The following is a 48073-nucleotide window of genomic DNA, read 5'->3' on the forward strand; positions in this document are numbered from 1 at the left end:
TGCGTCAGGTAGATCGCGCTCATCAGCCCGAGCGGTACCGCGACCGCCATGGCGATGATCGCACCGATGAAGAACGTCCCCCAGAACAAGGGCACCGCGCCGAGTGCTGCGCCGGGATCGCGCGCGTCGATCACCTGCGGGCTCCAGTGCGTGCCGAACAGGAATTGCGTGACCGGGACGATATGGAAGAAGCGCGCGCTCTCGACCAGTAGCGAGGCGACGATTCCGATCGTGGTGAGGATCGCGATCAGCGAGGCGACGAGCAGTAATCCCATTACCACGCGCTCTACCTGCGAGCGCGCCGAAAAGGCGGGCTGGATGCGCAGGAATGTGACTGCGCCGCCAGCGAAGGCGAGCAGCAAGGCGACCGCGGTAGCGATCCAGTCGTAGCGAGACTGTGCGGTGGCGTAGGCGGGGGCAAGCCGTTCGGACATCGGGTGGAACGCGCCCCATGCGTCACCGTTCGCAAGGTTGCGCGCCTCCGCCAGGATCGCGGCCCGGTCGAGCCCTGGCGGGGGGAGCGCCGCGGCGGCCGGGGTGGCGAGAACTGCATCGGTGACCAGCGCGGGGGCGACCGAATGCCAGACCGCGAGGAACATCAGCGCAGGCAGCAGGGTCCAGATCGCGACATACCAGCCGTAATGCTGGGGCAGCGAGCTGAACCGCCGCGCGGTCGCGCTGCGGAACCGCGCGGCGCGCGCACGCGCGACGACCCAGCCGATCAGCCCGAACGCCGCGATCAGAAACAGGAGCGCAAGTACCGACATCAGCGCAGCTCGCGCGGGTCGAGCGCGGTCTCGTTCCCGACGATCGCGGCGGCGCGGCGCTGGATCGCGGGCGGCGCGGCGATCAGCCCGCGCTTCACCAACGGCCCGCCAGCGCCCCACAAGGCGGCATATTGGCGGAGGAAGGCGCGAAGACCGGGGATCGCGCGCAGATGCGCTTTCTTGACGTAGACGAACAACGGGCGCGCACCGGGGTAGGCGCCACTGGCGATCGTCGCATAGGTGGGCGCGACGCCGTTCAACGGCACGCCGCGGACCACACCGGCATTCTGCTCCAGATAGCCATAGCCGAAGATGCCGAGCGCATTCGGGTTTGACCGCAGCTTCTGAACGATCAGATTGTCATTCTCACCCGCGTCGACATAGGCGCCGTCCTCGCGCAGCCGCTGGCAGCGGGTGGCGAAGGCGTTGGGATCGCGTTCGTGCATCCCGATCGTGTCGGGCTCGACCGCTTCGCACCCTTTGGCGAGGATCAGCTCGGCGAGCGCATCGCGTGTGCCGCTGGTCGCGGGCGGGCCATAGACCTGGATCGGGATCGCGGGCAGCGCCGGGTTCACCTCGCGCCACAGCCGCGCGGTGTTGCGCCGGCCGAGCGGCGCCGCGGCGAGCGCGCGATAGATGTCGGCGGGGGTGAGCGCCATGCCAGGGCCTTGCAGCGCCTCGGCGAAGGCGATGCCATCGATGCCGATCTGCACCTCGAGGATCCGGTCGACGCCGTGACGCGCGCATTCGGCATATTCGCTGCGGCGCAGCCGGCGCGAGGCGTCGACGAGGTCAGGATGCGCGGCACCGATCCCAGCGCAGAACAGGCGGATGCCGGCGCCGGTACCGGTCGATTCGATCACCGGCGGGCGGGCGTGCGGCACGATCGCGAGGAAGCGCTCGGCGACGATGGTGGTGAACGGGTAGACGGTCGAGGAGCCCACCGCGCGGATCTGATCCCGCGCGCCCGCGCCGCTGTCGGCCGCCTGATCGACGCACGCCACCAGCCCGCACGCCAAAACGAGCGGCAGCATGGCTGCAAGCGCCTGAACGAAGCGCGACATGGGTCCCCCGCACGGGCGTTCGCCGACACGGCAGCCCTCATTCAGCGCGCCGTGTGACATCGAGGTTACGCCTTCATGACAGCGGCTTCGGCGCGGGTGTCGGAAGCGTGACCGTCACCCGCGTGCCGACACCGATGGTGCTGGCGATGTCGAGCCGCCCGCGGTGGCGCTCGACGATATGCTTGACGATCGCGAGCCCCAGCCCGGTGCCGCCGACCGAGCGGCTGCGGCCCGGATCGACGCGGTAGAAACGCTCGGTGAGTCGCGGCAAATGTTCGGGGGGTATGCCTTCGCCATGATCGGCGACGCGCAGGCAGACATTCTGCGCCTGTGTCCACAGCGTGACCTCGACGGGGGTGCCCGCGCGGCCGTACTTCATGGCGTTGCCGATCAGGTTGTGGATCAGCTGCGACAACTGGATCGGGTCGCCGGTAACCGGCGGCAGTTCGTCGGCGATGTCGAGGTGGATGTCCTCGCCGCGATCGCCATGCGTGGTGATCAGCGCGTCGCACGCCTCTTGCGTGAGGTCGGCAAGATCGACCGCAGCGCGCAGCTCGCGAAACTTTTCGGCCTCGATCCGCGAGAGGCTCATGAGATCCTCGACCAAGCGCTCCATCCGCCGCGCCTCGTCGAAGACGATCCCAAGGAAGCGCTTGCGCAAACCCGGATCGTCGCCCGCCTCGTCGGCCAGCGTCTCGACATAGCCGAGGATCGAGGCCAGCGGGGTGCGCAGTTCGTGGCTGGCGTTGGCGACGAAATCGACACGCATTTTCTCGGCGGCGTGCTGCCCGGTGCGGTCGACGAGCTGGACGAGGCGTGCATCGTCGCCGATCGGTGCGGCGCGCATCTCCCAGCGCTGGTCGAGCGTGCCGATCCCGACGAGATCGACCGGCTGAGTCACGCCTTCGGCGAGATGCGCGGCGGCGCCGGGATGGCGGATCGCGACGCGCGCATCCTCGCCGACGATGTGCGCGCCGAGCAACGTCCGTGCTGCGACATTGGCGAGCGCTACCCGGCCGCCGCGCAGCACCAGCACCGGCTCGGCAACTGCCTCGACGATCGCGGCGGCGGGCAGCTCATGTGGTCGGGTGGGTGCCTCGTCCTGCGCTGCGGCCTGCTCCTCCGGAATGGTGGCGATGATGACGACCAGCGCCGCCCCGCCTGCCACCGCGGCCAATGCTGCCTGACCGTCGTGCGACAGCAGCCAGACTACCGCCGCGGTGGCGAGTGCGATCGCCGCCGCCAGCCAGGTGCGCAAGGGAAGCTCGTCGATCACAGACCAGGCGATAGCGCAGCCGCGGGACGAAGGGCAGGGCGTTTTAGCGCCGCTGTGCGCCGCGCCCGATCCGCACCACGACCAGCACCGCGACGATGATCGTCGTGTCCGCCATCCAGTCCATGATGTCGCAGTCGCGGTGCAGCGCCGGGATCGACTGCAGCACCTCGATCATCGCGCCGAGGAACGACAGGCGCTCCCCGATTCTGAGCAGCGATCCGGTCGGGAAGGCGAGCACCGACAGCAGGGTCAGCGTGCCGAAAGCGGCCATATGCTGCCATTTGTCGCCGACCTCGATGATTGGCACCGGATGCGGCATCAGCGCCATGCCGACCGCGAACGCCGTCGCGACGACCAGCGCGAAGAACCAGGGCACGCGTACCTGCGTCATGCCAGTCGCTCCAGCGCGGGGATCAGCTCGGCGAAGCTGTCGATCACCAGCTCGGCGCCGAGTTCCTCGACCGGCTGCATCAGGAAGCCGAACGAGCAGGCGATCGCGGGCAGCCCGGCGGCGTGCGCGGCGGTGATGTCGTAGATCGAATCGCCGACGAACGCCGCGCGGCCGCCGCCGCAACGCTCGACCATCGCATCGATCGGCGGCCGTGACGGCTTGCCGTTGCCCGGCCCCATCGTGTCGCCGCCGATGATCGTCGCGAAGCGATCGGTGAGTTCGAGATCGGCGAGGATCTGGCGGGCGAGCGCCTCGAGCTTGTTGGTGACGATCGCGAGCGTCACGCCACGGGCGGCGAGCTGGTCGAGCGCGTCGAGCGCGTGCGGGAAGGGGCGCGTGAGGACGGCAATGTTCGCCTGATAATGGTCGAGCAGCTGGCGCTGCAGCACGTCGAGTTCGGCATCGGTGCAGCCGCCGGTCGCCGCCATGCCCTGTGCGAGCATGTGGCGCGCGCCGCCGCCGATCATCGGCTTGACCTGATCGACCGACAGTGTCGGGCGGCCGGCGCTGGCAAGCGCGTGGTTGAGCGCCGCGGCGAGATCGCCCGACGTGTCGAGCAGGGTACCGTCGAGATCGAACCCGACGATGCGGAAGGGGAAGTCAGCCATCGGCTGCGCGCGTTGCCGTGCGATACTGGAATTGGCAAGCAAAGGGTGGCAGGGCGGGGCCATGTCGAGCCGCAACATCGCCGTCGTCGTCCTCGCCGCGGGCAAGGGCACCCGCATGAAATCCGATCTGCACAAGGTGCTGCATCCGATCGCGGGGCGGCCGATGCTGTTGCACCTGCTCGCCTCCGCTGCGACGCTGTCGCCCGAGCGGACCGTGGTGGTGACGGGCGCGGGCCGCGAGCAGGTCGAGGCGGCGGTGACGCCACTCGGCGCGAAGATCGCGGTGCAGCGCGAACAACTCGGCACCGGGCATGCGGTGATGCAGGCACGCGAGGTGCTCGCCGGGTTCACCGGCGACGTGCTGATCCTGTACGGCGACGTGCCGCTGGTGCGCGCGGAGACGATGCGCGCGATGATCGAACGGCTCGATGCCGACGATGCGCCCGCGGTTGTGGTATTGGGGTTCCGGCCGGCGGATGCGGGGGCCTATGGGCGGCTGATCGTCGCTCAGGGCGGTGATCGGCTCGAGAAGATCGTCGAGTTCAAGGACGCCGATGCTGCGGAGCGCGCGGTGACCTTGTGCAATTCCGGGCTGATGGCGGCGCGTGGCGAATTGCTGTTCGACCTGCTCGCGCGGCTCGGCAACGACAATGCGGCGGGCGAATATTATCTGACCGACGTGGTCGAGCTGTCGGGCGCGGCGGTGGTGGTCGAGGCGAGCGCCGGGGAGGTGACCGGCGTCAACAGCCGTGGCGAACTCGCCGCCGTCGAGGCAATGTGGCAGCAGACGCGTCGTGCGCAGGCGATGGCGGACGGCGTGACGCTGATCGCGCCCGAAACGGTGTGGTTTGCGCATGATACCGTGTTAGGGCGCGATGTGACGATCGAGCCGAACGTCGTGTTCGGTCCCGGCGTGTCGGTCGCTGACGGCGCGACGATCCGCGCGTTCAGCCATCTGGAGGGGGCCATGGTGGGAGCGCGGGCGGATGTCGGCCCGTACGCACGGTTGCGGCCCGGCGCGGTGCTGGCCGAGAGCGCCAAGGTCGGCAATTTCGTCGAGATCAAGAAGGCGACCGTCGGCGTCGGCGCGAAGGTGAACCATCTGTCGTATATCGGCGATGCCGAGGTCGGCGCGCGCGCGAACATCGGCGCGGGGACGATCACCTGCAATTACGACGGCTTCTTCAAATATCGCACCGTGATCGGCGAAGGCGCGTTCGTCGGATCGAACAGCGCGTTGGTCGCGCCGGTGACGGTCGGCGCGGGTGCGATCGTCGGGGCAGGTTCCGTTGTTGTCCGGGATGTTACCGCGGATTCACTTGTCTTGGCACGCGGCCGGCAGGAAGAGCGCGGCGGTTGGGCGAAGCGCTTTCGCGATGCGATGACGGCGAAGAAGAAGGGCCAGTAAGATGTGCGGTATCGTCGGAATCCTCGGCCATGACGATGTGGCCGATCGCCTGCTCGACGGGCTGAAGCGGCTCGAATATCGCGGCTACGACTCGGCCGGGATCGCGACAATCGTGGATGGCGCGATCGAGCGGCGGCGCGCGTCGGGCAAGCTCGTCAATCTCGGGAAGGAACTCGCCGCGCATCCGCTGCCGGGCACGACCGGGATCGCGCACACGCGCTGGGCGACCCACGGCGGCCCCACCACCAACAATGCGCACCCGCACGCGACAGACGAGGTCGCGGTTGTTCACAATGGGATCATCGAGAATTTCAAGACGCTGCGTGAGGAGTTGCAGGCGCGCGGGCGTGTCTTCACCAGCGAGACCGACACCGAAGTCGTCGCGCACCTGATCAGCGAGCAGGTCGAGGGCGGCAAGTCGCCAGTCGAGGCGGTGCGCGAGGTGCTGCCGCGGCTGCATGGCGCGTTCGCGCTAGCGATCCTGTTCCGCAGCCACCCGGAACTGCTGATCGGCGCGCGCCTCGGCTCGCCGCTGGTGGTCGGATATGGCGATGACGAGACGTACCTCGGCTCGGACGCGCTGGCGTTGGCGCCGCTGACGCAGCGGATTGCCTATCTGGACGAGGGCGACTGGGTGGTTTGCGCGCGTGAAGGCACGCAGGTGTATGATCGCGACAATCAGCCGGTCGAGCGGCCGGTGACGATCTCGGGCGTTACCGGCGCGTTGATCGACAAGGGCAATCACCGCCACTTCATGCAGAAGGAAATCTACGAACAGCCGATCGTAGTCGCGCAGACGCTGCGCAGCTATCTTCAGCGGTTCGAGGGCAAGATCGTGCTGCCGATCCCCGACTTCGACCTCTCGGGCATCAAGCGTGTGACGATCGTCGCATGCGGGACGAGCTTCTACGCCGGGATGGTCGCCAAATACTGGTTCGAGCAATTCGCGCGCGTGCCGGTCGATCTCGATGTCGCCAGCGAGTTCCGCTACCGCGCGCCGGTGATGGACGATGGCGGTTTGGCGTTGTTTATCAGTCAGTCCGGCGAGACTGCTGATACACTGGCTGCATTGCGCCATGCTCGTGCCGAAGGGCAGACGATCGCGGTCGTCGTCAATGTGCCGACCAGCACGATGGCGCGCGAGGCGGATCTGCTGCTGCCCACCCACGCCGGGCCGGAGATCGGCGTCGCTTCGACCAAGGCCTTCTCATGCCAGCTGGCGGTGCTCGCCGCGCTCGCCGCGAACCTTGCCAAGGCGAAGGGGCGGCTGAGCGAGAGCGAGGAGCGTAATATCGTCCGTCAGCTCGCCGAGGCGCCGGCCGCGATCAACGGCGCGCTCGCCTATGACGAGTCGATCGAGGCGATTGCCGGGGTGATCGCCGGGGCGCGCGACGTGCTTTATCTGGGGCGCGGGACCGATTATCCGCTCGCACTGGAAGGCGCGTTGAAGCTCAAGGAAATCAGTTACATCCATGCCGAAGGTTATGCGGCGGGCGAGATGAAGCACGGACCGATCGCGTTGATCGACGAGAATGTTCCTGTCGTGGTGATCGCCCCTTCCGGGCCGTTGTTCGACAAGACCGTCAGCAACATGCAGGAAGTGCAGGCGCGCGGCGGGAAAGTCCTGCTCATCAGCGATTACGACGGGGTCGAGGCGGCGGGTGAGGGCTGCGTCGCTACCATCACCATGCCGAAGGTCCACCCGCTGATCGCGCCGATCGTCTATGCGGTGCCGGTGCAGTTGCTCGCGTATCATGTCGCGGTCGCCAAGGGCACCGACGTCGACCAGCCGCGCAACCTCGCGAAGAGCGTAACCGTCGAATAGGGTTAGCGAAAACGTAGCACGCCGTCGTCGAGGCGGCCGCGCATCGTCAGTGCGTCGCGGACGTAATTCTGCTGCACCCGCCACGGCACGCGCTTGCCCTGACGGGGCAGCCACTCGGCAACGCGTTGAATATAGCCGGAATTGAGATCGAGGAGTGGGGTGGTGGCTTGCTCCCCGGCGTCCGGGACGGGGGTGGCGACGGTGGCGCCGGTCGCGTCCTTGTGGTCGAGCAGGCGGGCGACGAAGCGGGCGCTGAGGTCGCTGCGCAGCGTCCAGGAAGCGTTGGTATAACCCGTTGAAAAGGCCATGTTCGGCACGTCGCTGAGCATCGCGCCCTTGTAGACGAGGTGGCGGTGCGGTTCGATCAGGCGGCCGTCGATCGAGAGGGTGGTGCCGCCCATGAGCTTCAGGCGGAGGCCAGTGGCGGTGACGATCACGTCGGCGGGGAGAATATCGCCGGATGTCAGATGGATACCGTCGGGGGTAAACCGATCGATCGTGTCGGTGACGATCGTGGCGCGGCCATCGCGGAGAACGGCGAACAGGTCGCCGTCGGGAACGAGACAGAGCCGTTGATCCCACGGATTGTAGTTTGGCGTCAGGTGGTTGGCGAGGTCGTACCCTTCGCCGAGTGCGGCGCGCTGTTGTTTGGCGATCTGGCGCTTCACCAGCGCGGGGCGGCGGCGGGCGAGGGTGTAGCTGCCGATCCCGTAAGCGATGCTTTTCCAGCGGGTTAGCGTGTCGGCCAGCCGCGTCGGGAGAACCCGGTGCAGGGCCGCGCCGAGCCGGTCGCGGGCTGGCATCGCGACGATAAACGTCGGAGAACGCTGGAGCATCGTGACGTGGGCAGCGCCTTGGGCGACCAGTGCGGGGACGAGGGTGACGGCGGTGGCGCCGGAGCCGATCACCACCACCCGCCGTCCGGTGACGGACAAATCACCGGGCCACGCCTGCGGGTGCACGATCCTGCCAGAAAATACCCCCATGTCCGGCCATTCGGGCGCATGGCCGTGCGCATAATCGTAATAGCCGGCGCACAAAAACAGGAAACGGCACGTCAATTGCGCGGAAACGCCGTCGACCTCGTAGCGGACGGTCCAGCGCGCGTCGGCGCTCGACCAGTCGGCGGCGACGACGCGGTGGCGTAAGCGAATGTGGCGGTCGATGCCGAAGGTGCGCGCGGTGTCGCGGAGGTAGGCGAGGATGTCGGCGCCGTCCGCGATCGTCTTCTCGCCGCGCCACGGATGAAACGGGAAGCCGAGCGTGGTCATGTCCGAATCCGAGCGGATGCCGGGATAGCGGAACAGGTCCCACGTCCCGCCGATCGAGTCGCGCGCCTCGAAGATCGCCCAGCGGCGGTCGGGGCGGTCATGGCCGATGCGATAGGCCGCGCCGATCCCGGACAGGCCGGCGCCGACGATCAGCACATCGAGATGCTCGTTCATGCCGCCCCCTTACGGGCGCGGGCTGGGCCTTGTCATCAGGAGCGGAGACGGACGCCGATCCACAGGGTGCGCGGGGTAGCGCGCTCGACCACGCCCGCGCCGCTGATGCCTGCCTCGACGCGGGCGTCGAAGACATTCTCGGCGCGGGCCTCGATCGCGATCCGGCGGGTGAGCGGGAGCGCGGCATAGCCGTCGAGCGTCGTCGCGGCAGCGAGGGTGCGGCTGTTCTGATCGTCCTCGAACTGCGCGGCGCTGTGGCGGAGCGTCGCGGAGAGCGCGGCATCCTGTTGTCGCCAGCCGAGCGCGGTCGAGACGAGATCGCGCGGGGTCTGCGCGGGGCGCAGGTCGTCGAGCGGGGCGGCGCTGCCCGAGGCGCGGACGTGCGGGTTCACGTGGCTCCAAGATGCGCTGGCGAACCACGGTCCGTGATCCCAGCGCGCGTCCAGCTCGACCCCGGTCGATTCGATCGCGTCGAGGTTCTGGCGCACGCGGTAGGTGCCGCCGGCCGCGACGAAGCCGACGCCCGGGAAGGTGCCGGGGCCGCGCCCGGCGGTGACGTTGCTGATCGCGTCGGTGAGCCGGTTCCAGAACAAGGTGCCGGTGAGGCTGACCCCGCCGACCGGCACCAGGGTCACGCCACCGTCGACGCCGGTGAGGCGCTCGGGCGACAGCAGCGCATTGGCGGCGACCGCATCGGTGCCGACGCGGAACGGGCGATAGAGTTCGTTGAGCGTTGGCAAACGCCAGCCGCGATAGGCCGAGGTGCGCAGCGTCAGCGGCGACGCAATCGTCCATGCCGCGCCGGCGCGCCCGGTCCATTCGGTGCCGCTGCGGTCGGCGAAGTCGCTGGTGGTCAGCGCCGCGCCGTTGGTGAGCGCGACTTCGCGCAGGCTGCCGTCGGTGAGCTGCCAGCGATCGACGCGCCCGCCGAGCGTCAGCGTCAGCGCGCCGGCGGTCAGCGTGCCGTCGCCGAACACGCCCCAGTTGAGCGCCGCGCCGCCCGCGACGCGGCGGCGGGTCGGAAGCCCGGCGACATAGGTGTAGAGTTCCTGCGTTCGTCCCTCGACGCGGCGGATGTCGGCGCCGAAGCGCAGGTCGCGGCCGTTGCCGAGCCGTGGTGCCAGCTCGATGCGGCCGCCGACGCCCGTGGCGGGGGTGTTGTACTGGTCGAGCGTCTGGGTCGCGGTCCGGCGCACGGCATCGACGCTGGCGAATTGCGACGCGAAGGCGCGGGTCTGGAGATAGGCGAGCGCCGACCAGCCGAGCGCGCCGCGCCCGACGAGGCGCAGGCTGGCGTCGGCGCCCTCGCTGCGGTTGGCGGTGAAGGCCGTGCCGCGTTCGCGCGTGTCGGTGAAGCCGGAGACGTTCGCCTGCAACTCGGTGGAGGGTGCGACGGTGACGACGGTGCGCGCCGCGGCGGAGAATTGCTCGTAGGGCGCAGGGCGGTCGGCAGGGCCGCGTTGACCGGCGACGGTGGGGATGAAGCCGTCACCGCGCGCATAGGCGGCGGAGAGCGTCGCGAAGCCGGGACCGCGTTCGAGCAGTGCCGAGGCGGTCGCGTCGACCGAGTTGCGGCTGCCATAGGCGAGGTCGGCGGCGAGGGGCGGCTGGTCGCGCGGGCCGGTGCTGTCGATCTCGACCGTGCCCGCCAGCGCACCGGGACCGAAATAGCCGCTGCCGCCGCCGCGCGTGACGCGGATCGCGCCGATCCGGTCGGTGGCATAGGCGGGGAACGGCACCCACCCGCCGAACGGATCGGTCTGCGGTACGCCGTCGAGGATCAGCAACGCGCGGCTGGAGGCGTTGCCGCCGATCCCGCGCAGCGAGATGCCCTGACTGGTCGGATTGGCCGAGCGCGAGTCGGCGCGGCGGAATTGCTGGAGCCCGGCGACGTCGGCAAGGACGCTTTCGAGCCGGTTGCTGGCGTTCTCACGGATCCGCGCGGCGTCGAGCGTCACGACCGAAGCGGCCTTGTCGCCCGGTCGCGGCGCGAGCCCGCGGCCGCGCACGACCACCTCGTCGCCGTCCTGCGCGAGGGCCGGCGTGATGAGCGTGCCGGCGAGCAGCAAGGCGATGGTCAGGCGTTTCATGGATGATCTCCGGGCGGCGCGGCCGCGGTCAGGTTGCTGGTGGTGGAGGCAGGAGGCCGAGCCGCGCGGCGAAGGCGGCGAAGAGCATCGGCCACGCCGCGGCGGGCGTGTCAGCGGCAAGGCGCACGCCAAAGCCGTGACCGCCCTTGTCGAACGCGTGCAACTCGGCCGGACGCTGCGCGGCGAGCAGCGCCTGATACATTGCGAGGCTGTTGGCGATCGGCACGGTCCCGTCGTCGCTGGCATGGACGAGGAAGACCGGCGCGGTCTGCGCATCGACATGGCGCTCGACCGAAGCAGCGCGCCGCGCAGCCTCGTCGGACGGGGTGCCAAGCAGATTGTCGCGCGAGCCGACATGCGTGAACGGCTCGGACATCGAGACGACCGGGTAGATCAGCCCGGCGAGATCAGGGCGGGCCGACAGGCAGTCGCTGGCGTCGACCGGCGCGTAGGTGCGCTCGGCATGGCGGGTGGCGAGGCTGCCGGCGAGATGCCCGCCCGCCGAGAAGCCGATGACCGCGACACGCTTCGTATCCACGCCGTAATGCGCGGCGTTGGCGCGGATCAGCCGCAGCCCGCGCTGCGCGTCCTGCAGCGGTACCAGCGCGCGGTCGCGCCAGCCCTCGCCCGGCAGGCGATAGGTGAGGATGAAGCAGGTGACGCCGCGCGCAGTGAGCCAGCGCGCCTGTTCCTCGCCTTCGTTGTCCCAGGCGAGAAAGCCATAGCCACCGCCGGGGATCAGCATCACCGCCGCGCCATTGGGCTGCGCCGGGCGGCGGACGGTGAGCGTCGGCATCGCGATGCCGGTCAGCCAGCGATCGTTGAAGCCCGCGGTCTTCGAGCGTTGCTCGACCTTGCGGGTCGGCAGCGTCGCAGGCGCGCCGGGCGGCGATCCCGGCCAGAGCGGCAGCGTCCCGTCTCCGGCCTGTGCCGCGACGACGCCGGGCAGGAGCGGTGCGGCGGCGATCGCGGCGAGCAACGCGCGGCGGGTGGGAGCGTCGATCGTCGCGGCCATGCAATCTCTCCAATGGGTTATCGCGCAGGGCTTAGGGTTTGTCTTGAACCGCAACAAGGCCGCGGATTGGCGGATCTCGACCCCGGGCCGGGCCGTCATCCCGGACTTGATCCGGGAACCCGCTTCTCGGCGTGGGCGGCACCAAGAAGCGGCGCCGCGGATCAAGTCCGGGGCGACGAAGAAGGAAGGCACGCGAACCGATCACGATTCGAGGCGAACCCCTGAATGTCGATCCTGCCCATGCCGGGAACGTTATCATCAAAATTCACGGGAATGACTTACCTGCGGCAAGGTTGATGCTAAGCAGGGCGAATGACGGGGGAGAGACGCAAGCGACGGTCGGGCGTACCGACGATCGCCGATGTGGCACAGCTGGCCGGCGTGTCGCAGATGACGGTATCGCGCGTCATCAATGCCGAGGGCAACGTTCGGGCCGGAACCCGTGATACCGTCAATGCGGCGATCCGGCAGCTGGATTACTCGCCCAACCCGGCGGCGCGGCGGCTGGCCGGCGCCGCGCAGCTGCGGATCGGGCTGTTGTTCAGCAATCCCAGTGAATCCTATCTGAGCGCCTTTCTGCTCGGCAGCCTCGATCAGGCGGGGCGCTCCGACATTCAGTTGATCGTGCAGAAATGCGAGCTGGACGATCACGAGGGCGATGTCGCCGCACGGTTGATCGAGGGGGGCATCGACGGCGTGATCCTGCCGCCGCCACTGTGCGATTCGCCGGTCGTGCTCGACGTCCTGCTGGCGGCGGGCATCCCGACAGTCGCGGTGGCGACCAGCGCGCCGCCGCCGCTGGTGGGGGCGGTGGCGATCGACGATCGCGGCGCGGCGCAGGCGATGACCGCGCACCTGCTCGCGCTGGGGCACCGGCGGATCGGCTTCATCACGGGCAACGACAATATCCATGCCAGTGCCGAGCGGCTGGCGGGGTACCGTGCCGCACTGGTCGTCGCGGGGCTGCCGCCCGACGACGCGCTGGTGGCAAACGGCTTGTTCGATTATCGCTCCGGGCTGGTCGCCGCCGAGCGCCTGCTCGACATGGCCGCTGCGCCGACCGCCATCTTCGCGAGCAACGACGATATGGCGGCCGCCTCGGTCGCGGTGGCGCACCGCCGCGGACTGGACGTGCCGCGCGACCTGACGGTGTGCGGCTTCGACGACAGTGCGCTGGCGACCACGATCTGGCCCGAACTGACCACGATCCGGCAGCCGATCGCCGACATGAGCCGGGCCGCGATCGAATTGCTCGCGGGGATGCTGGCGGAACGACGCGAGACGGGACGTGGCGCTGCGAAGCAGGTGACGCTGGATTACACGCTGGTACGGCGCGGCTCCGACGCGCCGCCGCGTGCTACGGTCGCCGAACGGGGTCGCTGAACCGCACGGCGCGTGATAGCGCGCGCGGCGGTGATGACGCGTGGAGATGTGACGGTGAGTGACGGCGTGGCAGCGGGGCGCGGCTGAAATGGGCGCGATCGCCGGGCTGTTCCATCCCGCCACCCCCAAGCCGGTCGATCCGGCACGCATCCGTGCGATGGCGACGGCGATGGCGCATCGGGGGCCCGACGGCGCGGGCGAATGGACCGCGCCGGGGGTCGGCTTCGCGCACCGCTGGCTGGCGACCATCGGTGGCGCGGCGGCCGCCCAGCCGGTCGCGACCCCCGACCTGCGTTATGCGGCGATGCTCGACGGGACGATCCTGAACCACGCGGCGCTGGGCGCGGACCTGCGCGCGCTGGGGCATCGCTTCACGGGCGGCGGCGATGCCGAAGTGGTGCTGCACGGCTTTGCGGCATGGGGGCCGGCACTGCTCGACCGGCTGGAGGGCTCGTTCGCGATCGTCGTGCACGACGCCGCGACGCAGACGCTGTTTCTGGCCCGCGACCGGCTGGGGGCCAAGCCATTGCATCTGGCGATGCTGCCGGACGGCGCGCTGATCTTCGCGTCGGAGCTGAGGGGGCTGCTCGCGCATCCGTTGCTGCGGCGCGTGCCCGACGCGACCGCGGTCGCGGACTATCTGACGCTGGGCTATGTGCCCGACGATACGTGCATGATCGCGGGCGTCGAGAAGTTGCCGGCAGCGCATTTCCTGCTGGTCGAGCGCGGACGACCGCTGCGCGCCGCGCGCCGCTGGTGGAGCCTGCCCGAGGGTGGAGAGACGCCCGTGGAAGCCTTGCTGGCCGAGCTGCGCGGGGCGGTGGCGCGGGCGGCGGGGGAGGAGCGGCCGGCGGCGCTGCTGCTCGGCGGGCTGGGCGATGCGGCGGTGGTCGCGCTCGCGGCCGAGGCGAGCGGCAAGGCGGTCGCGACCGTCGGTGTCGGGGATGATGGCAGCGTGGCGGCGCGGTTCGCGACCGCGCACCGTCGTGCAGGACCCGGCGACCCGCCGGCGCTGCTGACCGGGCTGGTCGCGACCTTCGACGAGCCGTGCGGTGATCCGGCCGCGCTGGCGGCGATCGTCGCGGCGCGGCAGAGCGGGCCGGTGGTGATGTCCGGGGCCGGGGCGGCGCTGCTGCTGGACAGCGGGCGCTGGCGACGGTTCGCGCGTCACGAGCGCTGGCGGCGCTGGCGATGGAAGGTGCCGGGGCTGGGTGAGGCGGGCGCCGATTACGCGCTGGCGCTCGGCGCGGCGGATGCCGGCGGTGTGTGGAGCGCCGAGGGGCGGCGCGCGCTGGCAGGCCATGATGTCCTGCGGCGGTTCGCGGCGGCGTCGCGCGGCGGCGATCCGCTGGATGGCGCGCTGCGCGTCGATCTGGCGACGCGGTTGCCGGGTCAGGTGCTGGCGATGGTGGATCGCGCCGGCATGGCGGCAGGCGCGGAGTGGCGAACGCCGTTTGCCGACCCGCGGCTGGTGGCGTTCGTGCTCTCGCTTTCCGTCGGGGTACGGCAGGCACGAACCTCGCCGCTGGTCGGAGCGATGGCGCGGCACTTGCCCGCGATGCCGGTAGCCGCGCCGCCGCCGCCGGTGTCGCAATGGCTGCGGGGGCCGCTGGGCGCGGAGGTGGCGCGGCTGGAGCGCTCGCGGCCGTTCGCCGAGACGGGGTGGTTCGACATGGCGCGGATCGCGCAGCTGATCGAGCGACACCGCGGCGGGGACGACGAGCACGCTGCGCTGCTGTGGCGGTTGCTGGTGCTCGAGCGGAGTCTCGGCCGGCTGTTCGCCTGACGGGCGGCCGCTTGACGGACGCATGCGGGCAGTGCGCTCCGGCGCGTTCGGACGTGTTTAACGCCGCGGCCAAGCGGCCCGCAACATCATCGGATCAGAAGACCGCGATCGCTGCGTGGAGTGTCAGGGCAACGAGCAGCAGGCTAGAAAGCGGGAACAAGGCGAAACGCGGGGCGACGCGATTGGCGGTCGCTTGCACCACGCTGTGCACGACGCGAACGAGGACATAGCCCCAGGCGAGCCACGCATTGACGCCGTTGCCGGCACTGCTGATCGCGATGACGGTGCAGGCGGCGTAGAAGAGCGTCGGCTGCTCCATCAGATGATTGTAGTTGTGCGCCTTCCACTGCGCGGTCGCAGGCAGTGCGCGGTCGGCGTCAGTGCCTTTGCTGCCGACCAGCGTGCGCAGATCGATGCCGGCAGCCGTCATGGCGGGCATTCGCGTGGCGATCATCCAGCAGAGCATCACGAGCGTCCAGGCGATCAGCGCCACCATCGGCCGCAGGATCTCGCTGTGCATGAAAAAGCCTTCCCCGGTTGGTCCCGAGGAAGGCTGCCTCAGCGCGCCTGTTGGCGCAATGTCACTTGTCGAACAGCGTCGCCCACTTGCGGGTCGGGCGGTCCTTCCACAGCCCGCGATGGTAGGCGTCCGAGGCGAGGAGCGGCATCACCGAGCCGGCCTCGGCGAACACCATCTGCTCGATGCCGGTGTTGACCTTGCCCCAGCTCGCCGCTTCCTGCAGCGTCGAGGACGAGCACGCGCCGTCGCGGACGTCGGCGACGGTGATCTGCACCGCGTACTTGTGCACCTCGACATCGTCGTGGCCGAGGATTTCGGCGCAGACGACGGTGTCCTGGATGAAATTTTTCGGCACGCCGCCGCCGATCATCAGCAGGCCGGTGGTGCCCGCCTTGATCTTGATCTCGGTCAGCTCGCGGAAGTCCGCGACCGCGTCGATCATCAGATACGGCTTGCCTTCCTTCGCACGGTCGACCTGATGCTTGACGAGGCCGAAGCCCGCCGAGCTGTCGACGAACGCCGGGCAGAAGATCGGCACGTCATGCTCATAGGCGAGCTTGACGAGGCTGTTCTCCTTCTTGCCGTGCTCGACGAGATACTTGCCCATCTCGCGGATGAACGCGCGGGACGAATAGGCCTTCGGCTCGACCTGATTGCAGATCTCGTAGATCGTGTGGTCGCAGTCCTGCAGCTGCTCCTCGTCGATGTACGTGTCGTAGATGCGATCGATGTAGAGCGAGCGTAGCGTGTCGTCGTCGGGCACCTCGAGCGCTTGGTAATGCTTGTGGCCCAGACCCTCGAAAAAATCCATGTCGACGATCGTCGCGCCGGTGGCGACGATCACGTCGACCATGTTGTTGCGCACCAGCTCGGCATAGAGATCCATGCAGCCGCCGGCCGAGGTCGACCCGGCGATGACCAGCACGACGGTGCAGTCCTTGTCGTCCAGCATCTGGTTGTAGATCTTCGTCGCGCGGCCGAGGTCGCGGCTGGTGAAGCTCATGTCGCTCATCGCGTCGACGATCGGGCGCGCGTCGAAGCTCTTGATGTCGATGTGCTTGACCTGCTTCGACAGCAGCTCGGCCTTGCGATGGTCGTTGATCTTGGTGTCGGTCATGGGAGCTCCCACAGGGAAATACACGTCGTTCAAAGGGGACGCGAAAACCCGAACGATGACGGCGCGCGGAACATCCGCACGCCGTCACCGGATCACTGAAGTCGTAACGTTACAGCTTCACGACGTTGCCGGTAATCTGTCGCGGCAGTTCGATGTAGAGCGACTCCATCGGCTCGTCGGTGGCAACCACCGTCTCGTCCGAGGTGAAGCCGTTGAAGGCGGTTCGCATCGCAGCGCCGTACGCCCCCAGCATCCCGATCTCGACATAGTCGCCGACGGTCACATCCGCAGGCAGCGGGAACGGACCGGGCATATAGTCCATGTCGTCGCAGGTCGGACCCCACAGGCTGAACGCATGATCGCGGACGGTCGACTCCGGCTCGCGCAGCAGCGCGACCGGATAGCGCCAGCCGATGTGCGCCGCGTCGAACAGCGCGCCATAGGCGCCGTCGTTGATGTACAGTTCCTCGCCGCGGCGACGCTCGACGCGCACCACGACCGAGCTGTACTCGGCGCTGAGCGCGCGGCCCGGCTCCGCCCAGAGTTCGGCCGAATAGCTGATCGGCAGGCTCTCGAACGCGCGGTGGATCGTCTCGAAGTAACGCTCCAGCGGCGGCGGGGTCATGCCCGGGTAGACCGAGGGGAAACCGCCGCCGACGTCGATGACGTCGACCGTGACCGCCGCACCCACGATCGCCTGACGCACGCGCTCCATCGCCTGCGCATAGGCATCGGGAGTCATCGCCTGCGAGCCGACGTGGAAGCAGATGCCGAGCGCGTCGGCGACCTGACGGGTGGCGAGCAGCAGTTCCTGCGCCTCATCGGGAGCGACCCCGAACTTGGCGCCGAGGCTGAGCTTCGAATGCTCCGACGACACGCGCAGCCGCACGCAGAGCGTGAGGTCTGCCGCGCTGCGGGTGGCACGCACGATCTTCGCCAGCTCTTCCATGCTGTCGAGCGAAAAGGTGCGGACACCGTGCGTGAAATACGCCTCGGCAATCGCTTCCTCGGCCTTGACCGGGTGCATGAAGCACATTGTCGCGTCCGGCAACGTGCGGGCGACCAGACGAACCTCGGCGATCGAGGCGACGTCGTAGGTCGTCACACCATTGTCATAGAGCGTGCGTAGCAGCTCCGGGCTCGGGTTCGCCTTGACCGCATACATGGTCCGGCCCGGAAACTTCTCCGTAAAGAAGCGGGCGGCCCGAGCCGCGGCGTGCGGACGAACGATCGTCACCGGCTGAACCGGCTGACGAATAGCGATGTCGATGGCCCCGGCGACAGAATCGGCGGGAACGGTCGAGAGGGGCGCTAACCCCAGCGCGCGATGATGCTGGTGCAACTCAAGGGACCTCCAATTGCCTTTCGGCATACGGTGACAAAAAGCTGCCTTGCGGTTGGAAGTCCCATGGGGCAGCGGAGGCGCGAAATATGATCGCTGGACCCTAATGTAAAGTGTCCAATGCGACGAAAGGTTCAATCGTGACGATTATGCGACAACCGACCCGCGCAGGGGTGCGCGACGCCGCCGCGAAGGTGGCGGCGGTGCTTCCGCCCGCCCCAATTTTCTATCGCGAAATCAATGGTATGGATGTTGCACTCAAGGCGGAGTGTCTCCAGCCGGTCGGGGCGTTCAAGGTCCGCGGCGCGTGGCATCGGCTGACCGCTTTGAGCGATGAATCGAGGCAGCGCGGCGTTGTGGCGTTTTCGTCGGGCAATCATGCGCAGGGCATCGCCTGGGCGGCGAAGCGGCTGGGGATTGCGGCGACGGTGGTGATGCCGAGCGATGCGCCCGCCGCGAAGCGCGAGTCGACGCTTGCGCTCGGTGCTGAGGTGGTGCCGTATGACCGCGCCACGGAGTCGCGCGAGGCGATCGCGGCGCGGCTGGCCGAGGCGCGGGGCGCGACGCTGGTGCCGAGCTTCGACGATCCGTGGGTGATCGAGGGACAGGGCAGCGCGGGCGTCGAGGCGCAGGTACAGATGATCGCGGCTGGATTCGGCGCGCCGCGGCATGTCGTCGTGCCATGCGGCGGCGGGGGGCTGGCGGCCGGACTCGCGCTGGCGCTGCCCGAGGCGCGGGTGACGGTGGTCGAGCCGGAGGGCTGGGACGATATGCGCCGCAGCCTGGAGGCGAGCTGGATCGAGCCGGTCGGTGACGCGCCGCCGCCGACCGCATGCGATGCGTTGCAGACGACACGGGTCTCGCCGCTCACCTTCGACGTGCTGTCGCGGCGCGACGCGACCGGGGTGGCGGTGAGCGAGGCGGAGGTTCGGGGTGCGCAGCGCTGGGCGGCGGCGCAGTTGCGGCTGGTGGTCGAGCCCGGCGGGGCGGTGGCGCTCGCCGCATTGCTGGCCGGGCGGGTCGCCGTGGAGCCGGGCATGCTGGTGATTTTGTCGGGCGGGAACGTCGACATGGCGGACTATGCGCGGGTGCTGGCGGGAGAGGGGGCGTGAACGGCGCGCTGGGCGGAGTCGCCGCGGCCGCGCCGGCGGTGGCGATGCTCGCGGCGTTCGCGTGCGCGATCGGTGGCGGGTATCTGCTGGTAAAGCGGCGGCAGCGGTTGAAGGGCACGCTGATGCTGGTGATGGCAGCGGTGCTGGTGGGGAATGTGCTGATCTGGACGCTGTGATTACGTCCTGCTCCCCTCCTTTGCAGGGAGGGGCTGGGGGTGGGTGGACACTTCTGCGGCGGTTGGTAGCGTATCGTTACGATGCAGCGCATACCTCCCGAACTCACCGCGAACGCGCGACAGTTGCGGGGTGACGCCACGCCGGCGGAGCGGGTGTTGTGGAGCGCCCTACGTTCCCATCGGCCGCGATTTACGCGGCAGCTGGTGGTGGGACATTACATCATCGACCTTGCTTGCCGGAGCGTGAAGCTCGGCATCGAACTCGACGGAGGGCATCATGCGCTTCAGGTCGAGGCTGACGAGGCGCGTAGTCGTTATCTCGCCTCGCAGGGCTGGACGATCCTGCGGTTCTGGAACAACGATGTGCTGGAAAATACGGAAGGGGTGGCGGAGGTGATCCTCGCGGCTGTGGCGCAAGCGGCCACCCACCCCCGGCCCCTCCCTTGCAGGGAGGGGAGCAGGTTGCCGCCTATTTAATTGGCGAGTTCGGGTCCAGCCGCATGTCGAGGTAATTGTCGACCGACCGCATCAGGTCGTCCATCTCATGCTCGAAGAAATGGTTGGCGCGCGGGATCACGTCGTGGTGGATCGTGATGTGCTTCTGCGTCCGCAGCTTGTCGACCAGCTTCTGCGAGGCGAGCGGGGTGGCGACCTCGTCCTCCGCGCCCTGGATGATGATCCCCGACGACGGGCACGGCGCGAGGAACGAGAAATCGAACAGGTTCGCCGGCGGCGCGATCGAGATGAAGCCGCGGATCTCCGGGCGGCGCATCAGCAATTGCATCGCGATCCATGCGCCGAAGCCGAAGCCGGCGACCCAGGTGGTCTGCGCCTCCTGGTGGAAGCTCTGCACCCAGTCGAGCGCGGAGGCGGCGTCGGACAGCTCGCCGATGCCGTTGTCGAACGTGCCCTGGCTCTTGCCGACGCCGCGGAAGTTGAACCGCAGCGTCGCGAAACCGCGACGCTGGAAGGTCTTGTACAGCTCCTGCACGATCTTGTTGTTCATCGTGCCGCCCGCATTCGGGTGCGGGTGGAGGATCATCGCGACGGGCGCGCGCGGGCGCGGGGCGGGGGCGAAGCGCCCCTCGATGCGGCCTTCGGGTCCGGGAAAGATGACTTCTGGCATGATGACCTTGTGCTTGGGCAGGCAGCCGTTGGGGCCGGCGGGAAGCGCGCTATATAGGCCCGAACGCCGAAAATGGAATGTGTCTTGACCGAGCCGCTATACCTCGACCACGCCGCGACGACTCCGATGACCCCCGCGGCCGTGCAGGCGGTGCGGGACGGGATGGCGATGTGGGCCAATCCGTCCTCGCCGCACGCCGCCGGGCGCGCGGCACGCGCGGCGCTGGAGGCGGCGCGGGGGCGGATCGGGGCCGCTTATGGCTGGACCGGCGAGGTGTTGCTGACGAGCGGGGCGAGCGAGTCGCTGGCGATCGCGCTGGGGCGGTGCGTGCCGGGGCGGCGGATCGTGTCGGCGGTGGAGCATGACGCGGTGCTGCGCGCGGGCGGGCGTGCCGATGTGCTGCCGGTGGATGCGCTGGGGCGGGTCGATCCGGGCGCGCTGGGCGACGTGTCGGGCGCGCTGGTGGCGGTGCAATGGTGCAACAGCGAGACCGGGGTGCTTCAGCCGATCGCCGGGATCGCGGCGGCCGTGCATGACGGGGGCGGGTTGTTGCTGGTCGATGCCGCGCAGATGCCGGCGTCGGATGAACTGGCGGCAGTGGCGGATTTCGTCGCGGTGTCGGCGCACAAGCGCGGCGGGCCGCCGGGGACGGGTGCGCTGCTGGTGCGTGACGTGGCGACCTTGCACCCGAGCGGCGGGCAGGAGCGTGGCTATCGGCCGGGGACCGAGAATCTGCCGGGCGTGCTGGGGCATGCCGCGGCGCTGGACGAGGCGGAGCCGGATCATATTGCCCGTCGTGCGCGGCTCGATGACGCGATCCGGCGGTCGGGGGGGATCGTCGTGGCGGAGAACACCGCGCGGCATCCGGCGATCGGGGCGTACCGGATGCCGGGCGTCGCGTCGGCGGCGCAACTGATCCGCTTCGACCTGCAGGGAATCGCGGTGTCCGCCGGGAGCGCGTGCGCGAGCGGGAGCCTGAAGCCGAGCCATGTGCTGCGCGCGATGGGGTGGAGCGAGGAGGCGTCGCGCGAGGTGGTGCGGGTCAGCTTCGGCCGGACGACGACCGATGCGGAGGTCGAGCGCTTCACCGCGGCGTGGCGCGGGGTGGCGCGCGCGACCGGGCGGTTTGCGGCGTGATCTATCTCGATTATCAGGCGACGACGCCGCTCGCGCCCGAGGCGTTCGACGCAATGCTGCCGTGGCTGCGCGACCAGCATGCCAACCCGCACTCGCCGCATCGCGCCGGGCGTGCGGCGAAGGCGGCGGTCCAAGTGGCGCGCGCGCAGGTCGCGGCGCTGTTGCCTGCCGGCGGGCGCGTGGTGTTCACGAGCGGGGCGACCGAGGCGCTCAACTGGGCGATCAAGGGCGTGGGGGGCGCGATCGTCACGCAGGCGACCGAACATGCCGCGGTGCTCGATACCGTGGTGGCGAGCGGGCGCGCGAACGTGGTGGTGCCGGTCGATCGCAACGGGCGCGTCTCGCCGGAGGCGGTCGCGGCGGCGGTGCAGGAGACCGGCGCTCGGCTGGTCGCGGTGATGCTGGTCAATAACGAGATCGGGACGATCCAGCCGGTCGCCGAGATTGCGGCGGCGGTGAGGCCGCTCGGCGCGTTGTTGCTGTGCGATGCGGTGCAGGGGTTCGGGCGCGTCGCGATACCGGACGGGTGCGACATGGTCGCGATCTCTGCACACAAGATCTACGGGCCGAAGGGTATTGGCGCTTTGTGGCTGCGGGACGGCGTGACGCTCGCGCCGCTGCTGCATGGCGGCGATCAGGAGGGCGGGCGATCGGGGACGTTGAGCCCGGCACTGTGCGCGGGGTTCGGAGCGTCGGCGGCGGTGGCCAGGGCACGGATGGTGGAGGATGCGGCGGCGGCGGCGCGGTTGTTCGCGGTGGCGCGGGCGCGGCTGAGCGGGTGGACGCTCAACGGTTCCGAAGAGGCGCGCTGGCCGGGGAATCTGAGCGTGCGGCGCGACGGGCTGGATGTCGCGCGGCTGATGAGCGACGTGCGCGACGTTGCGTTCTCGGCCGGGTCGGCGTGTGCGAGCGGCTCGGGACGGACCAGCCATGTGCTGCGCGCGATCGGGCTGAGCGATGCGCAGGCGCGCGCGACGATCCGTATCGGCTTCGGGCGCTATACGCGCGAGGAGGAACTGGTGGCGGCGCTCGACCGGCTGGTGGCGGCGGCGGACGCGCAGAAGGTGGCGGCATGAAGGTGATTTTCGACGGTGACGAACTGGCCGCGACCGCGGGCGAGCGGTTGCTCGATGTGGCGCGGCGCAACGGGCTGGCGCTGGAGGGGACGTGCAACGGCGATCTGGCGTGCGCGACCTGTCATGTGATCGTCGACGCCGAGTGGTTCGCGAAGCTGCCGGCGGCGCGCGAGGAAGAAGAGGACATGCTCGATCTGGTCAATGACGCGCGGCGGACCAGCCGGCTGGCGTGCCAGATCGTGCTGACCCCGGAATTCGACAAGCTTTCTGTTAGCTTACCATAGGGTTCAGGGTCGGTGCAGCGCTGCCGGAGCATCTTGCCAATCAGGGCAGGGGATTTCGGGAGTAGAGCGTATGAAACTGATGACCTTGAGCTTCGCGGGCCTGATGGCGGCGATGACGCTGGTACCGACCGCCGCGACGGCGCAACCGGGACCGCGACATGGCTGGGACGACCGCCGCGGCTGGGATGACCGTCGCGACGACCGTCGCGGGTATGACGATCGGCGCGGACGCGATGACCGGCGCGGATGGAATGATCGGCGCGGATACCGCAGCGATCGTGGCTGGCGCGGAGATCGCTATGCGTGGAACGGCTATCGCGGGCCGCGCGCGCAGACGGTGTGCCGCTGGGTAGACGGTTATTACGGGCCGGAGCGCCGCTGTTTCCGCGTGCGTCGCTAACGGCTTGACGCTTTGACTTGATCGCGCCGCCCGGCTCCGCCATATGGCGCGCGGGAGTCGGGCGGACGTGGTCGTCGCCAACTTGGTCAGGTCCTGACGGAAGCAGCCACAACGATTTCGCCGCGGGTCGTTCCGGCTCCCACCGCGCGGACAGCGAGAGAGCGGCCTTGCCGCTCCACGCTGGCAAGCGCGGCCGGCGGGGCGGCGCAGCCGAACCCGACCGACGACGCGGCTTTGCCGCGGCGGGTTTTCTTCTTCGACACATTGGCGTTGGCTGAACCCGGCGAGCGGTTCGCGGGACTTCACAGCCATGGGCCCCTGCCTGCGCAGGGGCGACGGTGGTGCTGTATCGGGCAGCGGCAAGCCGGGCTCCGGATCTCGTCCGGGGCGACGGATCCCGGTCGGTCGGCGGTCCCTGCTATCCCCGGAGAAGCCTTCGACAAGCCGCGCGTGCGCTCCTATATCCCACGGCAATGTCCGACTCTCTCGACCTCGGTACGCCGCCGCAGCCTGTGGCAAGCGCGCAGCCTTATCGCGTGCTGGCGCGCAAATACCGGCCGCAGACGTTTGGCGCGCTGATCGGGCAGGACGCGATGGTCCAGACGCTCGGCAATGCGATCAAGCGCGACCGGATCGCGCATGCCTTTCTGCTGACCGGGGTGCGCGGGGTCGGCAAGACCTCGACCGCGCGGCTGATCGCCAAGGCGCTCAATTGTATCGGGCCGGACGAGCAGGGTGGCCCTACGATCGATCCGTGCGGTACGTGCGAGCCGTGCCGCGCGATCGCCGAGGGGCGGCATATCGATGTGATCGAGATGGACGCCGCCAGCCATACCGGCATCGACGACGTGCGCGAGATCATCGAGGCATCGCGCTATGCCGCCGTGTCGGCGCGCTACAAGATCTACATCATCGACGAAGTCCATATGCTGTCGAAGGCGGCGTTCAACGGGCTGCTCAAGACGCTGGAGGAGCCGCCGGCGCATGTGAAATTCCTGTTCGCCACCACCGAGGTGAACAAGGTGCCGGTGACGGTGCTGTCGCGCTGCCAGCGCTTCGACCTGCGGCGCATCCCGGCGCAGTTGCTTGCCGAGCATTTCGGGCGTGTCGTCGAGGCGGAGGGCGCGCAGGCCGACGACGAGGCGCTGGCGTTGATCGCGCGGGCGGCGGAAGGGTCGGCGCGCGACGGGTTGTCGATTCTCGATCAGGCGATCGCGCATGCCGATCTGGAAGGCGGCGGGGTGCGCGCCGAGGCGGTGCGCGAGATGCTGGGGCTGTCGGACCGCAACGCGGTGCGCGACCTGCTGGCGCTGGTGCTTGCGGCGGATGCGCCGGGCGCGCTGGCGGCGCTGCGGCGGCAATATGATCTGGGCGTCGATCCGCTCGGCGTGATGCGCGCGCTGCTGGAGGCGGTGCATGGCGTGACGCAGGTGAAGGTGGGCGCGCCCGACGATGCCGCGCAGCCGGCCGAGGAGCGCGCGGCGTATCGTGAGTGGGCCGGCAAGCTGTCGTTCCCGGCGCTGCACCGGCTGTGGCAATTGTTCCTGAAGGGGCATGAGGAGGTCGGGCGCGCGGCGCTGCCGATCGAGACCGCCGAGATGGCGATCCTGCGCGCAATCCATGCCTCGACCTTGCCTGACCCGGGCGAGCTGGCGCGGCGGCTGGCGGCGGGTGACGTGCCGGTTGCCGCGGCACCGAGCGCGCCGGCTGCGCCGGTCGCGCCACCGGCCCCGGAGGATCTCGCGCCGAAGGAATTTGCGGGGGTGCTGTCGCTGCTCGACGAGCGCGGGAAGCTGGACCTGCTGGTGCGGTTGCGGCGCGGCGCGAGCCTCGTGCGCTATACCCCGCCCGAGATCGTGTTCAGCGGGACGCGGCCGCTGTCGACCGATACGCTGACCGAACTGGCGGCGGTGCTGCGCGAGGCGACGGGGACGCCGTGGAAGCTGGCGATGGCCGACCTGCCCGGGGCACCGACGATGTACGAGGCCGAGCAGGATCTGGTGCAGGCGCGGCATGACGCGGCGCGCGCGCATCCGATCGTCGCCGCCGCGTTCGATGCCTTTCCGGGCGCCGAACTGATCGACCCGAAACCTGCGCAGAGGAGTATTACATGAAGGATCTCAACGACATTCTGGCGATGGCCCAGAACGTCCAGAACGAACTGCAAAAGGCGCAGGACAGCCTCGACACGATCGAGGTCGAAGGCGTCGCGGGCGGCGGGCTGGTGAAGGTCAAGGCCTCGGCCAAGGGGCGGATCATTTCGGTCGCGCTTGACGATTCGCTGATCGTGCCGTCCGAGAAGCAGATGCTCGAAGACCTGATCGCGGCGGCGCTCAACGATGCGCGCGCCAAGGCGGATGCGGCATCATCGACCGAGATGTCGAAGATGACCAGCGGGCTGCCGCTGCCGCCGGGGTTCAAGCTGCCGTTCTGATCCGGATCGGGACAGCCAAGTCCTTTCGGTTACGGAACATTGCCGAAGCGGTCGCATTCATGGCTCCATCAATCGAGAGGGAGAGAGCCATGAGTGACGATCGCGTAACGCAGACGCCGCACACCACGATCATCGAGCGCCGCCGCGGCGGCGGTGGCGGGGTGCTGATCGGGCTGGCGGTGCTGATCGTGGTGGCGGTCGCGGCCTATTTCATGATCGCGCGCGGCGATAGCGAGACGGCCAAGAACAATGCGATCACCTCGGCGGCGAAGAGCGTCGAGAGCACCGCGGACAAGGCCGGGTCGGCGATTGACGGGGCTGCTGACAAGAAGTGAGGATCGTGACCCCGGATGTGATCCGGGGTCCCTCCTCCAGATCGTCATGACGTATGGTGAAGTGTACCGTCCGTCATTGCGAGCGTAGCGAAGCAATCCAGGGCGTCATGGTCCGACTCTGGATTGCTTCGCTACGCTCGCAATGACGTGTTGAGGTGACGTCACCGGGCATTGATTGAACGCTGGATCGGAGCGGAGCCTCGGATCAAGGCCGAGCGACGGCTGCCGGCAAGGTGCATCTTACAACAGCGATCCCTGCCGGACGCCGCTCTCGCGCGGCGCCTGACGGAAGGCGGCGGTGGGGTCGATGTAGGGCAGGTCGGGGCGCCGGCCGGCGAACAGCTCTTCGAGCGTGACGATCTGGAGACGCGGGTAGCTTTTGCCCGTCGCGGCGGCGGTGAAGCGGCCGGCGGCGGCGGCTTCCTTCTCCATCGGTCGCGACGGCACGACCTTGGTGACGAACACCGCGGCGGCGGCTTTCTCGCGGATCATCGCGGAATGCAGGTCGCGGATCATCGTGACGCCGACATGGTCGCCGCCTTTCACCGACACCAGCGCGCGCTCGGTGCGGCGCCCGTCGGGCTTGAAGTAGATGATCCCGTCGATGCCGCCATCCGCGCCCTTCTTGCGGCCGGCATAGGGCATGGCGTCGACCATCGACACCGCCCACCATTGGAACTGGTATTTGTCGCGGCGGGCGAGGTCTTCGGCGGAGGCGAGGTCGCGCGGGGTGCCCTCGACCGTAAAGGCGACGCCGGGGAAGGCGGCCTGCATCCGCTTCTCGATCAGCGAGATAGCAAGATGCGTGACGTCGATCCCGATCCACTGGCGGTGGAGCTTCTGTGCGGCGTGGACGGCGGTGCCGCAGCCGCAGAACGGGTCGAGCACGATGTCGCCCTCGTTCGAGGACGCGGCGATGATCCGCTCCAGCAGCGCGAGCGGCTTTTGCGTGGGGTAGCCGAGCCGCTCCTGCGCCTGCGAGTTGAGCGCGGGGATGTCGGCCCATAGCGCCTGCACCGGCATTCCCTTCGCCTCGTCGAGATAGCGTTTGAGGCGGATGCCGCCGCTGCGCGTGAAGTGCAGCCGGCCTTCCGCGTCGAGGCGGCGCATCGTTTGCTCGGGCATCCGCCACAGCGACGTCACGCCCTTGTAGGCATAGGTGTAGCCGCCGCCCGACAGTCCCTTGGCGGTGAGGTTGTCATCGGTCCAGCGGCGGCCATCGGCATCGCTCTGGTTGAAGCGCGCCTCATAGTCCGGATCGTAGGCGGTGTAGACGGGGTGCCAGACGTAATCGGCGCCGCGCGTGTAGAACAGCAACGTATCGAGGTTGCGCCCCCAGCGTCCGCCATCGGCGTGCGCGGTGGTACGCTTCCAGATGATCTCGTTGCGGTAGCGCTCGGCGCCGAACACGCCGTCGAGCAGCAGCTTGAGGTAGTGGCTCGCGGTCGAATCGCAGTGGAGGTAGAGGCTGCCGGTCGGCTTGAGCACGCGGTGCAGCTCGATCACGCGCACCGCCATCATCGCCAGATAGGCCATCATGTCGTTGTCGCCGAGGAACGCGCGCATCGCGTTGAGGAGGTCGAACGCCTTGGTATGGCCGCTGCGCGCGACCTGGTCGAAGGCGTCCTCGGCGCGGTCGTTCCAGCGCCACGTGTCTTCAAACGCCTCGATCTGCGCATCGGCGCTGTCGCCGGTCGGGGAGCGGAAGAGGATGTTGTAGCTGGCGTTCGAGTTGAAGGGCGGGTCGAGATAGACGAGGTCGATCGTCGCGTCCCCGATCTCGCGGCGGAGGACGTCGAGGTTGTCGCCGTAATAGAGGTGGTTGGTGGGACGGTTCGCGCTGGACATAGGCGCGACTGGAGCGGGGCGCGGCGGGGTTGTCGCGGTGAGGTGGGGCCGTTTTGACGCTATGCGGCCGAACGCGGCGAAAACGGATCAATCTGTCATGAACGTCATCCCCGCGGAGGCGGGGATGACGTTCGTGGGAAGGGGTCAGCCGGGGCCGGCCAGCGCGGCGAGCAGCAGCAGCGCGACGATGTTGGTGATCTTGATCATCGGGTTGACCGCCGGGCCGGCGGTGTCCTTGTAGGGATCGCCGACCGTGTCGCCGGTCACCGCCGCCTTGTGCGCCTCCGAACCCTTGCCGCCGTGGTTGCCGTCCTCGATATACTTCTTGGCATTGTCCCACGCGCCGCCGCCGCTGGTCATCGACAGCGCGACGAACAGCCCCGAGACGATCACGCCGAGCAGCATCGCGCCGAGCGCGGCGAAGCCGCTCGCCTGCCCGTCGACCGCGCGGACGATGAAGTAGAGCGCGATCGGCGACAGCACCGGAAGCAGTGACGGAATGATCATCTCGCGGATCGCGGCCCGGGTGACGAGGTCGACGGTGCGGCCGTAATTCGGGCGGCTGGTGCCCAGCATGATGCCGGGGTTCTCGCGGAATTGCTCGCGGACTTCCTCGACCACCGCGCCGGCTGCGCGGCCGACCGCGGTCATCCCGAATGCGCCGAACAGATAGGGGAGCAGCGCGCCGAGCAGCAGCCCGACGATGACGTAGGGATTGCTCAGCGAGAAATCGACGGTGAGGTCGGGGAAGTAGGTCTTGAGGTCGGTGGTGTAGGCGCCGAACAGCACCAGCGCCGCGAGCCCGGCCGAGCCGATCGCATAGCCCTTGGTCACCGCCTTGGTGGTGTTGCCGACCGCGTCGAGCGCGTCGGTGCGTTCGCGGACTTCGTCCTCGAGCCCGGCCATTTCGGCGATGCCGCCGGCATTGTCGGTGACCGGGCCATAAGCGTCGAGCGCGACGACCATGCCCGCCAAGGCGAGCATCGCGGTGGCGGCGAAGGCGATGCCGATGATCCCGGCGAGCTTGTAGGCGGCGATCACCGCGATCACGATCACCAAAGTCGGCAGTGCGGTCGCCTCGAGGCTGATCGCGAGACCCTGGATGACGTTGGTGCCGTGCCCGGTCTCGCTGGCCTTGGCGATCGACTTGACCGGGCGGTAGTTGGTGCCGGTGTAATATTCGGTGATCCAGACGATCAGCCCGGTGACGGCAAGGCCGATCATCATGCACCAGAACAGATCGGTGCCGGTGAACGCCGTGGCGGCGGGGACGCCGGCAGTCGCGGCATCCGCGCTGCCGGTGGTAATCGCGTCGAACGCCGCGTCACGATCGGCGTCGAGGAAGCCCGCGCCGCCGATCACCTTGTGCATGTCGCCCAGCGTCCATTGCGTGACCGCCCAGATCGCCGGCACCGACAGCAGCGCCGAGGTCCAGAAGCCCTTGTAGAGCGCGCCCATGATCGAGCCGCGCCCGAGCCGGACCATATAGGTGCCGATGATCGAGGTGAGGATGCACACGCCCCCGATCGCGAGCGGCAGGCTCATCAGGCGCATCAGCTCGGCAGGGCTCGCCTGGATCAGCAATGCGATCGACACCATCGTCACGCCGAGCGTCACAACATAGGTCTCGAACAGATCGGCGGCCATGCCCGCGCAGTCACCGACATTGTCGCCGACATTGTCCGCGATCACCGCCGGGTTGCGGGGATCGTCCTCGGGAATGCCGGCCTCGACCTTGCCGACCAGATCGGCGCCGACATCGGCGGCCTTGGTGAAGATGCCGCCGCCGAGCCGCGCGAAGATCGAGATCAGCGACGCGCCGAACGCGAGTGCGGTCAACGCCTCGATGATCGCGCGATCGTTGGGGAGCAGGTTGGACGGACCGGTGAGGTACCAGAAGAAGAGCGCGATCGCGAGCAGCCCGAGCCCGGCGACGAGCATTCCCGTCACCGCGCCGGAGCGGAACGCCATCGTCAGCCCGCCTTGCAACGAACCGCGCGCCGCCTCGGCAGTGCGGACGTTGGCGCGCACCGAGATGTTCATGCCGACGAAGCCCGCGAGCCCCGACAACAGCGCGCCGATGACGAAGCCGATCGTCGACAGCGTGCCCAGGGTGGCGAAGAGCACGATCGCGACGACGACGCCGACGATCGCGATGGTGGTATATTGCCGCCCGAGATAGGCGCGCGCGCCTTCCTGGATGGCGGCGGCGATATCCTGCATCCGCTCATTGCCCGGCGAGGCGGACAACACCTGTCGACTGGTCACGAAGCCATAGAGTACGGCGATCAGGCCGCAGACGATGGCAAGATAGACGATCGTCATGCCCTTCATCCCTCCTTGTGGCGCGTCCGGTCTGTCGCCGGTACGTCGCGCGGGAGGCGAGGCTAACAGGTGACCGCGTCAGCGCAAGCCGTGCTGATAGCCGAGCGACGCGGGGAGCGGGATCAAGCGCTTATCCTGCGTCAACGTCAGACCCGCGCCGGCGGCGAAGGTGCCGACGCGGGTGGCGGGGACGGGTAGCGGTTGGCCGGGGGAGGCGGCGAACAGCAGCTCGTAATCATCGCCGGCGGTGGCGGCGGCGAGCGGGTCGGTGACGCCACGGTCGAGCGGGACGGTGGCGAGGTCGATCGTGACCGCGAGCGCGCTGGCGGTCGCCATGCGCGCGGCGTCGATCAGCAGGCCGTCGGAGAGGTCCATCATGGCGTGGACGTGCGGGGCGAGCGCGCGGCCTTCGGCGAGCCGCGGGACGGGGCGGTGGTAGCGGGCGAGCAGCGCCGGGTCGCCGCTGCCAGCTAGGGCGATGGCAAGCCCGGCGCCGGCGTCGCCGATCGTGCCGGTGACGTAGAGCGCGTCGCCGGCCTTTGCGCCGGAGCGCGGCGGGGCGGGAGCGTCGCGGCCGAAGGCGGTGACGGTGAGGATGCGCGGGGCATTGGCGGGGAGGGTGACGGTGTCGCCGCCGAGCAGCGGGCAGGCGAGGCTGGTCAGCACCTCGGTGAGGCCATCGAGGAAGGCGGCGTCCCATGTTGCGTCGCCAAGCGGGTAGTTGAGGAGAATGCCCTCGACGGTCGCGCCCTTGGCGGCGAGGTCGGAGAGGTTGGTGGCGACCAGCTTCCACGCGACGTCCTGCGGCGGGTCGGTGGGGAGGAAGTGGACGCCTTCGACGAGCGTATCGGTGGTGATGGTGAGGCCGGCGAGGGTGGCGGTGTCGTCGGTAAGGCCCCGCGCGCCCGGGTGGAGCGGGAGCGTGCGGAGGCGGGCGAGGAAGTCGGCTTCGGTCATCGCCCGCGCGACCTCGTCATTCCCGTAAAGGCGAAACCTCTGCAAAACTCCCCTTCTTGTACCCCGGCGAAGGCCGGGGCCCAGGTGGGGGAGGTTTGTAACCAGCTGAAACACCTTGCCAACTGGACCCCGGCCTTCGCCGGGGTACGGCGTGCAAGGGGCATGGTCCTGCGCTTTCGCAGAAGCCTCGCGAAAGCGGGGATCCAGACGCGCAGGTCTGGCCAGAGAGGCGCTCCGACCAACAGATGGTTTGCTTTCAGAGAGGCGCCCTTCGTTCGCGAGCGGAACGCTGCCATTCTCGTCGCCCCGGACTTGATCCGGGGCCCCGCTTCTTCGTTGCGGCCGAAGGAAGAAGCGGGATCCCGGCTCAAGGCCGGGATGACGGTCCTTTCCTGTTCTTCAAGGCTGTGGCGGTCACTCATAGGCACCGCGACGCATGACGTAGCCGCGGGTCTCGTAGGGCTTCGGCAGCCCTTCGACCCACGCCCCATGTGCATGGGTGAGCGCGACCAGCTGCATCGGCTGGTCTGACGGCCAATATTGCACGCGCACCTCGTGCCGGTGAAGGTCGCGGTTGGGCTCCATCATCACCCAGCCGAGCGGGCGATCCTTGGTGGCACGCGCGCCGGCTTCGGCCATCGCGGTGCGGATGCGGTCGCGCGAGGCGGCGGGAAGATATTGCCAGACGACCGAATGCATCAGGACGCGCGTGACGCCGGGCTCCTGCGGCTCGGCGAGACGCGCCTCGACCCAGTCGGCGGCGTCGCCTCGCGCAAGGTCGACGGGGCGCGCGCGGACCATGTCGAGCGCGGTGGCGAGGCGGGTCAGACGCTCGTTATTGTCGACCCAGACATAGCCGGCCAGCCGCTCGGCCTGCGCCGGGTCGCGGACGTCGACCGGGGCGATGTCGACACCGCGCGTGCGGGTGATCGCGATCGGCGCGGCGGGCGGGGGCGGGCCGCGCCAGTCGGGAATGATCGCGAGCGGCGAGTCGGGCGTGCCAACGTGCACCCCGCCGAGATCGAAGCGCATCCGGTCGATCAGCAGGTTGAGCCCGGCGCTGGAGCCGATCTCCAGCACCTCCACGCGCGGGCCGAGCGCGGCGGCGACGTGGAGCAGGCCGGTCATCAGCCCTGCCGAACGCTGCGCCTCGTTGGTCTGCGGCGGGCCGTCGAGCCACGGCAGCAGCACCGCATCGTGGGTGGCGAGGATCGTCGCCAGCGTCGCGTCGTCGGCGGTGAAGGGGTCGGCGATGCCGCGACGGGCGAGCGCGTGGAGGCCACCGACGATGCGCAGTACCGTCGCGTCGGCGACCGGCTCGCCCGGCCAGTCGAGCAGCCGCGCGCCGGTCGCGGTGTCGCGGGCCAGCACGCGGGCGAGCCCGCGGCACAGAGCAGCGGTCTGCGGTGCGGCCATCGCGTCGCAATATTGCGCCTGCACCTCGAAGGCGGCGCGGTTGGTGGACTCGTCTGCCATGCGCGCCTCATTGCGCCCGCCGCGGTGCCTTCGTAAAGCCGCGCGCATGTCCGAGCCGCCCATTTCCAACCCGATCGTCATCGCCGTTCCCAAGGGACGTATCCTCGAAGAAGCATTGCCGTTGCTGGCGCGCGCCGGGATCGTCCCCGAGCCGGCGTTCGGCGACGAGAAAAGCCGCGCGCTGCGCTTTCGCACCGATCGCGACAGGATCGAGCTGATCCGCGTGCGCGCGTTCGACGTCGCGACGTTCGTGGCGCATGGCGCGGCGCAACTGGGAATCGTCGGCTCCGACGTGCTCGCCGAATTCGATTATGCCGAGCTGTATGCGCCGGTCGATCTGAACATCGGGCACTGCCGGCTGTCGATCGCCGAGCCGGCCGACATGGCCGCCAACGACGATCCGCGCGGGTGGAGCCATGTGCGGGTCGCGACCAAATATCCGCATGTTACCGCGCAGCATTTTGCACGCGCCGGGGTTCAGGCGGAGTGCATCAAGCTAAACGGCGCGATGGAGCTGGCGCCGACACTGGGGCTGGCCAGCCGGATCGTCGATCTGGTGTCGTCGGGCAAGACGCTGAAGGAAAACGGTCTGGTTGAGGTGGAGCGGATCATGGAGGTGTCGGCGCGGCTGATCGTCAATCGCGCGGCGATGAAGACGCGCGCGCATGTCTTTCCGCTGGTCGAAGCGTTTCGCGCGGCGGTGGCGGCATGATCCGGCTCGACACGCGGGACGGCGATTTCGCGCCGCGCTTCGAGACGCTGGTCGACGCGCGGCGCGAGGCGGCGAGCGATGTCGCACGCGACGTGGCGACGATCGTGCGCGCGGTGCGCGATGAAGGCGATGCGGCGCTGCATGCCTTTACGCAGAAGCTCGACCGGCATGACCTGAACGAGACCGGGTGGCGGGTCGATGCAGCGGCGTGCGCGGTGGCGTTCGACGGGCTGGAGCCGGAACTGCGCGCGGCGCTGGAACTCGCGGCGACGCGCATCCGTGCCTATCACGAGAAGCAGCGGCCCGAAGACGTGAGCTATACCGATGCGGCGGGCGTGCGGCTCGGCGCGCGGTGGCGGGCGGTCGATGCGGCGGGCATCTACGTGCCGGGCGGGCGGGCGGCTTATCCCTCGACCTTGCTGATGAACGCGATCCCGGCGCGGGTGGCGGGGGTCGAGCGGCTGGTGGTGGTGACGCCGACGCCCGACGGCGACGTCAATCCTTTGGTGCTCGCTGCCGCGCATCTGGTCGGGGCGGACGAGGTGTGGCGGGTCGGGGGCGCGCAGGCGGTCGCGGCGCTGGCGTACGGGACCGAGCGGATCGCGCGGGTCGATGTCGTGACCGGGCCGGGCAATGCGTGGGTCGCGGAGGCCAAGCGGCAGGTGTACGGCGTGGTCGGTATCGACATGGTCGCGGGGCCGAGCGAGATCGTCGTCGTCGCGGACGGCGCGAACGATCCCGAATGGATCGCCGCCGACCTGCTCAGCCAGGCCGAGCATGACACGACCACGCAGTCGATCCTGTTCACCGACGATGCCGCGTTCGGCGAGCGGGTCGCCGGGGCGGTCGAGCGGCAGTTGCAGGCGTTGCCGACGCAGGCGGTCGCTCGGGTGGCGTGGGAGGACAATGGCGCGATCGTGATCGTGCCGACATTGGAGTCGGCGATCCCGTTGGTCGACCGGCTCGCGCCCGAGCATGTCGAGCTGGCGTGCGACGATCCGCAGGCGTTGTTCGATCTTTTGCGGCATGCCGGGTCGGCGTTCCTCGGGCGACATACGCCGGAGGCGATCGGCGATTATGTCGCGGGGCCGAACCATGTGCTGCCGACCGGACGCCGCGCGCGGTTTGCGAGCGGGCTGGGGGTGAGCGATTTCATGAAGCGGACCAGCTTCCTGCAGCTCGATGAGACGGCGTTGAATGAGCTGGGGCCGGCGACGATTGCGCTGGCGCGAGCCGAGGGGCTGCCGGCGCATGCGCAGTCGGTGGCGCTCAGGATCCGGAGCAATCGGTAATGTTTGGTCGCCCGTGCGCAGGCAGGGGCCTATGACAGTTTCGTTCGGGTGATCGGTTTGACACAGAGGAGTTGCTCCTTGTGTCAGGCCGATCGGCCGACTTCGCAGACATGAGCCCCTGCCTGCGCAGGGGCGACGGACGGGAGGGCGGTGGCCCTCCCGCCGGCGATGACTTACGCGCTGGCGAGTTCCGCCTTCTTGTTCAGCTTCTTCTCGGCGAGCGTCGTGAGCTTGTCGTCGGTCGCCTTTTCCTCGTCGAGCGTCGCCTGCAACAGCGAGACGACATTGTCGTGGCCGAGCTGCTTGGCCCAGGCGATCAGCGTGCCGTAGCGGGTGATCTCGTAATGCTCGACCGCCTGTGCCGAGGCGATCAGCGCGGCGTCGAGCACCGCCTTGTCGGCGATCTCGCCCGCGACCTCGTTGGCTTCCTTGATGATGCCGTCGATCGCCGGGCAGGTGACCGCCTTTGCCTTCTGATCCAGCGCCTCGAACGCCTGCTCCAGCCGGGCGATCTGGCCCTCGGTTTCACGCAGATGCGTCTCGAAGCCCTTCTTCAGCTCGGGCGCGGTCGCCTTGTCGATCATCTTGGGCAGCGCCTTGGTGATCTGGTTCTCGGCGTAATAGATGTCCTGCAACTGATGCAGGAACAGGTCCTCGAGCGTGGCGATATCCTTGGTGAACAGGCCCATGTTTGGTCTCCTCGCGTGAATGACCAGCGACGAACGAGGTGACCGCGCGAGCGTTGCGCGCAAAGTGGTTGATCGAGGTCAAAGACGCGGCAGGGGGTGACGAACGCGCGCCAAGCGACTATGGCGCGCGGCCTATGTCCCGCACCGCTGCTCGTACCAAGGCCCGCGCCGCCGCGCGCCTCGCCGCCGTCCAGGCGCTCTATCAGCATGAGATGGAGGGCACCGCCATCCCCGTGCTGCTCCACGAATTCCACCAGCATCGGCTGGGCGCGACGATCGAGGACGTCGAATATGCCGAGGCCGACGTGACCTTCTTCGACGATCTGGTAACGGGCGTCACCGCGCGCGCCGGTGAGATCGACACGCTGGTCGAGGCAAAGCTGAGCACCGGCTGGACGCTGGAGCGGCTCGACAAGCCGATGAAGGCGATCCTGCGCGCCGGCACCTACGAACTGCTGGCGCGCGCCGACGTGCCGGTGGGCGCGGCGATCAGTTCCTATGTCGATGTCGCGCACGCTTTCTACCAGAAGCGCGAGGCGGGATTCGTCAACGGCCTGCTCGACGCGATCGGCAAGCAGGTCCGCGCCTGAGCATGGGCGACGTTGTCTCCTTGAAGCAGGCGCGCAAGACCAAGGCGCGCGTCGCGAAGGAGACGCAGGCCGCTGCCAACCGCGCCGCGTTCGGGCGGACGAAGGCGGAGAAGGCCGCCGATGCTGCAGAGCAGGCGCGCAAGGACGCGCTGCTCGACGGCGCCAAACTCACGGATAGCTGACGGTTTTCGGCACCTCGGGGAGCGGGATCCACTCGCTGTCATCGGGGACGCTGGCGAATTCACCGGCCTTCCACGCGCGCCTGGCCTCGCGGATCGCGTCGCGCGAGGAGTGGACGAAATTCCACCACACATGCCGCGGGGTCGCGAACGCCGCGCCCCCCGCCAGCATCGCGCGGCCACCCGCCTGTGAGCGGAGCGTCGCGGCCACGCCGGGGCGCAGCACGTACAGCCGCTGCGGCTCGAGCGCGAGGCCGTCGAGCGTCGCCTCCCCGCTGGCCAGATAGATGGCGCGCTCGTCGGTGCTGTTGTCGATCGGCACCGCCGCACCGGGGGCGAGCATGATGTCGGCGTAGATCGTCTCGGCATAGGCCGTTACCGGCGAGGTCGCGCCCCAGAGCGTTCCCATCACGACGCGCGCGGTCGCGCCGTGCGCGTCGACGACCGGCATCTTGTCGGCGGCGACATGCTCGAAGGCGGGGGCGCGATCTTCCTGTCCGTCGGGGAGCGCGAGCCACGTCTGGATGCCGTCCAGCCGCGGGCCGTCGACGCGCACGTCATCGGGGGAGCGCTCCGAATGGACGATGCCTGCCCCGGCAGTCATCAGGTTCACTGCGCCCGGCGTGATGCGGATGTCGCTGCCGAGCGAGTCGCGATGCTGGAACGCGCCCTCGAACAGGTAGGTGACGGTCGACAGGCCGATATGCGGGTGCGGGCGGACGTCGACGCCGTTGCCGGGCGGCAGATGCGCCGGCCCCATCTGGTCGAAGAACAGGAACGGGCCGACCATCGTCCGCTCGCGGTGCGGCAGCGTGCGATAGACCTTGAAGCCACCTAGGTCGTGAGTGGCGGGCTCCAGCGTCTGCAGCACCAGATCGTCGCGGGTCGACATGCGCTTCCTCCGTCAGCGTTTCCCGCCGCTTAGCAGCGAAGTCGCGTGGGCGGAACCGGCCGGAAAGCGGGGTCGTTGAGCGGACCGGAAGACGTAATTCTGGAGAAACAACATGAATTACAAAGGTTTGAGTGTCGGGCTCGGGCTGTTCTCGCTCGCGCTGGGCGCGGCCGAGCTGTTCGCGCCGCGCCGGATCGCCCGGCGGCTGAACGCCGACGATCATCGCGGCGTGGTGCGCGGGTTCGGGGTGCGCGAGGTCGTGTCGGGGCTCGGCATCCTCGCGAGCCCGGCCGCCTCCGCCACGGTGTGGAACCGTGTTGCGGGCGATGCGATGGACATGGGCGCGCTGGCGCTCGCCGCGCGACGCTCGCCCCGCAATCGCGCGATCTGGGGCACGATCGCGTTCGTGGCGGCGACGACCGCGCTCGACGTGCTGACCGCGCGCGGGCTGGACGAGCAGACGGGCAAGCTGTTCCCGGTGCGCGAGCCGGCGATGGCGTGACGGGAACGCGGACACGGATGGAAGGGTTGAAGCGGCCATGACCAAGAAAAAGCAGCAATCGCGCGCCGTGAAGGCGCAGGAAGCCCGGCGGACGCGGGCGATCGTCGCGGCGAGCGCCGTCGGCGCGGTGATCGCCGGCGTGGGCGCGGCGTTCGGCATGGGGTGGCTCGACCGCTTCCTGCCGACCGGCAATGCGGAGCATGACGCACCCGATCTCGCCGCTGACGCGCCGACGCCCGGGTCGACGCGCGCCCCCGAGGCGTTCCGGCCCGATCCCACCGCGCCGGTGCCGGCCTCGGAGCGCGAGGGGCTGCGGCCGGCGACCGGGCCAGCCCCGACGCTGGCGGCGACACGCGGCGAGATGGCGAACCAGACGGGATCGTCGAACGGATAAGGTCTGTCGATCGTCATTCCGGGCCGAACCCGGAATCCCGCTCCGATCTCGGCAGACTAAAGAAACGGGGTCCCGGATCACGTCCGGGACGACGGGGTTATCAGAACCACTGCATCACGGATGCCGAGAAGGGCGTCCACCAGCCGATGCGCACGCCAGCCTCGGCGAGCCGGTTGCCCGTCCATGCGTTGCAGGTTCTGATCGCGTCGTAGCGGCCCGATGCCGGGTAGAAGGCATCGTAGCCGGCATAGCCTCGTACCGCCACACCGCTTGCGCGGCTGGCGCGGATTACGGCGGCGAGGCGGCGGTATTCGTCCGGGCGTAATACGACCGCTCGTACGTCCTTCGTTACTTGCGGGCGTGGAATGTGCTCGACGTGGAGCAATGTTTCGTCGCTGCCGAAGGCGGCGTGCACAACCGTGGCAGGGCGCACGTCCGACCAGGTCGGGGTGCCGAGGAAGAAGTTCCGCTCGCCCCAGCCGACCGCGACATGGTCGTTCGCGGCATAGCGTGGGTCGGGGAGGTCGGCGGCGGGGAAGTCGCGGCGCCAGTCGATTCCGGCCGCAACCTTGGGCATCACGATGCCGGTGTGGACGCCATTGTCCTCGATCCAGACCGTCACGCCGCCGGTGGTCGGCGGCTGCCAGTCGCGGTTGCGGGGGATCGTCGAAAGGGCGGTGCCGGCGAGCAGATAGACGAACGTGACGATTGCGAACACGCCGAGCATGCGTGCTGCGATCGTCGCGATCCGCTTCAGCCCGCGCTTCATCGCGTCACAGGTCGAGCGCCCATCCGTCGCGCCCCTTCGGATCGATCGGACGGGTGGGGACATAGCGCTCGGCGCCGGCGGTCAGCCGCAGGATCGACCAGTCGCCACGACGATCGACCGCCTCGACCGTGCAGCCGCAGGCGATGAAGGCGCGCTCGACCTCGGCGCGCTGCGTCTCCAGCAACCCGGCCAGCACGATCGCGGCGTGCGGCGTCGCAATCGCGGCGACCTCGGGGGCCATCGAGATCAGCGGGCCGGCGAGGATGTTGGCGATCAGCAGGTCGTAAGGCGCCCGCGCGGCGATCGCCTCCGACAGCGCGCCGTCGGCGACGATCAGGTCAATGCCGGCGACATGGTTCGCCGCCATGTTCTCGCGGGTGACCTCGATCGCGGCCGGGTCGATGTCGGTCGCAGTGATCGACGCTGCGGGCCAGAGATGCGCGGCGGCGAAGGCGAGCAACCCGGTGCCGGTGCCGAGATCGATCGCGTTGGTGACGGCGCGGTCGGCGAGTCCGTCGAGCATCGCGAGGCAGCCCGAGGTGGTGGCGTGGTGTCCGGTGCCGAAGGCCTGTCCGGCATCGATCAGGAAGGCGCGGCCGCCCTCCGGCGCCTCGACCGGGTGCGCGCTGGTGTGGACGACGAAGCGGCCCTCGCGGATCGGCTCCAGCCCGGCCTGGCTCATCGTCACCCAGTCCTGTGCGGTGAGCGGGGTGACGGTCGGCACGGTGCCGGCGGCGCTGGGGACAAGCGCGGTGAGCGCGGCGAGCATCGCGGCGTCGGGCTCATGCTCGCAATAGGCGTCGAGCCGCCAATGCTCGCGATCGTCCTCGACCTCCTCGGTCGTCATCAGCACCGCGTCGATCGCGAGATCGTCGGCGGCGTCGATCGCCTCCGCCTCGGCGCGGGTGCAGGGCAGGGTGACGCGCCAGCTGTCGATGTCAGCGGACATAGCTGGCTCCATTGATGTCGAGGATCGCGCCGGTCATCGACGGCGGGGCGTCGATCGCGCAGAAGCGCGCGAGCGTCGCGACCTCGTCGGGCTGCGCGACCCGGCCGAGCGGGATGTCGGCGAGCAGTTTGTCGCCGCCGCGGCTGGCGAGATAATCGTCGGCCATGCCGGTCATCGTAAAGCCCGGGCAGATCGCGAAGGCGAGGATGTTGTCGCGGGCATAGCCGCGCGCGATCGTCTTGGTCATCGCGACCAGCCCGGCCTTGGCGGCGGCATAATGCCAGTGCGCGGGGGAGTCTCCGCGCCAGGCGGCGCGGCTGGCGACGTTGACCAGTCGCCCGCCGCCATTGCCCTGCCAGTGGCGGACCGCGTGGCGCGAAAGCTGCGCGGCGGCGGTGAGATTGATGCGCTGCGTCCGCTCCCAGCCCGCCAGCCAGTCGGCGTCGTCGCCGTCGAGCGGATTGGCCTCGAACACCCCGGCGTTGTTGATGAGCACATCGATCCGCCCGTCGAGCCGCTCGAGCGCCTCCGCCCAGAGCGCGTCGGGGGCGGCGGGGTCGGCAAAGTCGGCGGCGATGCCGCTGCTGGTGCCCTGTCCGGCGACCACCACGTCAGGAATCGCGGCCAGCGCTTCGGCGATCGCGGCACCGATGCCGCGGCTGGCGCCGGTAATGAGGATGTTGGTCATGGCGCCGTCTGTAACAACGCCGCGCGGATCAGGCTACGTTGGCAAAGCCGTCTGCTTCGGCACGCAGCGTCTCGAAGCGCTGCGCGATCATCTCGAATGACTGGCCGAGCGACTCGACCTCGCCCGCGACGGTCTGCGTCCCTTCGCGGATCGCGGCGATCGTGTGCGACATCGAATCGGCGGTAAGCGCGGTCTCGTCGACTGCGGCGGTGATCGCGGTGACGGTACGCGCCTGCTCGAACATCGAATCGTTGATCTGCGACGCCGCCCCGCGCAGCTGCTCGATGCTGGTCTGGATCGAGGCGGATTTCTCGACGGTGACGCGGGTCGCAGCCTGGATCGCGGCGATCTTCGCGGCGATGTCGTCGGTGGCGCGGGCCGTTTGATTGGCGAGGCTCTTTACCTCCTGCGCGACGACCGCGAAGCCGCGACCGGCGTCGCCGGCGCGCGCGGCCTCGATCGTCGCGTTAAGCGCGAGCAGGTTGGTCTGGCCGGCGATGTCGCGGATCAGCCCGAGGATCGACTCGATCGACTTGGCGTGCTCGTCGAGCGCAGCCGAGGCGGCGACCGCGCCTTCCGCCTGATCCGTCGCTGCGGTGAGCGTCTGCGTCGCAAGCTGCATGTCACGCTGGACGCTGCCGATCGCATTGATGAGCCCGGCGGCGGTCGAGGCCGCGTCGCGCATCGCCAGGGCCGATTGTTCGGCGGCGATCGAGACTTCGCTCGTCTTTTCGATCATCCCGCTGGCAGCGCCGGCGGTGGAGCGCGCCCGATCGCGGACGACCCGGCCGCGGCTGGCGATCGTATCGATGCCGGTGCCGATCCGGGTGCGGAACGCCGCGGCCCGTTCGGCGCGCTGCGCGCGGGCGCGCGCCACGCCGATCACGCCGAGCTGCGTCGTCAGCAGGTCCGACTCGAGCATCGCCATCCGCAGCAGCGCGTTGCCGAGCCGTAGCAATTGCGGTGTATCGTCGCCGACGGCCGCCGCGATGATCGCGGTTACGCGGCAATGCGCAGCCGACAGGCCCGAGAGCAAGGCGGTCAGCGGAATGCCTGCCGCCTGCGAATCGTCGACCTGCGTAACCACCATCTCCTGCCATGCGACGCTGAGCGGCTGGCGGTAGCGGAGTTGCGTGTAGGTGACCGCGACCTGCACCCGCCCTTCGCGATCCGGCGCCGACAGTTCGCGAACCGCCGCCGGGACGTTGCTGCGCGAGGCGAGATGCGTCCAGAAGGTTAGCGCGATCTCGCGCCAGGCATCCTGCGCGTCGAGGATCGCGGCGATCTCCGCACAGTCGGTCACCACCTGCCCGTCCGGGTCGAAATCCCGCGCACGCTCGGCAAGCGGGCGCAAATCGTGGTGGACGAGCGAGTTCATTGTGACGGTCCCCCCCCTTAGAACGTCAGGCGGCGACGCGGGTGGCGAAATTGCCGGCGCGCGTGTCGAGATCGCCCAGCCGGCTGGCAAGCGACTCGAACCCGGATCCGAGCTGATCGATCTCGCTGGCGACCGCCTCGGTGTCGGCGCGGATCGTGGCGATGGTGTGCGACATCGAGTCGGCGGCGAGTGCGGTTTCGTCGACCGCGGCGGTGATCGCGGTGACGGTCTGCGCCTGCGATTCCATCGCGTACCGGATCCGCGTCGCCGAATCCTGTACCTCCGCCACGGTGTTGCGGATCGAGGCCGAGGTGTCGACGGTGACGCGCGTCGCGGCCTGGATCGCGGCGATCTTGGCAGCGATGTCGTCGGTGGCGCGGGCGGTCTGGTTGGCGAGGCTCTTCACCTCCTGCGCAACGACCGCGAACCCGCGACCGGCATCGCCGGCGCGGGCGGCCTCGATCGTGGCGTTGAGCGCGAGCAGATTGGTCTGACCGGCGATGTCGCGGATCAGGCCGAGGATCGACTCGATCGACTTGGCGTGATCGCTGAGCGCGCCCGAGACGGTGACCGCGTCACCGGCCTGCGAGGCCGCGCGGGTGGCGATGTCGGCGGCGACTTCGACCTCGGCGCGCGCATCCTCGATCGCGCGGATCAGCCCGGCGGCGGTGGAGGCGGCATCGCGCATCGCGACCGCGGATTGCTCGGCGGCGGCGGCGACCTCGCTGGTCTTGCCGAGCATCCCGCGCGCCGACGAGGACGCGACCGACGCCTGCGAGCGCAGGCTGTGCCCCTCGTGTGTGGTCGCCTCGACCGTGGCCGCGATCTCGTTACGGAAGTCGGCGGCGAGCTTGTCGCGCGCGCCTTGCGCGTTGTGCGTCGAATAGACCGCGTAGATCGCGACGGTGATCTCGCCCTCCAGCGCCGACAGCCGCATCAGCGTATCGATGAGCTGCGGCAGGCGCGGATCCTCGCGCGGCACGCTCGCCATCAGCACGCCCAGCGCGGCGCGATCACTGGCACTGATCATCGCCAGCAACGCCATCGGGGAAACCTTGGCCGCATAGGCCGAGGCGACCGACCGTTCGATCGACTCGACCCACGCACGCTCACGCGTGCGCAGGAAGCGGTTTTCGAGGAAGGCGACGCCCAGGTCGATCATCCGCGCCTCTTCGTAGGAGACGTGGTTGGCGGTGGTGCCGAAGCAGCGCTTCCAGTGCGACCAGTAAGCATCGGCGATCGCGCGCGCCTGCGGGCGCAGCGTTTCCCAGGCTTCGCGTGCAGCGCGCGTCAGCTCGCCGTCCAGATCGAACACGTCAAAACGTGCGTTGAGGTCCAGCGCGGCGGCGACGGATCCGATCGGTGGCAATTCGTTGGGCAACACCTGCTCCGTGCGATAGGGAAGGACCGGCATCGGACTAGCGGCGATCCGTTAACAGCCGGTTAGGGAGCAACAGCGGTTTTGGCGGCGTCGATCCGGCCGCTGCGCTTGCATCACGCGAGCCGCGGACGCATAGACCGCCGCAAACCCGCCAGCACCCGCCCATCATCAAGGAAATACGCGCTTGGCCTCGAAACCCGCCCGCCCGCGCAGCCCGCATCTGTTCAGCGGTCCCATGCAATTCCATTATCGCTGGAGCCCGGCGATGACGGTGTCGATCGTCCACCGGGTGACCGGGACGGGCATGGCGACCGTCGGGACGCTGCTGCTGGTGTGGTGGCTGGCCGCGATCGCGGCAGGCCCGGCGGCGTATGGCGTTTTCCTCGACGTCTTCACCACCTCGACCGGGGCGCTCAACATCCTCGGCTGGGTGGTCGGCGTCGCGCTGACGTGGTCGGTGTTCCAGCATATGATGAGTGGGATCCGCCATCTGGTCCTCGATACCGGCGCGGCGTTCGAGCTGAAGGTGAACCGCCGGCTGGCCGTGCTCACCTTCGTCGCTTCGGTCGTGCTGACCGTGGCGTTCTGGCTTTTCCTGGGGATCAAGTAATGGGTACCGAGATCGGCCGCGTTCGCGGGCTGGGCAGCGCCGGGCATGGCGCGCAGCATTGGTGGCACCACAAGCTGACCGCGGGCAGCAACTTCCTGCTCCTCGTCTGGCTGCTGACGTCGATCGCGATGCTGCCTTCCTACGATCATGGCACGGTCCGGTTGTGGCTCCATTCGGCGTGGGTGGCGGTGCCGATGGTGCTGTTCATCGCCTCGGTCTTCTACCATTTCCGCCTCGGTCTGCAGATCGTGATCGAGGACTATGCCCATAAGGAAAGCCGTTTCGTGCTGACCGTGCTGGTGACCGTGTTCACCTTCGCCACCGCCGGCACCGCCATCTTCTCGATCCTCAAGGTCGCTTTCGGAGCCACCGCCTGATGTCTGCCGACGCTTACAAGATCATCGACCACACCTATGACGCCGTTGTCGTGGGTGCGGGCGGCTCGGGGCTGCGCGCCACGATGGGTATCGCCGAGAGCGGCCTGAAGACCGCCTGCATCACCAAGGTTTTCCCGACCCGCTCGCACACCGTTGCGGCGCAGGGCGGGATCGCCGCCTCGCTCGGCAACAACTCGCCCGACCATTGGTCGTGGCACATGTTCGACACCGTCAAGGGTTCCGACTGGCTCGGCGACCAGGACGCGATCGAATATATGGTCCGCGAGGCGCCCGCCGCCGTCTACGAGCTGGAGCACGCCGGCGTGCCGTTCAGCCGCAACGACAATGGCACGATCTACCAGCGGCCGTTCGGCGGGCATATGCAGAACATGGGCGAAGGTCCGCCGGTGCAGCGCACCTGCGCCGCCGCCGACCGGACCGGCCACGCCATGCTTCACGCGCTCTACCAGCAGAGCCTGAAGTATGACGCCGACTTCTACGTCGAATATTTCGCGCTCGATCTCATCATGGAGAACGGCGCCTGCCGCGGGGTGATCGCGCTGTGCATGGAAGACGGCTCGATCCACCGCTTCCGCGCGCATTCGGTGGTGCTGGCAACCGGCGGCGGCGGGCGCGTCTACCAGTCGGCGACCTCGGCGCATACGTGCACCGGCGACGGCAATGGCATGGCGTTGCGCGCCGGACTGGCGTTGCAGGACATGGAGTTCGTGCAGTTCCACCCGACCGGCATCTACGGCGCGGGCGTGCTCATCACCGAGGGCGCGCGCGGCGAGGGTGGGTATCTCACCAACTCCGAGGGCGAGCGCTTCATGGAGCGCTATGCCCCGTCCGCCAAGGACCTGGCGAGCCGTGACGTCGTCGCGCGCTCGATGGCGATGGAGATGCGCGAGGGCCGCGGCGTCGGCAAGGACAAGGACCATATCTTCCTCCACCTCGACCATATCGATCCCAAGGTGCTGCACGAGCGGCTGCCGGGGATCACCGAGACGGGGAAGATCTTCGCGGGCGTCGACCTGACGCGCCAGCCGCTGCCGGTGACCCCGACGGTCCATTACAATATGGGCGGCATCCCCTGTAACTATCACGGTGAGGTCGTGCGCCTGAAGGACGGCGATCCGGACTCGGTGGTGCCGGGGCTGTTCGCGGTCGGGGAGGCAGCGTGCGTTTCGGTGCACGGCGCGAACCGGCTCGGCTCCAACTCGCTGATCGATCTGGTGGTCTTCGGGCGCGCGACCGGATTGCGGCTCAAGGACACGCTCAAGCCGAACACGCCGCACAATCCGCTGCCCAAGGGCTCGGAAGAGCTGGCGCTCGGCCGGCTTGACCATTTCCGCCATGCGACGGGCGGCACGCCGACGGCCAAGCTGCGCGCCGAGATGCAGCGGACCATGCAGCGCCATTGCGCGGTGTTCCGCGACAGCGAATTGCTCGGCGAGGGTGTCACCAAGATCGAGACGATCTATCAGGGGATGAACGATGTCAGCGTTGCGGATCGCTCGCTGATCTGGAACACCGATCTGGTCGAGACGATGGAGCTGGACAATCTGATCGGCCAGGCGGTCGTGACGATGAAGAGCGCCGACAATCGCAAGGAAAGTCGTGGTGCGCATATGCACGAGGACTTCCCCGAGCGCGATGACGCGAACTGGATGAAGCATACCATCACCACCTTCGATGGCTGGGGCGGCAAGGGCGGTGCGACGCACATCGATTATCGCCCGGTGCACGATTATACGCTCACCGACGATATCGAGTATATCAAGCCGAAGAAGCGCGTTTACTAAGCGCCGATCCTGGCCCCGGGCTTGATCCCGGGGCCACGTTTTCTAGTGCGCGCGACACGAAGCGGGCCGCGGCTGAAATGCGCGGCGACAGCTGTGGTGAATGTACTACGGCTTTTGTCGTAGCGGAGAAAGAGCGTGTGCCGAATGTCACGCTCGGAATACCGCATTGCCGCGATGTAGGACAGCGGCGGAACTCGCGCCGCGCTCGCGGCTTGAGCGCGGCATGACCGATAACAACGCAAATTCGTATCCGCTGCTCGCGGTCCCGCACATCCAGCTTCACGGCACCGTGGACGAGATGATGTACGCCAATTTCAAAGACCAGCTCGCCGCCGCGCCGGGCGACGGGCCGATCGTCGTCTCGATCACCACGCTTGGCGGCGATCCCGAAATGGCGCGGGCGATGGGCGACTCAATCCGGCTGCTGCGCGAATATACCGGACGTGAGGCGCTGTTCCTCGGCAAGGTCGCGGTCTATTCGGCGGGCGCGACCTTCATGTCTGCCTTCCCGGTCGACAAAAGGTTTCTGACGCGCAACTCGCGGATCATGATCCACGAGCGGCTGATGAACTCGACCATCCAGCTTTCCGGACCGCTCAACACGCTGGCGCCGGTGCTCAAGGCCAAGCTGAACGAAATCGAGGATTCGATCCGTATCCAGGAAGAAGGCTTCGCCGATCTGGTGCGCGGCAGCAAGGTGACGCTCGACGAAATCAAGGAACGTGCGCCGAACAACTGGTACATCGAAGCGGCCGAGGCCCGCGAGCTGGGGCTGGTACTCGACGTGATCTGACGCTCACGCGAAGGCCGGCGCACGGCGGAGCTGCTGATAGGCGGCAATGACCTTGCCGAGCGCCGCCTCGTGCGTGCGGTCGCCGCCGTTGCGGTCGGGATGATAACGGCGGACCAGCTCGGAATAACGTTTGCGCAGCGCGCTGCGGTCCGCATCCTGCGGCAATCCGAGCGTTTCGAGGCTGCGGCGGTCTTCGCCGGTCAGCGCGCGGCCGGGCGGGCGCGGCGCGGTACGCGCGTATTTCGCACCAATCGCCTCGAGCGGGTCGGCGAAGTCCGCCCAACGTGGACCCTGATCGCCCATCCTCGTCCGCGAGAAGGCGCGCGTCTCGGCTTCCCAACCGGCCAACGGGCGCTGCGCCTGGTGGATTTCATCGGCAGTCATGCCGTCGAAGTAATTGTAGCCGGCGTTGAAGGCGCGGATATGGTCGAGGCAGAACCAGCGGAAGCGCGGCGGGCCGTCGTGCGCGCCGGCACCCTCCAGCGGCGGCGCGCGGAACTCGCCGGCCTCAGCGCAGCCGGGATGCGCGCAGGGCCTGTCCGAGTCCGCCACCCGGCCATGAAAACGCGTATGGGGTCGATCGTTTCGGGGCTTCACCACTCACTCGTCGCTTGACGCTGAAAGGGCGCTATATGGGGTCGCATGAACCACATCGCCACCGGCTCGATTGCCGCCGAGATCACCCAGCGGCTGACCGCCGCACTCGCCCCGACCCGGCTGGAGGTCATCAACGAAAGCGCGCAGCATCGCGGCCATCTCGGTGACGACGGGACCGGCGAGAGCCACTTCCGCGTCATCGTCGAGAGCGCGGCCTTCGCCGGTCAGTCGCGGGTCGCGCGACAGCGGCTGGTCAACCGGGCACTCGCTGATCTGCTCGCCGAGCGTATCCATGCACTCGCGATCCAGACCACCGCGCCCGGCGAATGACCCGCGCCCGGTGGTACCGGACGACCGTCAGGCGGTGCGGCGGCCAGCCCGCCGCCGCCACCGCCCGCTCACGCCCCGGTCAGTCCTTGAGCGCCGCCGGCACCGTGCCGCCGCTCTTCTCCAGCTCGCGCATCACCGCCTTGTGGAGCCAGATGTTCATCTCGGCCGAGCCGTCCTTCTCGCCGGTATAGCCGAGCTCGGTCGCCAGTTCCTTGCGGTTGGCGAGGCTGGAATCGAGGTCGAGCAGCTTCATCAGATCGACGATCGACGTCCGCCAGTTGAGATCGGGGTTGCCCTTCTGCTGCGCGATGCCGGTCAGCACCGCCTCGACATCGACCGGGGCCTGCGCGGCCGGCGCGGGCG

At 68.8% G+C, this 48073-nt stretch carries 50 protein-coding genes and 1 other RNA gene (1 of these 51 only partly in view); 26 read left to right on the top strand and 25 right to left on the bottom strand.

The window, feature by feature from the left end; all coding sequences use genetic code 11:
- The 5 genes from pstC to BACI71_RS16960 all read right to left on the bottom strand — a co-directional run.
- A protein-coding gene (gene pstC, locus BACI71_RS16940; RefSeq protein ID WP_159760588.1) for a phosphate ABC transporter permease subunit PstC crosses the window boundary here: on the bottom strand, positions 1 to 767 show its 5' portion. It extends 610 nt beyond the left edge of the window; 767 of the gene's 1377 nt are visible here — the first part of the coding sequence; the start codon lies at positions 765 to 767; its stop codon lies off the left edge, out of view.
- Positions 767 to 1831 carry a substrate-binding domain-containing protein gene (locus BACI71_RS16945; RefSeq protein WP_159760590.1) on the bottom strand — a complete coding sequence of 355 codons (1065 nt, stop codon included), beginning with the start codon at positions 1829 to 1831 and terminating at the stop codon, positions 767 to 769. Before BACI71_RS16945 ends, pstC begins: the two co-directional genes overlap by 1 nt.
- 73 nt (positions 1832 to 1904) lie before the next feature.
- Positions 1905 to 3107, bottom strand: a complete 1203-nt coding sequence (locus BACI71_RS16950) for a sensor histidine kinase (RefSeq protein ID WP_159760592.1) — start codon at positions 3105 to 3107, stop codon at positions 1905 to 1907.
- Between the two features lie 43 nt (positions 3108 to 3150).
- A complete protein-coding gene (locus tag BACI71_RS16955) occupies positions 3151 to 3498 on the bottom strand; it encodes a hypothetical protein (RefSeq protein WP_159760594.1) in 348 nt (115 codons plus the stop codon).
- The gene (locus BACI71_RS16960) at positions 3495 to 4166 is read right to left on the bottom strand and encodes an HAD-IA family hydrolase (protein ID WP_159760596.1); all 672 of its coding nucleotides are present in this window, start codon (positions 4164 to 4166) and stop codon (positions 3495 to 3497) included. Before BACI71_RS16960 ends, BACI71_RS16955 begins: the two co-directional genes overlap by 4 nt.
- A 61-nt stretch (positions 4167 to 4227) precedes the next feature.
- Between BACI71_RS16960 and glmU the strand changes: the two genes are divergently transcribed.
- Positions 4228 to 5574, top strand: coding sequence for a bifunctional UDP-N-acetylglucosamine diphosphorylase/glucosamine-1-phosphate N-acetyltransferase GlmU (glmU, locus tag BACI71_RS16965; RefSeq protein ID WP_159760598.1), 1347 nt, complete (start codon positions 4228 to 4230; stop codon positions 5572 to 5574).
- A gap of 1 nt (position 5575) precedes the next feature.
- The gene (gene glmS / locus BACI71_RS16970) at positions 5576 to 7399 is read left to right on the top strand and encodes a glutamine--fructose-6-phosphate transaminase (isomerizing) (protein ID WP_159760600.1); all 1824 of its coding nucleotides are present in this window, start codon (positions 5576 to 5578) and stop codon (positions 7397 to 7399) included.
- Positions 7400 to 7401: 2 nt separating this feature from the next.
- On the opposite strand, the gene BACI71_RS16975 is transcribed toward glmS, so the two are convergent.
- The 3 genes from BACI71_RS16975 to BACI71_RS16985 are packed head-to-tail and all read right to left on the bottom strand — an operon-like array spanning position 7402 to position 11949.
- Positions 7402 to 8844: a flavin-containing monooxygenase gene (locus tag BACI71_RS16975; RefSeq protein WP_159760602.1), complete on the bottom strand. Its 1443-nt coding sequence runs from the start codon at positions 8842 to 8844 to the stop codon at positions 7402 to 7404.
- 35 nt (positions 8845 to 8879) lie between these two features.
- Entirely contained in the window at positions 8880 to 10934 is a 2055-nt protein-coding gene (locus BACI71_RS16980) for a TonB-dependent receptor (protein ID WP_159760604.1), read from the bottom strand.
- Between the two features lie 28 nt (positions 10935 to 10962).
- Positions 10963 to 11949, bottom strand: coding sequence for an alpha/beta hydrolase (locus BACI71_RS16985; RefSeq protein WP_159760606.1), 987 nt, complete (start codon positions 11947 to 11949; stop codon positions 10963 to 10965).
- A gap of 312 nt (positions 11950 to 12261) precedes the next feature.
- On the opposite strand from BACI71_RS16985, the gene BACI71_RS16990 reads away from it, so the two are divergent.
- Both BACI71_RS16990 and BACI71_RS16995 read left to right on the top strand, forming a co-directional pair.
- The gene (locus tag BACI71_RS16990; protein ID WP_159760608.1) at positions 12262 to 13332 is read left to right on the top strand and encodes a LacI family DNA-binding transcriptional regulator; all 1071 of its coding nucleotides are present in this window, start codon (positions 12262 to 12264) and stop codon (positions 13330 to 13332) included.
- A gap of 58 nt (positions 13333 to 13390) precedes the next feature.
- Positions 13391 to 15118 carry an asparagine synthetase B family protein gene (locus BACI71_RS16995; protein WP_236553039.1) on the top strand — a complete coding sequence of 576 codons (1728 nt, stop codon included), beginning with the start codon at positions 13391 to 13393 and terminating at the stop codon, positions 15116 to 15118.
- Between the two features lie 94 nt (positions 15119 to 15212).
- Here the strand turns inward: BACI71_RS16995 and BACI71_RS17000 are convergent, their stop codons facing one another.
- From BACI71_RS17000 to BACI71_RS17010, 3 genes are all read right to left on the bottom strand, one after another.
- Positions 15213 to 15638, bottom strand: coding sequence for an MAPEG family protein (locus tag BACI71_RS17000; protein ID WP_159760610.1), 426 nt, complete (start codon positions 15636 to 15638; stop codon positions 15213 to 15215).
- Between the two features lie 61 nt (positions 15639 to 15699).
- On the bottom strand, positions 15700 to 16755 hold the full coding sequence (locus tag BACI71_RS17005) for a 1,9-bis(guanidino)-5-aza-nonane synthase (protein ID WP_159760612.1): 1056 nt from the start codon (positions 16753 to 16755) through the stop codon (positions 15700 to 15702).
- 109 nt (positions 16756 to 16864) lie between these two features.
- Positions 16865 to 18097 (bottom strand): type III PLP-dependent enzyme, encoded by a 1233-nt coding sequence (locus tag BACI71_RS17010; protein ID WP_159760614.1) that lies wholly within the window; start codon positions 18095 to 18097, stop codon positions 16865 to 16867.
- A 140-nt stretch (positions 18098 to 18237) separates the two neighbouring features.
- Between BACI71_RS17010 and BACI71_RS17015 the strand changes: the two genes are divergently transcribed.
- The 3 genes from BACI71_RS17015 (at position 18238) to BACI71_RS17025 (ending at position 19862) form a co-directional block, all read left to right on the top strand.
- Positions 18238 to 19209, top strand: coding sequence for a threonine ammonia-lyase (locus tag BACI71_RS17015; RefSeq protein ID WP_443018487.1), 972 nt, complete (start codon positions 18238 to 18240; stop codon positions 19207 to 19209).
- Complete coding sequence (locus BACI71_RS17020) at positions 19206 to 19385, top strand: hypothetical protein (protein ID WP_159760616.1); 180 nt, start codon at positions 19206 to 19208, stop codon at positions 19383 to 19385. The genes BACI71_RS17015 and BACI71_RS17020 overlap by 4 nt, the downstream gene beginning before the upstream one ends.
- An 81-nt stretch (positions 19386 to 19466) precedes the next feature.
- Positions 19467 to 19862: an endonuclease domain-containing protein gene (locus tag BACI71_RS17025; protein ID WP_159760618.1), complete on the top strand. Its 396-nt coding sequence runs from the start codon at positions 19467 to 19469 to the stop codon at positions 19860 to 19862.
- Here BACI71_RS17025 and BACI71_RS17030 read toward each other — a convergent pair.
- Positions 19855 to 20511 (bottom strand): alpha/beta hydrolase, encoded by a 657-nt coding sequence (locus BACI71_RS17030; RefSeq protein WP_159760620.1) that lies wholly within the window; start codon positions 20509 to 20511, stop codon positions 19855 to 19857. The genes BACI71_RS17025 and BACI71_RS17030 overlap by 8 nt on opposite strands.
- Positions 20512 to 20583: 72 nt before the next feature.
- Between BACI71_RS17030 and BACI71_RS17035 the strand changes: the two genes are divergently transcribed.
- The 8 genes from BACI71_RS17035 (at position 20584) to BACI71_RS17070 (ending at position 26177) form a co-directional block, all read left to right on the top strand.
- Complete coding sequence (locus BACI71_RS17035) at positions 20584 to 21648, top strand: cysteine desulfurase family protein (protein WP_159760622.1); 1065 nt, start codon at positions 20584 to 20586, stop codon at positions 21646 to 21648.
- Positions 21645 to 22724 carry a cysteine desulfurase family protein gene (locus BACI71_RS17040; RefSeq protein ID WP_159760624.1) on the top strand — a complete coding sequence of 360 codons (1080 nt, stop codon included), beginning with the start codon at positions 21645 to 21647 and terminating at the stop codon, positions 22722 to 22724. The genes BACI71_RS17035 and BACI71_RS17040 overlap by 4 nt, the downstream gene beginning before the upstream one ends.
- A complete protein-coding gene (locus BACI71_RS17045; protein ID WP_159760626.1) occupies positions 22721 to 23008 on the top strand; it encodes a 2Fe-2S iron-sulfur cluster-binding protein in 288 nt (95 codons plus the stop codon). Before BACI71_RS17040 ends, BACI71_RS17045 begins: the two co-directional genes overlap by 4 nt.
- Before the next feature lie 79 nt (positions 23009 to 23087).
- Positions 23088 to 23408 (top strand): hypothetical protein, encoded by a 321-nt coding sequence (locus BACI71_RS17050; RefSeq protein ID WP_159760628.1) that lies wholly within the window; start codon positions 23088 to 23090, stop codon positions 23406 to 23408.
- Between the two features lie 49 nt (positions 23409 to 23457).
- Positions 23458 to 23555: signal recognition particle sRNA small type (ffs, locus tag BACI71_RS17055), an RNA gene on the top strand.
- A 326-nt stretch (positions 23556 to 23881) separates the two neighbouring features.
- Complete coding sequence (locus BACI71_RS17060) at positions 23882 to 25522, top strand: DNA polymerase III subunit gamma/tau (protein ID WP_159760630.1); 1641 nt, start codon at positions 23882 to 23884, stop codon at positions 25520 to 25522.
- Positions 25519 to 25842, top strand: coding sequence for a YbaB/EbfC family nucleoid-associated protein (locus BACI71_RS17065; protein WP_028965658.1), 324 nt, complete (start codon positions 25519 to 25521; stop codon positions 25840 to 25842). The genes BACI71_RS17060 and BACI71_RS17065 overlap by 4 nt, the downstream gene beginning before the upstream one ends.
- Before the next feature lie 89 nt (positions 25843 to 25931).
- Positions 25932 to 26177 carry a hypothetical protein gene (locus tag BACI71_RS17070; protein WP_159760632.1) on the top strand — a complete coding sequence of 82 codons (246 nt, stop codon included), beginning with the start codon at positions 25932 to 25934 and terminating at the stop codon, positions 26175 to 26177.
- A 240-nt stretch (positions 26178 to 26417) separates the two neighbouring features.
- On the opposite strand, the gene BACI71_RS17075 is transcribed toward BACI71_RS17070, so the two are convergent.
- From BACI71_RS17075 to BACI71_RS17090, 4 genes are all read right to left on the bottom strand, one after another.
- Entirely contained in the window at positions 26418 to 28025 is a 1608-nt protein-coding gene (locus BACI71_RS17075) for a DNA methyltransferase (RefSeq protein WP_159760634.1), read from the bottom strand.
- A 144-nt stretch (positions 28026 to 28169) separates the two neighbouring features.
- Positions 28170 to 30350 carry a sodium-translocating pyrophosphatase gene (locus tag BACI71_RS17080; RefSeq protein WP_159760636.1) on the bottom strand — a complete coding sequence of 727 codons (2181 nt, stop codon included), beginning with the start codon at positions 30348 to 30350 and terminating at the stop codon, positions 28170 to 28172.
- A 78-nt stretch (positions 30351 to 30428) separates the two neighbouring features.
- Positions 30429 to 31307: a thiamine-phosphate kinase gene (thiL, locus tag BACI71_RS17085; RefSeq protein ID WP_159760638.1), complete on the bottom strand. Its 879-nt coding sequence runs from the start codon at positions 31305 to 31307 to the stop codon at positions 30429 to 30431.
- Between the two features lie 414 nt (positions 31308 to 31721).
- A complete protein-coding gene (locus tag BACI71_RS17090) occupies positions 31722 to 32783 on the bottom strand; it encodes a DUF2332 domain-containing protein (protein ID WP_159760640.1) in 1062 nt (353 codons plus the stop codon).
- 46 nt (positions 32784 to 32829) lie between these two features.
- Between BACI71_RS17090 and hisG the strand changes: the two genes are divergently transcribed.
- Together hisG and hisD are read left to right on the top strand one after the other, a co-directional pair.
- Complete coding sequence (gene hisG / locus BACI71_RS17095; RefSeq protein WP_443018488.1) at positions 32830 to 33495, top strand: ATP phosphoribosyltransferase; 666 nt, start codon at positions 32830 to 32832, stop codon at positions 33493 to 33495.
- Entirely contained in the window at positions 33492 to 34787 is a 1296-nt protein-coding gene (gene hisD / locus BACI71_RS17100; RefSeq protein ID WP_159760642.1) for a histidinol dehydrogenase, read from the top strand. The genes hisG and hisD overlap by 4 nt, the downstream gene beginning before the upstream one ends.
- A gap of 173 nt (positions 34788 to 34960) precedes the next feature.
- On the opposite strand, the gene BACI71_RS17105 is transcribed toward hisD, so the two are convergent.
- Positions 34961 to 35476: a YciE/YciF ferroxidase family protein gene (locus BACI71_RS17105; protein ID WP_159760644.1), complete on the bottom strand. Its 516-nt coding sequence runs from the start codon at positions 35474 to 35476 to the stop codon at positions 34961 to 34963.
- Between the two features lie 134 nt (positions 35477 to 35610).
- Between BACI71_RS17105 and nusB the strand changes: the two genes are divergently transcribed.
- Both nusB and BACI71_RS17115 read left to right on the top strand, forming a co-directional pair.
- Complete coding sequence (nusB, locus tag BACI71_RS17110; protein WP_159760646.1) at positions 35611 to 36066, top strand: transcription antitermination factor NusB; 456 nt, start codon at positions 35611 to 35613, stop codon at positions 36064 to 36066.
- 2 nt (positions 36067 to 36068) lie between these two features.
- The gene (locus BACI71_RS17115; RefSeq protein WP_159760648.1) at positions 36069 to 36248 is read left to right on the top strand and encodes a DUF4169 family protein; all 180 of its coding nucleotides are present in this window, start codon (positions 36069 to 36071) and stop codon (positions 36246 to 36248) included.
- On the opposite strand, the gene BACI71_RS17120 is transcribed toward BACI71_RS17115, so the two are convergent.
- Positions 36235 to 37137 carry a pirin family protein gene (locus tag BACI71_RS17120; protein WP_159760650.1) on the bottom strand — a complete coding sequence of 301 codons (903 nt, stop codon included), beginning with the start codon at positions 37135 to 37137 and terminating at the stop codon, positions 36235 to 36237. The two genes, BACI71_RS17115 and BACI71_RS17120, sit on opposite strands and share 14 nt — an antisense overlap.
- Positions 37138 to 37249: 112 nt before the next feature.
- Here BACI71_RS17120 and BACI71_RS17125 point away from each other — a divergent pair, with 112 nt between their 5' ends.
- Together BACI71_RS17125 and BACI71_RS17130 are read left to right on the top strand one after the other, a co-directional pair.
- Positions 37250 to 37639, top strand: a complete 390-nt coding sequence (locus BACI71_RS17125; RefSeq protein ID WP_159760652.1) for a hypothetical protein — start codon at positions 37250 to 37252, stop codon at positions 37637 to 37639.
- A gap of 37 nt (positions 37640 to 37676) precedes the next feature.
- The gene (locus tag BACI71_RS17130; protein ID WP_159760654.1) at positions 37677 to 38033 is read left to right on the top strand and encodes a hypothetical protein; all 357 of its coding nucleotides are present in this window, start codon (positions 37677 to 37679) and stop codon (positions 38031 to 38033) included.
- 100 nt (positions 38034 to 38133) lie between these two features.
- On the opposite strand, the gene BACI71_RS17135 is transcribed toward BACI71_RS17130, so the two are convergent.
- From BACI71_RS17135 to BACI71_RS17155, 5 genes are read right to left on the bottom strand one after another with little or no spacing between them, the layout of a single operon-like run.
- Positions 38134 to 38802: a TIGR02117 family protein gene (locus BACI71_RS17135; protein ID WP_236553040.1), complete on the bottom strand. Its 669-nt coding sequence runs from the start codon at positions 38800 to 38802 to the stop codon at positions 38134 to 38136.
- Positions 38803 to 38806: 4 nt separating this feature from the next.
- A complete protein-coding gene (locus BACI71_RS17140) occupies positions 38807 to 39751 on the bottom strand; it encodes a 50S ribosomal protein L11 methyltransferase (RefSeq protein WP_159760656.1) in 945 nt (314 codons plus the stop codon).
- Positions 39741 to 40439 carry an SDR family NAD(P)-dependent oxidoreductase gene (locus BACI71_RS17145; RefSeq protein WP_159760658.1) on the bottom strand — a complete coding sequence of 233 codons (699 nt, stop codon included), beginning with the start codon at positions 40437 to 40439 and terminating at the stop codon, positions 39741 to 39743. The genes BACI71_RS17140 and BACI71_RS17145 overlap by 11 nt, the downstream gene beginning before the upstream one ends.
- A gap of 28 nt (positions 40440 to 40467) precedes the next feature.
- Positions 40468 to 41817, bottom strand: coding sequence for a methyl-accepting chemotaxis protein (locus BACI71_RS17150; protein ID WP_159760660.1), 1350 nt, complete (start codon positions 41815 to 41817; stop codon positions 40468 to 40470).
- 25 nt (positions 41818 to 41842) lie between these two features.
- On the bottom strand, positions 41843 to 43231 hold the full coding sequence (locus BACI71_RS17155) for a methyl-accepting chemotaxis protein (protein WP_201297405.1): 1389 nt from the start codon (positions 43229 to 43231) through the stop codon (positions 41843 to 41845).
- A 151-nt stretch (positions 43232 to 43382) separates the two neighbouring features.
- On the opposite strand from BACI71_RS17155, the gene sdhC reads away from it, so the two are divergent.
- From sdhC to BACI71_RS17175, 4 genes are all read left to right on the top strand, one after another.
- A complete protein-coding gene (sdhC, locus tag BACI71_RS17160; RefSeq protein ID WP_268894070.1) occupies positions 43383 to 43808 on the top strand; it encodes a succinate dehydrogenase, cytochrome b556 subunit in 426 nt (141 codons plus the stop codon).
- On the top strand, positions 43808 to 44185 hold the full coding sequence (gene sdhD / locus BACI71_RS17165) for a succinate dehydrogenase, hydrophobic membrane anchor protein (RefSeq protein WP_159760662.1): 378 nt from the start codon (positions 43808 to 43810) through the stop codon (positions 44183 to 44185). The genes sdhC and sdhD overlap by 1 nt, the downstream gene beginning before the upstream one ends.
- Complete coding sequence (gene sdhA, locus BACI71_RS17170) at positions 44185 to 45990, top strand: succinate dehydrogenase flavoprotein subunit (RefSeq protein ID WP_159760664.1); 1806 nt, start codon at positions 44185 to 44187, stop codon at positions 45988 to 45990. Before sdhD ends, sdhA begins: the two co-directional genes overlap by 1 nt.
- A gap of 223 nt (positions 45991 to 46213) precedes the next feature.
- Positions 46214 to 46783 (top strand): ClpP family protease, encoded by a 570-nt coding sequence (locus tag BACI71_RS17175; protein ID WP_159760666.1) that lies wholly within the window; start codon positions 46214 to 46216, stop codon positions 46781 to 46783.
- A 3-nt stretch (positions 46784 to 46786) separates the two neighbouring features.
- Here the strand turns inward: BACI71_RS17175 and BACI71_RS17180 are convergent, their stop codons facing one another.
- Positions 46787 to 47335, bottom strand: a complete 549-nt coding sequence (locus BACI71_RS17180) for a J domain-containing protein (protein WP_236553041.1) — start codon at positions 47333 to 47335, stop codon at positions 46787 to 46789.
- 90 nt (positions 47336 to 47425) lie between these two features.
- Here BACI71_RS17180 and BACI71_RS17185 point away from each other — a divergent pair, with 90 nt between their 5' ends.
- Positions 47426 to 47710, top strand: a complete 285-nt coding sequence (locus tag BACI71_RS17185; RefSeq protein WP_159760670.1) for a BolA family protein — start codon at positions 47426 to 47428, stop codon at positions 47708 to 47710.
- A 79-nt stretch (positions 47711 to 47789) separates the two neighbouring features.
- On the opposite strand, the gene BACI71_RS17190 is transcribed toward BACI71_RS17185, so the two are convergent.
- Positions 47790 to 48073 (bottom strand): DUF3597 domain-containing protein (locus BACI71_RS17190; RefSeq protein WP_159760672.1); only part of this gene is annotated, 284 nt, incomplete at its 5' end.

It is taken from the genome of Sphingomonas sp. 8AM, assembly GCF_902506455.1.
Taxonomy (GTDB): domain Bacteria; phylum Pseudomonadota; class Alphaproteobacteria; order Sphingomonadales; family Sphingomonadaceae; genus Sphingomonas.

Coding starts and splice junctions, on each gene's coding strand:
- BACI71_RS16945 (WP_159760590.1), bottom strand. CDS start 1,831: ATGTCGCGCTTCGTTCAGGCGCTTGCAGCCATGCTGCCGCTCGTTTTG.
- BACI71_RS16955 (WP_159760594.1), bottom strand. CDS start 3,498: ATGACGCAGGTACGCGTGCCCTGGTTCTTCGCGCTGGTCGTCGCGACG.
- BACI71_RS16960 (WP_159760596.1), bottom strand. CDS start 4,166: ATGGCTGACTTCCCCTTCCGCATCGTCGGGTTCGATCTCGACGGTACC.
- glmU (WP_159760598.1), top strand. CDS start 4,228: ATGTCGAGCCGCAACATCGCCGTCGTCGTCCTCGCCGCGGGCAAGGGC.
- glmS (WP_159760600.1), top strand. CDS start 5,576: ATGTGCGGTATCGTCGGAATCCTCGGCCATGACGATGTGGCCGATCGC.
- BACI71_RS16975 (WP_159760602.1), bottom strand. CDS start 8,844: ATGAACGAGCATCTCGATGTGCTGATCGTCGGCGCCGGCCTGTCCGGG.
- BACI71_RS16980 (WP_159760604.1), bottom strand. CDS start 10,934: ATGAAACGCCTGACCATCGCCTTGCTGCTCGCCGGCACGCTCATCACG.
- BACI71_RS16985 (WP_159760606.1), bottom strand. CDS start 11,949: ATGGCCGCGACGATCGACGCTCCCACCCGCCGCGCGTTGCTCGCCGCG.
- BACI71_RS16990 (WP_159760608.1), top strand. CDS start 12,262: ATGACGGGGGAGAGACGCAAGCGACGGTCGGGCGTACCGACGATCGCC.
- BACI71_RS17000 (WP_159760610.1), bottom strand. CDS start 15,638: ATGCACAGCGAGATCCTGCGGCCGATGGTGGCGCTGATCGCCTGGACG.
- BACI71_RS17005 (WP_159760612.1), bottom strand. CDS start 16,755: ATGACCGACACCAAGATCAACGACCATCGCAAGGCCGAGCTGCTGTCG.
- BACI71_RS17025 (WP_159760618.1), top strand. CDS start 19,467: ATGCAGCGCATACCTCCCGAACTCACCGCGAACGCGCGACAGTTGCGG.
- BACI71_RS17030 (WP_159760620.1), bottom strand. CDS start 20,511: ATGCCAGAAGTCATCTTTCCCGGACCCGAAGGCCGCATCGAGGGGCGC.
- BACI71_RS17035 (WP_159760622.1), top strand. CDS start 20,584: ATGGAATGTGTCTTGACCGAGCCGCTATACCTCGACCACGCCGCGACG.
- BACI71_RS17045 (WP_159760626.1), top strand. CDS start 22,721: ATGAAGGTGATTTTCGACGGTGACGAACTGGCCGCGACCGCGGGCGAG.
- BACI71_RS17050 (WP_159760628.1), top strand. CDS start 23,088: ATGACCTTGAGCTTCGCGGGCCTGATGGCGGCGATGACGCTGGTACCG.
- BACI71_RS17060 (WP_159760630.1), top strand. CDS start 23,882: ATGTCCGACTCTCTCGACCTCGGTACGCCGCCGCAGCCTGTGGCAAGC.
- BACI71_RS17065 (WP_028965658.1), top strand. CDS start 25,519: ATGAAGGATCTCAACGACATTCTGGCGATGGCCCAGAACGTCCAGAAC.
- BACI71_RS17070 (WP_159760632.1), top strand. CDS start 25,932: ATGAGTGACGATCGCGTAACGCAGACGCCGCACACCACGATCATCGAG.
- BACI71_RS17075 (WP_159760634.1), bottom strand. CDS start 28,025: ATGTCCAGCGCGAACCGTCCCACCAACCACCTCTATTACGGCGACAAC.
- BACI71_RS17080 (WP_159760636.1), bottom strand. CDS start 30,350: ATGACGATCGTCTATCTTGCCATCGTCTGCGGCCTGATCGCCGTACTC.
- thiL (WP_159760638.1), bottom strand. CDS start 31,307: ATGACCGAAGCCGACTTCCTCGCCCGCCTCCGCACGCTCCCGCTCCAC.
- BACI71_RS17090 (WP_159760640.1), bottom strand. CDS start 32,783: ATGGCAGACGAGTCCACCAACCGCGCCGCCTTCGAGGTGCAGGCGCAA.
- hisG (WP_443018488.1), top strand. CDS start 32,830: ATGTCCGAGCCGCCCATTTCCAACCCGATCGTCATCGCCGTTCCCAAG.
- hisD (WP_159760642.1), top strand. CDS start 33,492: ATGATCCGGCTCGACACGCGGGACGGCGATTTCGCGCCGCGCTTCGAG.
- BACI71_RS17105 (WP_159760644.1), bottom strand. CDS start 35,476: ATGGGCCTGTTCACCAAGGATATCGCCACGCTCGAGGACCTGTTCCTG.
- nusB (WP_159760646.1), top strand. CDS start 35,611: ATGTCCCGCACCGCTGCTCGTACCAAGGCCCGCGCCGCCGCGCGCCTC.
- BACI71_RS17115 (WP_159760648.1), top strand. CDS start 36,069: ATGGGCGACGTTGTCTCCTTGAAGCAGGCGCGCAAGACCAAGGCGCGC.
- BACI71_RS17120 (WP_159760650.1), bottom strand. CDS start 37,137: ATGTCGACCCGCGACGATCTGGTGCTGCAGACGCTGGAGCCCGCCACT.
- BACI71_RS17125 (WP_159760652.1), top strand. CDS start 37,250: ATGAATTACAAAGGTTTGAGTGTCGGGCTCGGGCTGTTCTCGCTCGCG.
- BACI71_RS17130 (WP_159760654.1), top strand. CDS start 37,677: ATGACCAAGAAAAAGCAGCAATCGCGCGCCGTGAAGGCGCAGGAAGCC.
- BACI71_RS17135 (WP_236553040.1), bottom strand. CDS start 38,802: ATGAAGCGCGGGCTGAAGCGGATCGCGACGATCGCAGCACGCATGCTC.
- BACI71_RS17140 (WP_159760656.1), bottom strand. CDS start 39,751: ATGTCCGCTGACATCGACAGCTGGCGCGTCACCCTGCCCTGCACCCGC.
- BACI71_RS17145 (WP_159760658.1), bottom strand. CDS start 40,439: ATGACCAACATCCTCATTACCGGCGCCAGCCGCGGCATCGGTGCCGCG.
- BACI71_RS17150 (WP_159760660.1), bottom strand. CDS start 41,817: ATGAACTCGCTCGTCCACCACGATTTGCGCCCGCTTGCCGAGCGTGCG.
- BACI71_RS17155 (WP_201297405.1), bottom strand. CDS start 43,231: ATGCCGGTCCTTCCCTATCGCACGGAGCAGGTGTTGCCCAACGAATTG.
- sdhD (WP_159760662.1), top strand. CDS start 43,808: ATGGGTACCGAGATCGGCCGCGTTCGCGGGCTGGGCAGCGCCGGGCAT.
- sdhA (WP_159760664.1), top strand. CDS start 44,185: ATGTCTGCCGACGCTTACAAGATCATCGACCACACCTATGACGCCGTT.
- BACI71_RS17175 (WP_159760666.1), top strand. CDS start 46,214: ATGACCGATAACAACGCAAATTCGTATCCGCTGCTCGCGGTCCCGCAC.
- BACI71_RS17185 (WP_159760670.1), top strand. CDS start 47,426: ATGAACCACATCGCCACCGGCTCGATTGCCGCCGAGATCACCCAGCGG.